General features: G+C 58.8%; 49 protein-coding genes and 1 tRNA gene (2 of these 50 only partly in view). 26 read left to right on the forward strand and 24 right to left on the reverse strand.

The window, feature by feature from the left end; all coding sequences use genetic code 11:
• The 4 genes from AB5Y67_RS07770 to AB5Y67_RS07785 form a co-directional block, all read right to left on the reverse strand.
• Positions 1-1,243, reverse strand: the 5' portion of a protein-coding gene (locus AB5Y67_RS07770; protein WP_005334018.1) for a dicarboxylate/amino acid:cation symporter. The gene continues 17 nt to the left of window position 1, outside the view; 1,243 of the gene's 1,260 nt are visible here — the first part of the coding sequence; its start codon is at positions 1,241-1,243; its stop codon lies beyond the left edge, outside the window.
• A gap of 204 nt (positions 1,244-1,447) precedes the next feature.
• Positions 1,448-1,879 carry a hypothetical protein gene (locus tag AB5Y67_RS07775; protein ID WP_076492150.1) on the reverse strand — a complete coding sequence of 144 codons (432 nt, stop codon included), beginning with the start codon at positions 1,877-1,879 and terminating at the stop codon, positions 1,448-1,450.
• Between the two features lie 216 nt (positions 1,880-2,095).
• A tRNA-Pro gene (locus AB5Y67_RS07780) sits at positions 2,096-2,172 on the reverse strand.
• A 112-nt stretch (positions 2,173-2,284) separates the two neighbouring features.
• Positions 2,285-3,628, reverse strand: coding sequence for a dihydroorotase (locus AB5Y67_RS07785; RefSeq protein WP_042053202.1), 1,344 nt, complete (start codon positions 3,626-3,628; stop codon positions 2,285-2,287).
• 80 nt (positions 3,629-3,708) lie between these two features.
• Here AB5Y67_RS07785 and AB5Y67_RS07790 point away from each other — a divergent pair, with 80 nt between their 5' ends.
• The gene (locus AB5Y67_RS07790) at positions 3,709-4,584 is read left to right on the forward strand and encodes a 6-carboxytetrahydropterin synthase (protein WP_043819396.1); all 876 of its coding nucleotides are present in this window, start codon (positions 3,709-3,711) and stop codon (positions 4,582-4,584) included.
• A gap of 71 nt (positions 4,585-4,655) precedes the next feature.
• Here the strand turns inward: AB5Y67_RS07790 and AB5Y67_RS07795 are convergent, their stop codons facing one another.
• Positions 4,656-6,668: a methyl-accepting chemotaxis protein gene (locus AB5Y67_RS07795; RefSeq protein WP_199427210.1), complete on the reverse strand. Its 2,013-nt coding sequence runs from the start codon at positions 6,666-6,668 to the stop codon at positions 4,656-4,658.
• 252 nt (positions 6,669-6,920) lie between these two features.
• On the opposite strand from AB5Y67_RS07795, the gene hinT reads away from it, so the two are divergent.
• The 12 genes from hinT to tyrA all read left to right on the forward strand — a co-directional run bounded on the left by hinT (position 6,921) and on the right by tyrA (position 19,369).
• Complete coding sequence (gene hinT, locus AB5Y67_RS07800) at positions 6,921-7,271, forward strand: purine nucleoside phosphoramidase (protein WP_033135280.1); 351 nt, start codon at positions 6,921-6,923, stop codon at positions 7,269-7,271.
• Positions 7,271-8,707, forward strand: coding sequence for a COG3014 family protein (locus tag AB5Y67_RS07805; RefSeq protein WP_199427211.1), 1,437 nt, complete (start codon positions 7,271-7,273; stop codon positions 8,705-8,707). Before hinT ends, AB5Y67_RS07805 begins: the two co-directional genes overlap by 1 nt.
• Before the next feature lie 83 nt (positions 8,708-8,790).
• Positions 8,791-9,186, forward strand: a complete 396-nt coding sequence (locus AB5Y67_RS07810) for a YcfL family protein (protein WP_199427212.1) — start codon at positions 8,791-8,793, stop codon at positions 9,184-9,186.
• Entirely contained in the window at positions 9,186-9,782 is a 597-nt protein-coding gene (lpoB, locus tag AB5Y67_RS07815; protein ID WP_005334041.1) for a penicillin-binding protein activator LpoB, read from the forward strand. Before AB5Y67_RS07810 ends, lpoB begins: the two co-directional genes overlap by 1 nt.
• A 10-nt stretch (positions 9,783-9,792) precedes the next feature.
• A complete protein-coding gene (locus AB5Y67_RS07820; protein ID WP_234915130.1) occupies positions 9,793-10,617 on the forward strand; it encodes a phosphotransferase in 825 nt (274 codons plus the stop codon).
• A gap of 3 nt (positions 10,618-10,620) precedes the next feature.
• Positions 10,621-11,478, forward strand: a complete 858-nt coding sequence (locus tag AB5Y67_RS07825) for a DUF6279 family lipoprotein (RefSeq protein WP_005361577.1) — start codon at positions 10,621-10,623, stop codon at positions 11,476-11,478.
• A 97-nt stretch (positions 11,479-11,575) separates the two neighbouring features.
• Positions 11,576-12,010: a hypothetical protein gene (locus AB5Y67_RS07830; RefSeq protein ID WP_199427214.1), complete on the forward strand. Its 435-nt coding sequence runs from the start codon at positions 11,576-11,578 to the stop codon at positions 12,008-12,010.
• A 158-nt stretch (positions 12,011-12,168) separates the two neighbouring features.
• Positions 12,169-13,971, forward strand: a complete 1,803-nt coding sequence (gene secD / locus AB5Y67_RS07835) for a protein translocase subunit SecD (RefSeq protein WP_199427215.1) — start codon at positions 12,169-12,171, stop codon at positions 13,969-13,971.
• Positions 13,972-14,122: 151 nt separating this feature from the next.
• Positions 14,123-15,040 (forward strand): protein translocase subunit SecF, encoded by a 918-nt coding sequence (gene secF / locus AB5Y67_RS07840; RefSeq protein ID WP_199427216.1) that lies wholly within the window; start codon positions 14,123-14,125, stop codon positions 15,038-15,040.
• A gap of 282 nt (positions 15,041-15,322) precedes the next feature.
• Positions 15,323-16,624: a glucose-1-phosphate adenylyltransferase gene (glgC, locus tag AB5Y67_RS07845; RefSeq protein ID WP_005334047.1), complete on the forward strand. Its 1,302-nt coding sequence runs from the start codon at positions 15,323-15,325 to the stop codon at positions 16,622-16,624.
• 408 nt (positions 16,625-17,032) lie between these two features.
• Complete coding sequence (locus AB5Y67_RS07850; RefSeq protein WP_199427217.1) at positions 17,033-18,106, forward strand: 3-deoxy-7-phosphoheptulonate synthase; 1,074 nt, start codon at positions 17,033-17,035, stop codon at positions 18,104-18,106.
• 135 nt (positions 18,107-18,241) lie between these two features.
• The gene (gene tyrA / locus AB5Y67_RS07855) at positions 18,242-19,369 is read left to right on the forward strand and encodes a bifunctional chorismate mutase/prephenate dehydrogenase (protein WP_158112322.1); all 1,128 of its coding nucleotides are present in this window, start codon (positions 18,242-18,244) and stop codon (positions 19,367-19,369) included.
• A gap of 160 nt (positions 19,370-19,529) precedes the next feature.
• Here the strand turns inward: tyrA and AB5Y67_RS07860 are convergent, their stop codons facing one another.
• The 4 genes from AB5Y67_RS07860 to dapB form a co-directional block, all read right to left on the reverse strand.
• Positions 19,530-20,681: a DUF1615 domain-containing protein gene (locus AB5Y67_RS07860; RefSeq protein WP_040067843.1), complete on the reverse strand. Its 1,152-nt coding sequence runs from the start codon at positions 20,679-20,681 to the stop codon at positions 19,530-19,532.
• Positions 20,682-20,982: 301 nt separating this feature from the next.
• Complete coding sequence (gene carB, locus AB5Y67_RS07865; RefSeq protein ID WP_005337626.1) at positions 20,983-24,207, reverse strand: carbamoyl-phosphate synthase large subunit; 3,225 nt, start codon at positions 24,205-24,207, stop codon at positions 20,983-20,985.
• A gap of 20 nt (positions 24,208-24,227) precedes the next feature.
• Positions 24,228-25,364, reverse strand: coding sequence for a glutamine-hydrolyzing carbamoyl-phosphate synthase small subunit (gene carA / locus AB5Y67_RS07870; protein ID WP_005361585.1), 1,137 nt, complete (start codon positions 25,362-25,364; stop codon positions 24,228-24,230).
• A 668-nt stretch (positions 25,365-26,032) separates the two neighbouring features.
• Positions 26,033-26,845, reverse strand: a complete 813-nt coding sequence (gene dapB / locus AB5Y67_RS07875) for a 4-hydroxy-tetrahydrodipicolinate reductase (RefSeq protein WP_005347132.1) — start codon at positions 26,843-26,845, stop codon at positions 26,033-26,035.
• Positions 26,846-27,118: 273 nt separating this feature from the next.
• On the opposite strand from dapB, the gene AB5Y67_RS07880 reads away from it, so the two are divergent.
• From AB5Y67_RS07880 to serA, 5 genes are all read left to right on the forward strand, one after another.
• Positions 27,119-28,099, forward strand: a complete 981-nt coding sequence (locus AB5Y67_RS07880; protein ID WP_199427218.1) for an alpha/beta hydrolase — start codon at positions 27,119-27,121, stop codon at positions 28,097-28,099.
• Positions 28,100-28,533: 434 nt separating this feature from the next.
• Positions 28,534-29,868, forward strand: coding sequence for a Na+/H+ antiporter NhaC family protein (locus AB5Y67_RS07885; protein ID WP_106844006.1), 1,335 nt, complete (start codon positions 28,534-28,536; stop codon positions 29,866-29,868).
• A gap of 211 nt (positions 29,869-30,079) precedes the next feature.
• Entirely contained in the window at positions 30,080-30,676 is a 597-nt protein-coding gene (locus tag AB5Y67_RS07890) for a 5-formyltetrahydrofolate cyclo-ligase (RefSeq protein ID WP_005337635.1), read from the forward strand.
• A gap of 161 nt (positions 30,677-30,837) precedes the next feature.
• Positions 30,838-31,491, forward strand: a complete 654-nt coding sequence (gene rpiA / locus AB5Y67_RS07895) for a ribose-5-phosphate isomerase RpiA (RefSeq protein ID WP_005353106.1) — start codon at positions 30,838-30,840, stop codon at positions 31,489-31,491.
• Positions 31,492-31,815: 324 nt separating this feature from the next.
• Entirely contained in the window at positions 31,816-33,048 is a 1,233-nt protein-coding gene (gene serA, locus AB5Y67_RS07900) for a phosphoglycerate dehydrogenase (protein ID WP_005337639.1), read from the forward strand.
• Positions 33,049-33,129: 81 nt separating this feature from the next.
• On the opposite strand, the gene AB5Y67_RS07905 is transcribed toward serA, so the two are convergent.
• Positions 33,130-33,510: a diacylglycerol kinase gene (locus tag AB5Y67_RS07905; protein ID WP_005337641.1), complete on the reverse strand. Its 381-nt coding sequence runs from the start codon at positions 33,508-33,510 to the stop codon at positions 33,130-33,132.
• 144 nt (positions 33,511-33,654) lie between these two features.
• Between AB5Y67_RS07905 and AB5Y67_RS07910 the strand changes: the two genes are divergently transcribed.
• Both AB5Y67_RS07910 and aac(6') read left to right on the forward strand, forming a co-directional pair.
• Entirely contained in the window at positions 33,655-34,719 is a 1,065-nt protein-coding gene (locus tag AB5Y67_RS07910; protein ID WP_199427219.1) for a 3-deoxy-7-phosphoheptulonate synthase, read from the forward strand.
• A 6-nt stretch (positions 34,720-34,725) separates the two neighbouring features.
• On the forward strand, positions 34,726-35,184 hold the full coding sequence (gene aac(6'), locus AB5Y67_RS07915; protein WP_199427220.1) for an aminoglycoside 6'-N-acetyltransferase: 459 nt from the start codon (positions 34,726-34,728) through the stop codon (positions 35,182-35,184).
• Positions 35,185-35,205: 21 nt separating this feature from the next.
• Here the strand turns inward: aac(6') and AB5Y67_RS07920 are convergent, their stop codons facing one another.
• From AB5Y67_RS07920 to AB5Y67_RS07930, 3 genes are all read right to left on the reverse strand, one after another.
• Positions 35,206-36,003 carry an ATP-binding cassette domain-containing protein gene (locus tag AB5Y67_RS07920; RefSeq protein ID WP_199427290.1) on the reverse strand — a complete coding sequence of 266 codons (798 nt, stop codon included), beginning with the start codon at positions 36,001-36,003 and terminating at the stop codon, positions 35,206-35,208.
• Between the two features lie 65 nt (positions 36,004-36,068).
• Complete coding sequence (gene btuC, locus AB5Y67_RS07925; RefSeq protein ID WP_199427221.1) at positions 36,069-37,076, reverse strand: vitamin B12 ABC transporter permease BtuC; 1,008 nt, start codon at positions 37,074-37,076, stop codon at positions 36,069-36,071.
• Positions 37,077-37,173: 97 nt separating this feature from the next.
• The gene (locus tag AB5Y67_RS07930; RefSeq protein WP_013723600.1) at positions 37,174-37,905 is read right to left on the reverse strand and encodes an ABC transporter substrate-binding protein; all 732 of its coding nucleotides are present in this window, start codon (positions 37,903-37,905) and stop codon (positions 37,174-37,176) included.
• 112 nt (positions 37,906-38,017) lie between these two features.
• On the opposite strand from AB5Y67_RS07930, the gene AB5Y67_RS07935 reads away from it, so the two are divergent.
• Positions 38,018-38,374, forward strand: coding sequence for a DMT family protein (locus tag AB5Y67_RS07935; protein ID WP_005337656.1), 357 nt, complete (start codon positions 38,018-38,020; stop codon positions 38,372-38,374).
• A 58-nt stretch (positions 38,375-38,432) separates the two neighbouring features.
• Positions 38,433-39,572 carry a type IVa pilus ATPase TapW gene (tapW, locus tag AB5Y67_RS07940; protein ID WP_199427223.1) on the forward strand — a complete coding sequence of 380 codons (1,140 nt, stop codon included), beginning with the start codon at positions 38,433-38,435 and terminating at the stop codon, positions 39,570-39,572.
• A 94-nt stretch (positions 39,573-39,666) separates the two neighbouring features.
• Here the strand turns inward: tapW and AB5Y67_RS07945 are convergent, their stop codons facing one another.
• Positions 39,667-40,116, reverse strand: a complete 450-nt coding sequence (locus AB5Y67_RS07945) for an isoprenylcysteine carboxylmethyltransferase family protein (protein ID WP_041202257.1) — start codon at positions 40,114-40,116, stop codon at positions 39,667-39,669.
• Positions 40,117-40,289: 173 nt separating this feature from the next.
• Here AB5Y67_RS07945 and alr point away from each other — a divergent pair, with 173 nt between their 5' ends.
• Positions 40,290-41,516 (forward strand): alanine racemase, encoded by a 1,227-nt coding sequence (gene alr / locus AB5Y67_RS07950; RefSeq protein WP_103422279.1) that lies wholly within the window; start codon positions 40,290-40,292, stop codon positions 41,514-41,516.
• 64 nt (positions 41,517-41,580) lie between these two features.
• On the opposite strand, the gene AB5Y67_RS07955 is transcribed toward alr, so the two are convergent.
• The 7 genes from AB5Y67_RS07955 to AB5Y67_RS07985 form a co-directional block, all read right to left on the reverse strand.
• Entirely contained in the window at positions 41,581-42,525 is a 945-nt protein-coding gene (locus AB5Y67_RS07955) for a TerC family protein (protein WP_005337664.1), read from the reverse strand.
• Positions 42,526-42,827: 302 nt separating this feature from the next.
• Positions 42,828-43,823: a murein tripeptide/oligopeptide ABC transporter ATP binding protein OppF gene (oppF, locus tag AB5Y67_RS07960; RefSeq protein WP_005337666.1), complete on the reverse strand. Its 996-nt coding sequence runs from the start codon at positions 43,821-43,823 to the stop codon at positions 42,828-42,830.
• Positions 43,824-44,804 carry an ABC transporter ATP-binding protein gene (locus AB5Y67_RS07965; protein ID WP_005337668.1) on the reverse strand — a complete coding sequence of 327 codons (981 nt, stop codon included), beginning with the start codon at positions 44,802-44,804 and terminating at the stop codon, positions 43,824-43,826.
• A 54-nt stretch (positions 44,805-44,858) separates the two neighbouring features.
• Positions 44,859-45,770 carry an oligopeptide ABC transporter permease OppC gene (gene oppC / locus AB5Y67_RS07970; RefSeq protein WP_005337670.1) on the reverse strand — a complete coding sequence of 304 codons (912 nt, stop codon included), beginning with the start codon at positions 45,768-45,770 and terminating at the stop codon, positions 44,859-44,861.
• Positions 45,771-45,784: 14 nt separating this feature from the next.
• The gene (gene oppB, locus AB5Y67_RS07975) at positions 45,785-46,705 is read right to left on the reverse strand and encodes an oligopeptide ABC transporter permease OppB (protein ID WP_005337672.1); all 921 of its coding nucleotides are present in this window, start codon (positions 46,703-46,705) and stop codon (positions 45,785-45,787) included.
• Between the two features lie 98 nt (positions 46,706-46,803).
• Complete coding sequence (locus tag AB5Y67_RS07980) at positions 46,804-48,423, reverse strand: ABC transporter substrate-binding protein (protein WP_005337675.1); 1,620 nt, start codon at positions 48,421-48,423, stop codon at positions 46,804-46,806.
• A 279-nt stretch (positions 48,424-48,702) separates the two neighbouring features.
• Positions 48,703-49,338 carry a YchE family NAAT transporter gene (locus AB5Y67_RS07985; protein WP_005337678.1) on the reverse strand — a complete coding sequence of 212 codons (636 nt, stop codon included), beginning with the start codon at positions 49,336-49,338 and terminating at the stop codon, positions 48,703-48,705.
• Positions 49,339-50,178: 840 nt separating this feature from the next.
• Between AB5Y67_RS07985 and adhE the strand changes: the two genes are divergently transcribed.
• On the forward strand, positions 50,179-52,845 hold the full coding sequence (gene adhE / locus AB5Y67_RS07990) for a bifunctional acetaldehyde-CoA/alcohol dehydrogenase (RefSeq protein WP_019446648.1): 2,667 nt from the start codon (positions 50,179-50,181) through the stop codon (positions 52,843-52,845).
• Between the two features lie 526 nt (positions 52,846-53,371).
• On the opposite strand, the gene AB5Y67_RS07995 is transcribed toward adhE, so the two are convergent.
• The 3 genes from AB5Y67_RS07995 to AB5Y67_RS08005 form a co-directional block, all read right to left on the reverse strand.
• Positions 53,372-54,112: a YebC/PmpR family DNA-binding transcriptional regulator gene (locus tag AB5Y67_RS07995; protein WP_005337681.1), complete on the reverse strand. Its 741-nt coding sequence runs from the start codon at positions 54,110-54,112 to the stop codon at positions 53,372-53,374.
• Between the two features lie 102 nt (positions 54,113-54,214).
• Complete coding sequence (gene aspS / locus AB5Y67_RS08000) at positions 54,215-55,981, reverse strand: aspartate--tRNA ligase (RefSeq protein WP_199427226.1); 1,767 nt, start codon at positions 55,979-55,981, stop codon at positions 54,215-54,217.
• Positions 55,982-56,013: 32 nt separating this feature from the next.
• Positions 56,014-56,265: an FmdB family zinc ribbon protein gene (locus AB5Y67_RS08005; RefSeq protein ID WP_005337686.1), complete on the reverse strand. Its 252-nt coding sequence runs from the start codon at positions 56,263-56,265 to the stop codon at positions 56,014-56,016.
• Between the two features lie 162 nt (positions 56,266-56,427).
• Between AB5Y67_RS08005 and AB5Y67_RS08010 the strand changes: the two genes are divergently transcribed.
• Positions 56,428-57,276, forward strand: a complete 849-nt coding sequence (locus AB5Y67_RS08010) for a DUF72 domain-containing protein (RefSeq protein ID WP_199427227.1) — start codon at positions 56,428-56,430, stop codon at positions 57,274-57,276.
• 275 nt (positions 57,277-57,551) lie between these two features.
• Positions 57,552-57,671, forward strand: partial view of a carboxy-S-adenosyl-L-methionine synthase CmoA gene (gene cmoA / locus AB5Y67_RS08015; protein ID WP_005353159.1) — the 5' end (the start) only. The gene runs 627 nt beyond the window's last position; the window shows 120 of its 747 coding nt (coding positions 1-120); its start codon is at positions 57,552-57,554; its stop codon lies off the right edge, out of view.

The raw sequence follows: 57,671 nt of genomic DNA on the forward strand, positions 1-57,671 counted from the left end.
CACTCTCGCCCAGCGCGACGGTTTCACCCAGACTGTCTTCGGTCTTGGCGACCACGCTGGCGGCGATGGCGTTGCCCAGCACGTTGGTGGCTGAGCGGCCCATGTCGAGGAAGTGGTCGATCCCCAGCAGCAGCAGAATGCCAGCTTCCGGAATATGGAACTGGTTCAGGGTCGCGGCAATCACCACCAGAGAGGCGCGCGGTACCCCGGCCATCCCCTTGGAGGTGACCATCAGCAGCAGCAGCATGGTGATCTGCTGGGCCATGGAGAGCTCGATGCCATACGCCTGGGCGATGAACATCACCGCGAAGGTGCAGTACATCATGGAGCCATCGAGGTTGAAGGAGTAACCCATCGGCAGCACGAAGCTGGCGATGCGCTTGTCACAACCGAACTTCTCCAGACGATCCAGGGTCTTCGGATAGGCGGCTTCGGAGCTGGCGGTCGAGAAGGCGAGCAGGATGGGTTCGCGGATCATCGCCAGCAGTTTGATGACGCGACCACGCAGGAAGACGCTGCCCATGGCGATCAGCAGCAGCCAGAGGCAGGCCAGCGCGATATAGAACTGGGCCATAAAGCTGCCGTAGGTGACCAGAATACCCAGCCCCTCTTTGGCCACCATGGCGGCGATGGCACCAAACACCGCGAACGGCGCAAAGTTCATCACATAACCAGTCACTTTCAGCATGATCTCGGCAGCGCTGGCCATCAGCACCACTACCGGCTTGGCCAGATCGCCCAGCGCCGCAGCGGCCAGACCAAAGAACAGGGAGAAGACCACGATCTGCAGGATCTCGTTGGTGGCCATCGCCTCTACCACGCTTTTGGGGATGGCGTGGGTCACAAAATCTTTCAGGGTAATGGCACCGGCAGCAATGCCAGAGCTGGCGGTATCATTGGGCAGTGAGAGCGAAAGCCCCACACCCGGCTGCATCAGGGTCACCATCACCAGACCCAGGCTCAGGGACATCAGGGAGGCCAGCATGAACCAGCCGAGGGTCTTGGCACCGATACGCCCCACGGTGCGGGTGTCGCCCATCTTGGCGATACCGACCACCAGGGTGGTGAAGACCAGGGGAGCGATGATCATCTTGATCAGTCGCAGGAAGATATCGGTCAGGATCGTGATGTTATTGGCAAAATCCGCAGCCTGATCTGCGGCAAACATCCGATAGCCCTGGCCGGTGAGGATGCCAAACATCATTGAGATGAGGATGGCGACCGTCAGTTTATTCATTTTCATGGGGGAGTCCCGGTTTTGATTGGTGCAAGCCGTAAACAGTGGCGTGGGAGCCACTACAGTCCGTTTTTGTGATCCGAGCCGTTGATTCCTGGCGGCTGGTATGCTGGGAGAATGCCTAAAAGCAGGGGGTAAATCTAGAGGCTTTATCCAGAATTTTATCCTGCCATTAGGTGTATGTGATATAGATCTTGCAAACCACCAATATTAATCACTGTTTATTTTGATTTCGGCGAGATATTTCGCATCCAGAGTTCGCTCATCGAGTGCCCGTGGCAACAGGCGAAAAGTGAGCAGCGCCGAGATGGTATGCTGCACCTGCATCTGGGCCATAAAGAGATCCGGCTCATCCTCGTCAAAGCCGAAGATCGGCCGTGATGGGGTCACCCTGACGGCATCGCGGTTAATGGTCAGCTCATCGACCTTGAGCCAGGAGTAACCCTCTGCCAGTGCCAGCTCCCCTGCCCGCTTGAGCACATATTTGCGGGCGGTCTCCCTGTCCACCAGATCGTTGCCGACAAACTCCAGTTGCCACTTGTCCGGGCCAAGCCGGGTCTGGGAGAAACCGGTCTGGCCGTTCCAGAATGACTTTTCACTCTCGTAAGGGGTGGCGCAGCCCACCAGCAGCAGGGTGAGCATCAGCAGACAACAGGGTTTAGATACGGATGCAGACACGAGAGGCCTCGCCAGGCAAATGAGCAACAGAGTTGTTACTACACCATAAAGCGCGGTGGCTGCACAATCTGCTCACGCCAACAGCGACCGGCACGCATCACCACTGGCTTCGCGCCTGTGCGGCAAATCGCAGGCAAAAGAAAAGGCCTTGTCGTTTGACAAGGCCTTTACCGGGGAATTTGGTCGGTGTGAGAGGATTCGAACCTCCGACCCTCTACACCCCATGCAGATGCGCTACCTGGCTGCGCTACACACCGACGGAGTCAGCTCGGCTGACGGGGGCAGAGTTTATGGAGATGACCTAGCCCTGTCAACAGGGAAACGCCGCCAATTCCTCGGCCACGGTGCGTTCGCCTGCTTTACGAACAATCAGCGGTTAAAGGTCAGCCGCTTGCCCAGGATCTGGTCAGTCACCTGCCCGTTTTGCCAGGCGATCTGGCCGTTCACCAGCGTCATCTCCACCGTGCTGTGGAAGCGGTAGCCGTTGAAGGGCGACCAGCCACAGTGGTAGAGGATGTTGTCATCGTTGACCACATAGGGCTTGCCCAGATCCAGCAGCACCAGATCGGCGAAATACCCCTCGCGGATATAACCGCGATCCTGCACCTGGAAGCGCTCGGCTACCGCGTGGGAGGTCTTCTTGACGATAGTCTCCAGGGTAAACACGCCGTTGTGGTAGAGCTCCAGCAGCGCCTGCAAAGAGTGCTGCACCAACGGTACGCCAGACGGCGCCTTGAAGTAGCTGTTCTGCTTCTCTTCCCAGGTGTGGGGCGCGTGGTCGGTGGCGATGATGTCGAGCACGTCGTTGCGTACCGCATCCAGCAGTGCCTGCTGGTCGGCGGCACTCTTCACCGCAGGGTTGCACTTGATCAGGCTGCCCTGGGTCTCGTAATCGGCATCATTGAAGAAGAGGTGGTGCACACACACCTCGGCGGTGATGTTCTTGTCCTTCAGCTCGCTCAGGTCGTGGCTGGCGGTAAACAGCGACAGCTCCTTGGCCGAGGTCAGATGCAGCACGTGCAGCTTGGCACCGTATTTTTTCGCCAGCGCCACCGCCATGCTGGAGGATTTGTAGCACGCCTCGTCACTGCGAATGCGGCCGTGCTCGCCCATCGGCACATTCTCGCCCCACTTGGCTCGCGCCGCCTCTTCGGCCTTGGCGATGGTCGGGGTGTCTTCGCAGTGGGTCACGATCATCACCGGACTTTCGCGGAAGATGGCCGCCAGGGTCTCCTGATTGTCCACCAGCATGTTGCCGGTCGAGGAGCCCATAAACACCTTGACCCCGCAGGACTGCTTGGGGTCGAGACGCTTGATCTCTTCAAGGTTGTCGTTGGTGGCGCCGAGATAGAAGCTGTAGTTGGCGACGGAGGAGTTGGCGGCGATCTGGTATTTGGCTTCGAGAGCGTCGAGGGTGGTGGTCTGGGGATTGACGTTGGGCATTTCCATGAAACTGGTGGTGCCACCGGCGACGGCGGCGCGGGATTCGCTGGCGATAGTCCCCTTGTGGGTCAATCCCGGCTCCCGGAAGTGGACCTGATCATCGATCATTCCGGGGATGAGATGGCGACCTGCGGCATCGATAACCAGCGCATCGGGCGCCTCGATATCCGGGGCGATGCGGGCAATCCGTTCCCCCTCGATCAACACATCGGAGGCATAGATGCGGCCTTCGTTGACCAAGGTGGCATTCTTGATAAGCAGTTTGTTCATGGGGGGTTCCAGTTCCTTTGCCGATAATCGCGGGTCATAATAGCGCAAAACTGCCCTTTCTCTGTAGCAAGGCCTGACTGATGAAGTTATTTGTAAGAGATTTGACCGTGATCGACTCCAGCTACCTGTGCGAACGCCGCGGCATGGTGGGCGAGAGCTGGCTGGTAGATATCGAAATGAGCGGTGAGCTCAACGAAATGAGCATGCTGCTGGACTTTGGCCGGGTAAAGAAGCTGATCAAGTCGATCATCGATGAAGAGGTGGACCACAAGCTGCTGGTGCCGACCGAGTGCCCGCTGATCCACGTCGAGACACTGGATGGTGACGAAAGCACAGTGGATCTGCTGCGCCCGGGTCGCTCCATCCATCTGCGCTGCCCATCCCAGGGCTTTGCCTTTATCCCTGCCCCGCAAGTTGATAAAGAGTCGGTGACCCGCTACCTGCTGGCGGTGCTGGCCAAACGGCTGCCGGGCAATATCAAGGATCTCTCCCTGACCCTACGTCAGGAGGCGATCACCGGTGCCTTCTACCACTACAGCCATGGCCTGAAAAAGCACGATGGCAACTGCCAGCGCATCGCCCACGGCCACCGCTCTCCCATCGAGATCCACGTCGATGGCGAGCGCGACCAGGAGCTTGAGCTCAACTGGGCCGAACGCTGGGGCGATATCTACCTCGGCACCGAGGAGGACAAGGTGGCGCTGACCGAGCTCGCTTTGAGCCCCCGCGCCAATGCCCAGCTTGGCGAGCATCACTGCGGCTTCAAATATGTGGCGCCGCAAGGGCTGTTCCAGCTGGCCATTCCCAGCGCCGAGGTGGAGATGATCGACACTGACACCACGGTTGAGCTGCTGGCCTGCTACATCGCCCGCGAAGTGAAGAAGATGGTGGGCGACAAGTTCGTCAAGATTGTCGCCTATGAAGGGGTCGGCAAGGGCGCGATTGCCTACGCCTGATCCCCTTGTCACTGCCGCTATAAAGAGAAGGCCCCGCATCTGCGGGGCCTTGTTGTTTCAACTCTCGATCATCAGGCACTGAGGCGGAAGCGCTTGACCAGGCTCTCCTGCTGCTCGGCAAGGGAGTCCAGCTGCTGGCTGGTCTCGGCCACCCGCTCGATCCCCTGATAGTTGAGATCCGAGATATCGGAAATGCGGTTGAGGTTGGTGGCGATATCGGCGCTGGTGGCCTGCTGCTGCTCGGCGGCAGAGGCAATCTGGCTCGACATGTCGCTGATCAGCACCACAATTCCCTGCACCTCCTCCATGGCGTTGTTGGCGTGAGAGCTCTGATCCACGCAGCTGTCCATCTCGCGAGAGCACTCCTGCATCACGGTCACCGCCTTGGCGACTCCCTGCTGCAGGTTTTCGATCATGGTCTGGATCTCGCTGGTGGACTGGGCGGTACGGCCCGCCAGACTGCGTACCTCATCCGCCACCACCGCAAATCCGCGCCCCTGCTCGCCGGCCCGCGCCGCTTCGATGGCGGCGTTGAGGGCCAGCAGGTTGGTCTGCTCGGCGATGCCGCGAATGACATCGAGGATGTTGCCGATCTGGCTGCTCATGGCGCTCACATCACCAATCACCTTACCGGTCTGTTGCAGCTTGCCCGCCAGTTGATGAGTGGTGGTGATATTGCCGGCCATCACCCTGCGCCCCATCTCGGAAGCCTTCTCCACATCCTGCACCCGCTCCAGGGTCTGGTTGGCAGCCTGTGCCACTTCCCGCACCGAGGCCTCCATCTGGGTCATGGCAGCGGCGACCGAGGCGGTCTCCTGCCGCTGTTTCTCCAGATCCGCCCGCACTGATTCGGTGGTATGGCGATTGCCGTGGGCAGCATCGTTAAGCTGGGCCGACGCTTGTGAAAGCTGTGCCAGCACCTCCCCCATCTGGGCAATCAGCAGGTTGATCTGGCTGCCCAGCTGACCAAATTCGTTCTTGCTCTGAAAACCGATGCGCTGAGTCATGTCGCCCTGGGTCACTTCGGTCAGCACCCGCAGCAACTCCCTGAGCGGACGGCGAATGGCCTTGCCCAGGGTATAAGCCACCAGCATGGCGATCAGGATGGCGACTACGATGCTGGTTCCCTGGGTCAGGGTGCTCTGGCTCTGTGTGGCTTTGGCGTGCTGAATGCTATGACTCATCAGCTGCTGACTCTGGCCGGTGATCCGCTCAAGCCGGTTCTGGATCTCGACGATGAGAGCGCTCGCCTGCTTGCTCTTCTCCCGCATCTGTTCCTGCTGCTTCATCAGCGCCAGATACTGGGAGAGCACGCCTTCGCTTGCGGTGGTGTCGCGCACGAAGCCGTGAACATAGTGGCCCATGTCGTTCTCGAAGTTCTTGAGCTCCCCCTGCAGATCCTTGATGGTGCTGTTGAACCCCTCGATCTGCATCTTGTTGCGCTTGAGCGCCCCTTCGATGGGAGCCGGAATAGTCTGATTGAGGGCGTCCATGGTGGAGAGTTCGATGGCGGAGAGCTTGGTGGTCAGGGTCTCGGAGAGCATCTTGATAAAGCTGTCGTCGATGGTGACCATCATGTCACCCAGACTCTTCTTGAACTGGGGCAGACTGACCTGAAACTGCCCCTTGGCCAGATTGACCTTGTGCAGTCGGGTGAGCAGCGCCTCGTGTTCGCCGGGCAGGGTATCGGTCAGTTGCAGGTAGCTGTCGACCTGCTGGCTGAGGCTGCTCATCTCCCCTTGCAGTTCGGGGTGGTGGGCCACCTGCTGGCGCAAGACGTCGAGGCTCTTGCCCACCGCAGCCTTGGCCTGTTTGAGTTCGGCCACTTCGGCCGGCAGCTGTTTGGGATCCTGCTCGGTGAGCACATCCCCCAGCCACTTGTTGGCGCTGAGTAGGGTGATCTGGGTCTGACTGCTGGCAATCACCAGCGGCATAGACTGCTGGGTAACCTGCTCCAGTGCGTTCCCCAGGGTCTCCTGACTACGAAATGTGAGCAGTGAACTGGCCACCATCACGGCCACCAGGATCGCGAAGCCAAGGTAGACTCGCTGCAAGATGGAGAGATCCGACATTGTTTGTTTCATTATTGTCCCGCTGTATATGCAAAAGTCCCTTGCCTGAGTACCCCGTCCTTTTGATACCCTGCAGACCACCCTGAACAGGCGCTGCAGATGACGTCCCTCTGGCTATCGGTATTTTTAACAATAACTGAAGGGAATGGGACATCAGCTGTGTCAAATGTCGGCTTGTGTCACACTTGGCGTGCTGCTCGCCCCCCTTTCGGGAGCCGCTTGGGGTTCTAGTTCAATTTTCTGTTTCATATAAGGGAGTTAGCCATGGCGCAAGAAACCATTTTCAGCAAAATCATCCGTAAAGAGATCCCCGCCGACATCCTTTATCAAGACGATCTGGTCACCGCATTCCGGGATATCCAGCCCAAGGCCAAGACCCATATTCTGATCATCCCCAATGTGCTGATCCCCACCGTCAATGACGTGGAAGCCGAACATGAACTGGCCCTTGGCCGGATGTTCACCGTGGCCCGCAAGCTGGCCAGCGATGCGGGCATCGCCGAAGATGGCTACCGCCTCATCATGAACTGCAACCGCCACGGCGGGCAGGAGGTCTACCACATCCACATGCATCTGGTCGGTGGCCAGCCGCTGGGACCGCTGCTCAGCCTGTAATGAATCGCAACGCCTCAACCTGCCGCAGCGCCCTGTTGCTCTGCGGCGCCCTGCTGTTGCTGGGAGGCTGCGCCTCCCGCTGGCAGGATATGTTCGTCTCCTACTCCGATCAGATGGTGCCACTGCGCAACCAGCTGCTGCTGGGCCATGCCGCCGAGGCGCTGCCCGAGGTGCGCGACTCCACCCTTGGGGATGACACCTTTGTGCTGGATCGGCTCGAACAGGGGCGCATTGCCTGGCTCGCCGGTCAGGATGCGGGCAGCAAGCAGGCGTTCGCTGCCGCCGACAGCCGCCTTCAGTGGGAAGACAATCAGGCCGAATACCGGCTGAGCCACGGTCTGGATCAGGTGGGCAGTCTGCTCACCAACGATCAGTCGATGGCCTATCGTACTCCCGATTACGAACGCACCATGCTGCACCACTATCTGGCCCTCAACTATCTGCAACGGGGTGATGCCGATGGCGCCCTGGTGGAGGTGCGCCGGGCCAATCAGGTGCAGGAGCAGGCCCTGAAACGGCGAGCCGATGAGGTGCGCAAAGCGAAGGATGAGAGCGAAGAGGCCGAAGCAGAAGGCGAGATGCGCCAGCTGATGTCGCGCGGCGCACCGGATCTCGACCGGTTGATCGGCAAGGTCAAGAACGGTTTTCAGAACGCCTATACCTTCTATTTTTCCGCCGTGCTCTATGAGGCGGCCGGGGATCTCAACGATGCCTGGGTCGACTATCAGCGCGGCTACCAGATAGCACCGGACAACCGCAGCCTGCAAGATGCCTTGCTGCGTCTGGCGCGGCTGCGTGGCTCACCGGACGAGATCCGCGAGACCGAGAAAAAGATAGGCCGCAAAGCACCGCCGCTTGCAAAAGATCAAGGCCAACTGGTGGTGCTGTTTGAAGATGGTTTGATCCCGCCACGGCGCGAACTGTTCCTGCCACTCCCCATCTCTACCTCCCGCGGCGATTTTCGCACCTTTACCGTCGCCATCCCCTATTACGATAATCAGGCCAGCGACACCGGCCCGCTGACGGTGGAAGTCGGCAAGCGGGTCGAGCAGACCAGCGAGCTGGTCAGGCTGGAAGCGCTGGCCGCCAAAGATCTGCAAGAGCGGCTGCCCGGCATGCTGACCCGCCAGGCGCTGCGACTGGTGGCCAAGGAGCAGATGCGCCGCACCGCCGCCAAAGAGGGGGGCGATGTGGGCAATATTCTGGTGGGGATCTTCAACACCCTCTCGGAGCGGGCCGATACCCGCAGCTGGCTAACGCTGCCAGCGCAGGCATCGAGCTGGCAGGGAATAGTGCCGGCAGGTGACATCAATCTCACCCTGGGCGCGGGGGCAGCGCAGCGGCAATTGCCGCTCACCATCCACAAGGGACGCACCACCCTGGTCTGGGTACAGCGCCTCGGCGCCGGTCTGACCACCCGGGTGATGCCGCTCTGAGCAGATGGCGAAGAGAGATGAGCAAGACCATTAACGGGCAGCCCCTCAGTGCTGCCCAAATCCCTCCAATCAAGGAGAGCAAGATGAAATCATACGGGTTGGCCCTCGGGCTCGCGCTGCTGACCGGCTGCGCCCCCAACACCTCAGGCGTGGCGCTCTATGGCCCGGCGGGCGGTGCTCCCACGCTGGAGCACCATCAAAACGTCAACGTCACCCTGACCGAGCTGAGCCGCCGCCAGCAAAATGGCCTGCTGCAGGTCAATGTGGCCGCCGCCAGCACCCAGCGCGGCGATAACAAGCTGCAATATATCTTCTATTGGTATGATGAGGCCGGTCAGGAGGTCGCCAGCGATGGCCGCGGCTGGACCCCCATCAAACTGCATGGCTATCAGACCCGCACCCTCTCGGCCCTGGCGCCCAGCCCGGCGGCGCAGGGTTACCGGATTTACGTACGCGAAGTGATTGAGGAATCCTACTGATGAAAATGAATCATGCCCTGCTGATATTGACCTCTGCATTGCTCTTGGGCGGCTGCTCCAGCACCACGGTCAGCTATGGCGATCCCACTGAAACCGAAACCGTCACCGTCGATTACGGCTCAAGCGATCTGCAGGCCATCGCCGACAAGATGGCGGACTCCATGCTCGCCTCCCCTGCCACCAGCGAGATCACCGCAGGCGGTCGTCCGGTGATGTTTATGGACTCTATCCGCAACAAGACCTCCGAGCACATCGATACCGAAGCCATCACCGATACCATCCGCACCAAGTTGCTGCGGGCCGGCAAGTTCCGCTTCGTCGACATGAGCAAGGTGGCCGCCGTCAAGCAGCAGCTCGAATACCAGCAGAGCAGCGGCATGGTAGATCCTGCCTCCATGGTGCGTCTGGGCAAGCAGACCGGTGCCCGCTACATGGTCTATGGCAACCTCGCCAGCATCGTCAAGGACAATGGCAAGGTGAAAGATGTCTACTACCAGATGACCATGAACCTGATGGATCTGCAAAACGGCGAACTGCTCTGGGCCGATCAGAAAGAGATCCGCAAACAGGCGAAGAAATCCACCTTTGGCTGGTAACAGGCTCCTGGTGACAGGCAACCGTGATCCGCTACTGGCCAGCCTGCCCGCCCCCTGGCGGGAGGGGCAGCTGGAACCACTCGGGTTAGGTCTGACCAACTGCAACTATCGACTGCGCCTCCCCTCGGGGCGCAGTTACTTTTTGCGTCAGGGCCACTCCGACCCGGTGCGCCTTGGCATCGACCGTCCCACCGAGTGGCAGCTTTATCAGGGGGCGATGGCAGAAGGATTGGCGCTGCCCTGCCACTATGGCGATCCCGCCAGCGGTCTGATGCTGCTCGAATGGTGCGATGAGCCAAACTGGGTACACGCGGCGCCACCGGAAGCCGATCAGCCCCGTCTGCTGGCTGAGGTACTGCGCAAGCTCCATCGCCTGCCGCAGCCTGCGGTGGTGATGGCGGTGCGAGCCCACGCGGCGGGCTATCGCGCCCGACTGGCCCACATCCCCTCCTGGCTGCCCGCCCTGGAGCGGAGCTTGCTCACCAGCAGTGAGCCAAATGATTGCTGGCGCCCTTGCCACCATGATCTCAATCCGGCTAACTTGTTGGGAAGCAAACCCTGGGTCATCGACTGGGAGTATGGCGCGGCAGGTCACCCCGGCTTTGAGCTCGCCAGCATCCAGCGCACCCATGAGTGGCCCGCCGAGCGGCGCGACGAGCTGGAAGCACACTATCTGCAGGCCATGCCGCGCCACCAGTGGCCCGATTTTCAGAGCGAGGCATTTTTACCCTGGGTCGACTATATCGGCCTGCTCTGGGCCCTGCTGATGGCAGAGCAACAGCCCTCACTCGACTATGACACCCTGATCGCCATCAACCGGCAACGACTGGAGTAACAGATGATAAACAAGGTGCGCTGGCACAAGCCGAAAACCTGGGGTCTGCTGCTGATCGGCCTGCTGCTGACCGGCTGCTCCACCCGGGTGATCTACTACTGGCTCGATACCGCCATCATCTGGCAGCTGGATGACTACTTTGCCCTCTCCTATTCGCAGAAGGATCTGCTCAGCCGCGAAGTGAAGGGGCTGATGGCCTGGCACCGCCAGCACGAGCTGCCGCGCTACGCCAGGGATCTCGATGCACTGGCCAAGGCGGTGGCCAGCCCCATGACGCCGGAGCAGATCTCGACCAACCTAGATGCTGTGCAGCAGAGCCTGACCCGCACGCTGGAAAACACTATCCCCCGTGCGGTCAGGCTGGCGCGCACCCTGACCGACGAGCAGGTGGCCCGCTTTATGACCGATCGGGTCAAGCGGCAACAGGAGCGGCAAAAGGACTTTGCCACTGAGCCCAAAGAGCAGATGCTGGCGGAGTTTCGCGACAAGATGAACAAGCGGCTCGAGTTCTGGATTGGTGAGGTGAAACCGGCACAGGCGCCACTGGTGGCCCAGTGGGCCGAATGGCAATACGAGCTGATGCCCCCATGGCTCGAGTTTCAGGAGTCCTGGACCCAGGAGCTGGACAGGCTGATGAAGCAGCGCCAGAGTCCCGACTTTACCCGCGAGCTGACTGACCTGCTGGCCGAGGGGGATGGGCTGATGGATGGCCGCTTTACCGGCTATACCGAGCAGTCACGCCAGCGTACCGTCAACTGGCTGAGCGCCATGAGCCAGTCGCTGGATATCTCCCAGCGGGCCCATCTCTACTCCCTGCTCAAGGGTTATGCCCGCGACTTCAAGCAGATGAGCGGCAGCTGATATAAGGCACCGAATGGAGCCACCCCCCCCCAGGGCAACCTTGTTCAAACCGGGCGCTTATGGTAGTTTGCCCTTTCTATTTATCGGGAATTAACTTTTGCGCCTTATCGACAAAGTAAAACTGATGCTGGTAACTCTGGTTATCGCCCTCACCCTGCTTTGTTCCATCGCCCGAATGGAAGGCCCGCTGCTACCCGCATCTCCCCAGAGTGAACAGCAGCAGACTCAGGTGTTCAATCAGCTTAGCGACAGCGATGATGGCATCATCAAGTTTGTCGGCAGCCATCAGAATCACCTGCTGCGTCTCGAACAATCCCTGCGCAGTGACAACCAGCCCAAGAGTGTGGTCTACGAGCTGATCCAGAGCTGGTCGGCCCAGGCCATCCTGCTTTTGCTGCTCGGCTGGCTGATGCTGGCACCCGAGCTCTATCACAAACAGAGTTTTCGCGATCGCTTTGGCGCGATCCACCGGCGCCATCTACAGCGCCAACATCTACAATACCGCTTCACCCAGAGCTATCTGAGCGCCTGACCCCGGAGGGGCTGGCACATCCACTGTTTGCTCATCTCCTCTTCCTGACGGATCCGGCGGCTGCCTGATCCGCATCTGATGCATCCCATTTTTTGCGCCTTGCCGAGCCTTGTTGCTATCGGCCCGGGCACCATTCTCCTGACAGAGGCTTGTTTGCCATGAGAAAGAGCAATCGCACCGTTCTCAACCGCATGAGCAAGTGGCAGTACGCACTGCTGCTGTTGATGCTGTTGACCTTTACCTTTTACTCCCTGCCCACCTTTTTCGGTGAGCAGCCCTCCCTCGGCCTGCATGGACAGCAGCGCCTGACGGCTCAGCAGCAGATGTTGCTGAGTGACAAACACCTGACCCCGGTCAAGGTGATCGAGCAACCTGAGCGAGTCGAGCTGGTCTTTGCCAGCCAGGGCGAACAGCAGCGCGCCAAGCAGTTGCTGGAGCAGCAAGGGGTCGACAGTGCCGCCCTGACCCTGGAGTTTCACTCCAACGCGCCGGCCTGGATCACCCGCCTCGGCGCCGACCCCATCAAGCTGGGGCTCGATCTGCGTGGCGGCTCCCAGCTGCTGATCGGGGTGGACGTGGACTTTGTCATCGACAATCAGACCAAGAATCTGGTGGATACCCTGCGCACCCGCTTCCGTGAAGCCAATCTGCGCGGCGCCAGCGTCACGCGCACGGCACAGGGCGCCGTAGCCGTCACCCTGCCGGAGGTGGCCGAACAGGATAGCTGGCTCTCTATCATCAAAGAGAGTGCCGGTACCCGTCAGGATCAGTGGAAGCTGACCCGCTCCGGCAATGACCTGAAACTGGTGCTGAGCGATGCTGAACGCACCCTGCTGGTCAACAACGCCGTGACCCAGAACCTGTCGATCCTGAAAAAACGGATCAACGAACTCGGCATCGTCGAGGCCTCAGTGGTGCGTCAGGGCCAAGATGGCATCCGTATCGAACTGCCCGGGGTGCACAACCCCAAGCAGGCGAAAGAGGTGATCGGGGCCACCGCCTCGCTGGCCTTCTACGAGGCCAAAGCCGATAGCCATTTCTATATCGCCGATCGCAACGGTCAGGCCGTCGGCATGGCACGCAAGCCGGTACTCACCGGCGAGCACATCGTCGATGCCCGCGCCAACATGGGCGAGATGGGTCAACCCCAGGTCAACATCGTGCTCGACACCCTGGGTGGCAGCAAGATGAACCAGTTCAGCCGCCAGCATGTGGGCAAGCCGATGGCGACCGTCTTCACCGAGTACAAGACCAACGCTCAGGGCAAACTGCGCGCCCAGAGCGAGGTGATCAACGTCGCCACCATCCAGACCGCCCTTGGCAACCAGTTCCGCATCACCGGCATTGGCAGTCTGCCGGAAGCGCAAGAGCTGGCCATGCTGCTGCGCGCCGGCGCCCTCACCGCCCCTCTCAAGATCCTGGAAGAACGCAGTATTGGCCCGACGCTGGGGATGCAGAATATCGAGGCGGGCTTCACCGCGCTGGCCTTCGGCATGGCGGGCATGATGCTGTTCATGATGGCCTGGTACCGCAAATTCGGCTGGGTTGCCATCACGGCGCTGGTCGCCAACCTGTTGATGCAGGTCGGCATGCTGGCAGTGCTGCCGGGTGCCGTGCTGACCCTGCCGGGGATCGCCGGTCTGGTACTGACGGTGGGCATGGCGGTAGATACCCATGTGCTGATCTTCGAGCGGATCAGGGACCGTCTGCGAGAAGGGGGCTCACTGGCCAACGCCATCGACTTTGGCTATCGCTCCGCCTTCCACACCATTTTTGATGCCAACATCACTACGCTCATCTGCGCTGTGGTGCTCTACTCCATCGGCTCCGGGCCGCTGCAGGGCTTCTCCATCACCCTCATTCTGGGTCTGCTCTCCAGCATGATCACCGGGATCTGGGGGACGCGCGCCATCATCAACCCCCTCTGGGGACGCAGCAGCGAGCGCACGCTGAAGGTGTAACGGGACAGCAGTCCCTCTGATGAGCGGCTTTGGCTGCGCCATCGGCTATGGATATGGCCGGAGCGGCCAAAGCAGAACACTATTTTCCCGGCGTGTCGTGACACGTCGTGATGGGCCAACAGCCTGATGCTGGCTGGCCAAGGAGAGAATTATGTTGAGAATGATCGTTGCCATGGGGTTGACCCGTTGGCGTTATATCGGCCTGTGGGCTTCCATCCTGCTGACCGTGGCCAGTGTCGCCATCTTGTTGGTGAACGGCCTGACATTGGGGCTCGATTTTACCGGCGGGATCCTGCTGGAGTTTCATATCCAGACCCTGAAAGAGGCCCATGAGCTCAATGCTATGCTGGTCTCCCCGCTGGCGGGAGCCGTTGAGCTGAGCTCGGCCGGTATTCCCGGCGAGTGGCTGATCAAGCTGCCCCCCCACGAACTGCCCTGGCCCGCGGCGGATCTCGCCACCATGCTGACCCAACAGCTGGGGATGCCGGTCGAGTTGCTGCGCACCACCATCGTCGGCCCTCAGGTGGGTGCCGAACTGTTCCAGCAGGGGATGCTGGCCGTGCTGGTCGCTTCGCTGGCGATGTCGGCCTATCTGGCGTTTCGCTTCGAGTGGCGTCAGGCCATCGGCATCCTGCTCTCGGTAGTCCATGACGCCATCGTGGCACTGGGACTGCTGTCACTCTTTCAGATCGAATTCGATCTGAACATCATCGCCGGCTTGATGGCGGTGATCGGCTACTCCCTCAACGACAGCATCGTCATCTCGGACAGGTTGCGGGATCTGCTGAGCTCGCGTACCCAGATGGGCATCCACGAATGCTCCGATGTGGCCATCAAGGCGACCTTCAGTCGCACCATGATCACCTCGGGCACCACCCTGTTTACCGTGGGCGCTCTGCTGCTGTTTGGCGGTGACACTCTCTACGGCTTCTCCTTCACCCTGTTTGCCGGGATCCTGGTGGGCACCGTCTCCTCCATTACCGTCGCCTCGACCGTGCAGGAGCTGCTGGGCCTCACCCCGCAGGCCTACCAGAAGAAGAGCGAGGAGCCACTGGCCAACGCAGCCTGAACCTTGTTAATCAGGCCCGGCTCACCGGGTCTCAACAAACCAGGCCCCTGCCAGCCATTGGCAGGGGCTTTTTCATCCCTCCTCTCTCGCCGCCCATTTTGGTACTCGGCTCGCTTCAATTGACAACTGACCATATTGAAAGCAATGACGGATCAACCCGTCATTTTTAATAACAAAAAGGTCATTTTATTACGTCAGAAACCATAAAATGTGACTGAAAGCACTTTCTTGAGGGCTCAAAGGAGGCAACATTGTAGTGATTTATCTACAAAGGGATATGAGATGTTGTTACAACCTGCCAATACAGCAAAATCCAGACAGTTGCTGAACGAGACCATGGCTTTGGTACTCGCAGGAGGGCGGGGTAGTCGCCTCAAACAGTTAACCGACAACCGTGCAAAACCTGCCGTTCATTTCGGCGGCAAGTTCCGCATCATCGATTTCGTGCTCTCCAACTGCATCAACTCCGGCATTCGTCGGGTCGGTGTCGTGACCCAGTACAAATCCCACAGCCTGTTGCGCCATCTTCAATCGGGCTGGTCTTTCCTGCGCTACCAGATGAACGAGTTTATCGATCTGCTCCCTGCCCAGCAGCGGGTGGATGAGGTGAACTGGTATCGGGGTACCGCCGATGCGGTCTACCAGAATCTGGATATCATCCGCGATCACGCCCCCAAATATGTGGTGGTGCTGGCAGGCGATCACATCTACAAGATGGATTACGCCGCCATGCTGCTCGACCACGTCAATATGGGCGCCAAGGTGACCGTTGCCTGCATCGAGGTGCCACGCAGTGAAGCAAGCGCCTTCGGGGTAATGGCGGTGGATGATGATCGCAAGATCAATGCCTTCGTCGAAAAGCCTGCCAACCCGCCCGCCATGCCGGGCAAGGCCGACACCGCGCTGGCCTCCATGGGCGTCTATATCTTCGATGCGGAGTATCTCTATCAGCTGCTGGAAGAGGACATTGCCAACGAGCAGTCCCATCACGATTTCGGCATGGACGTGATCCCCCGCGTGGTGAAAGAGGGCACCGCATTCGCTCACCCGTTTGGCATGTCCTGTGTCGGCTGCTGTCCGGATCGCCGCCCCTACTGGCGCGATGTGGGCACCGTGGACTCCTTCTGGGAAGCCAACATGGATCTCGCCTCCGTCACGCCTGAGCTCGATATCTACGATCAGGACTGGCCCATCTGGACCAGTCAGAACATGACTCCTCCCGCCAAGTTCGTGCAGGACCGAAACGGCCAGCACGGCATGACCATCAACTCCATGTTTGCCGGGGGCACCATCGTCAGTGGCTCTTTCATCCTGAGTTCGGTGCTCTTTACCAATGTGCGGGTCGACTCCTTCTGCACTCTGGATCAGGCCGTTATCTTCCCGGGTGTGGAGATTGGTGCCGGTTGCCGACTGCGCCGGGTGGTAATCGACAAGGGATGCAAACTGCCGGAAGGCACGGTGATCGGTGAAAACGCCGATGAAGATGCACGTCGCTTCCACCGCTCCGAGCAGGGCATAGTGCTGGTCACCCAGGGGATGCTCACTCGCCTGAACAAAGAGCTGCAGGGAAAACAAAAGCGCTGATCCGCAGCCAGACGGGATCCCCCTTCCTACCGCAAAGGGAGCCATCATGGCTCCCTCTTTCTATGGCTGACCAGATAGCCGCCTCACACCATCATTGCCATCGCGTAGCTGTGCTGCAGAGATGACATTCAATGTGGTCGAACAGCTGGGCAACGCAGCCTTCACGCCTCAAATCGTAAACATTAAATTACAAAACAACCATTACCCCTCCGAAAAAACCTCTGCATTATTCCTGTTTGCGCTATATAGCAGCTCCTTTATCTGACTTTTTAGCGGTAAATCCGCTAGTTTCACTTGATTGTTTGTTTTTCCTTGGTAAGGTGAGGGCGGTTGCGTAACAAAGCAGGTACCAACGTAAACATATCGGTACAATCGCTTTTGGCTTAATACAGTAGAGAGAATGAAATCATGCAAAGAGACCCCCTGAACAACATCCACATCCAGTCCGAACAAGTGATGATCACGCCTGCCCAGCTCAAGGAGAAGTTACCCATCTCCGACAAGGCGCTGGCATTCGTGCAAGGGGCCCGCAATACCATCGCCGACATCATCCACCGTCGCGATCACCGCTTGCTGGTGATCTGTGGTCCCTGCTCCATCCACGACATGGACGCCGCCAAAGAGTACGCAACCAGACTCAAAGCGCTGCATGATGCCTATCAGGACTCTCTCTACATTGTCATGCGGGTCTACTTTGAGAAGCCGCGCACCACGGTCGGCTGGAAAGGCTTTATCAACGACCCCAATCTGGATGGCACCTTCGATGTGGAGCTGGGGCTGCACCGTGCCCGCGAGCTGCTCTGCTGGCTGGCGGAGCTGAAGTTGCCGCTGGCCACCGAAGCGCTCGACCCCATCAGCCCGCAATACCTGGCCGAGCTCTTCTCCTGGTCAGCCATCGGCGCCCGCACCACCGAATCCCAGACCCACAGGGAGATGGCGTCCGGCCTCTCCATGCCGGTCGGCTTCAAGAACGGCACCGACGGCAACCTGGGGACTGCCATCAATGCGCTGCAGGCGGCCTCCTCCCCTCACGCCTTTATGGGGATCAACCAGCAGGGCCAGGTGGCGCTGCTGCAGACCCAGGGCAACCCGGATGGCCACGTGATCCTGCGCGGCGGCAAACATCCCAACTATGACTCGGTCAACGTGTCGCTGGCGGAAGAGGCTCTGGAGAAAGCGGGCCTGCTGCCGAGCCTTGTGGTGGATTGCAGCCACGGCAACTCCAGCAAGGATCACCGTTTGCAGCCCAAGGTGGCCGACAACGTCATCCACCAGATCCAGGAGGGCAACCGCTCCATCATCGGGGTGATGCTCGAATCCAACCTGTTTGAGGGTAACCAGTCCAGCGAGCAGCCCAAGCAGCAGATGCGCTACGGGGTCTCCATCACCGATGCCTGCATCGACTGGGACACCACCGCCACCCTGCTGGCCCGCTGCCACAACCAGCTGGCTGACCCCCTCAAGGGCAGAACTGCGCGGTAACCCGTGGTATCTTGTCGTAACCTATTGAACAATCGAGGTATCACCGCTGGTGGCATCAAGCCGCTCACGCCGTGATACCTTGTTGCATCTTGAATTTCAGGGCGCCGCCACTCGCGGCGCCAGCAGGAACTGGATATGGCTGAAGAGTTGAATGTACTCAGGGACAAGATAGATGCGGTGGACAAGCAGCTGATCGATCTGCTGGCCGCCCGTCTGGCCTTGGTGGGAGAAGTGGGTGAGGTAAAGAGCCGCCACGGCCTGCCCATCTATGCACCGGATCGGGAAGCGAGCATGCTGGCCCGCCGCCGCGCCGAGGCTGAGCAGTTGGGGGTGCCCGGCGATCTTATCGAAGACGTGCTGCGCCGGGTGATGCGCGAATCTTATGCCAGCGAGAAAGATACCGGCTTCAAATGCATAAAGCCGGATCTTGGCAAGGTGGTCATCATCGGCGGTCAGGGTCAGCTTGGTCGGCTGTTCGGTCATATGTTCAGCCTCTCAGGCTATCGGGTCGAGACGCTGGAACAAGCCGACTGGCCGCGCGCTGACGAGATCCTCGCCGGAGCCGGTCTGGTGATGGTGGCGGTGCCCATCGATATCACCTGCCAGATCATCGACCGCCTCGGCAACCTGCCCGCCCACTGCCTGCTGGTCGATGTCACCAGCGTGAAAGCGGCGCCGCTCGAACATATGCTGGCGGTGCACCAAGGGCCGGTACTGGGACTGCACCCCATGTTCGGGCCGGATGTGGCGAGTCTCGCCAAGCAGGTGATCGTCTGCTGCCAGGGTCGTGACCCCGCCGCCAGCCAATGGCTGCTGGATCAGATGACCATCTGGGGCGCCCGCTTGCAGCAGGTGGAAGCCAAGGCCCACGATGAGGCGATGACCCTCATTCAGGCGCTGCGCCACTTCGCCACCTTTGCCTATGGCTGGCACCTCTCCCGGGAGCAGGCCAATCTGGATCGCCTGTTGAGTTTGAGCTCCCCCATCTACCGGCTGGAGCTGGCCATGGTGGGGCGGCTGTTCGCTCAGGATCCCCACCTCTATGCCGACATCATTTTGTCGTCACCGCAGAATCTGGCGATGATCCGTCGCTACTACCAAAACTTCGGCGAAGCGCTGGGGCTGCTGGAGCGGGGGGACAGGGACGGTTTCATCGAGGCCTTCTCTCAAGTTTCCGGTTTCTTCGGCGAACACGCCGACCAGTTCCTGCGTGAAAGCCGCATGCTACTGGCCCAGGCCAACGACCGCCGCCAACACGGCTGATCCTGCAAAAGTAGTAACAACTCATGCCACTCGGAAGGAGCCGCCACCGTTCATAACTGGATGCGAGCCAAAGATCTCCATTGGAAGGGGCGATTAAGCGTGCGGGTTGTCATTAACAATGGCAACCCGCTTTGCAACTAGTCTCGCAGCAACCCCAGTCCTACCTAATCGTCGCCATCTGCCGCACGCAGCGTTGTTCTCTGTCATCCACCCGCTTGGCAAACCAGGCGGTGGTGAGGTTGCGGGTAATTTTCGGGCTCTTTAGCTGAATGCCGGGCAGGATGGCGCGGGGCAGTCGCTTGCCCGCTTGCTTGTCGGCCAAGGTAAAGATGCGATGGTAGAGATCGGTCTCGGCAAATTCGGCGGTATCCCCTTTGCGAAGGCTCTGGTGGATCGCCTGCTTGCTCATATTGACCCGGTTGGCGAGGGTGTAGACGGCAAGCTCGGTGTTGCCCGGCAGATCCGAGTCATAGCGGATCAGATCCCCGTCCAGCGCCAGAGTTTTGCCACTCAAGCGGCTGACGGCGGCCTGAAAAGCGGCATTGCGACTGGCATACCAGCCGGCGTTGAAGTCGGCAAAGCGGTAGAGGGTATCCGGGTAGTCGACGGGATAACCGAAGATATGTTTGGTGCCAAACCAGATGCCGCCGCGACGGGTAAAGACTTCGTGGCGGATGGAGTCCTTGATTGGATAGGGGTAGCCACGGGCGTTGGCCTCGGCAAAGGCGATGCTCACCTGCATCGGGCCGCCGGTATGCACCGGGTTGAGGTTGCCAAACAGCGTCTTGCCCATCGGCAGCATGCTGATCATGTCTTCGAAGATTTCACTCATCTCCCGCTCGGTACGCAACTTGTCGATGCGCTCGGCATAGCTCTTGCCGGTGGGCGAGTTGATGGAGAGCGCGGCCCGCACCATAAATTCGGGGATCAGCAGCTTGGCGGCCCGTGAGTTGATCTCTTTCCAGGCGATCTTGCCAAGGCCAGGCACCACGGGGTCGGCCTGATAAGTGGCTTCCTGCTCCGCCACCGCCAGCACGCTACAGACGTTGTGATCATTGACCGTCACCCCCTGGGTGGTGAGCGCCGTCACCACGTCGTTGGCCCACCCCTGTTTGTCAGGCACCTGACGGGGCAAGAAGCGCACGATGCGGCTCTTCATATCCGCCGGTTTGCGCGGCTGCATGGCAGGCGGCGTTTTGGGGTTGCTCACGCTCGCCTCTTTGGCGGGCGCGGAGGCGGGATCACTGGCACAACCGGCCAGCAACAAGGCAGAGCAGAAGGCAAGAAGACGACAGGAAGGCAAAGCGGTCATAAGCATGTCCATTTTTTGTAGGCCCTACAGGCAGCGCCACTGGCACTGCACTGACAAGCAAAGTGGGGCCATTGTAGAGGATTGCCTGCTGCAGTTGAAACCCGCGCTCGCAGCATCCCCTCCCCTTGCCAGATTTTGCCGCCCCACGCGCCATCCGTTGTCTGCGATACGGAACTCATGACCTTCTTCAAGGATTCACCCGGCCCGAACCGAACGGTGAGCGACAGATAAAAAGAAACCCCCGCCATCGCTGGCGGGGGTTGGTCGTCTGGCAAGTCGGGCTGATGCCCGCTGCAAACTCTTAGCGGTTTTTCACCTTCTGGTGCAGCTCCTGTACCGAGTTGACGTTGGCGGTGGCATCCACGCTGATGGCCATGCAGGTGGCAAACGCCTCATTCATGGTGGTGGTATACGCCACCTTGTTCTGCAAGGCGGCGCGACGCAGCTGCTTGGAGTCCTGGATCGCCACCCGCCCTTCGGCGGTGTTGACGATGTAGGTGTACTCGCCATTCTTGATGCGGTCGAGAATGTGCGGGCGACCTTCATGCACCTTGTTGACCAGGCGCGGGTTGATGCTCGCCTCACCCAGCGCGACGGCTGTGCCGTGAGTGGCATCCAGCTCGTAGCCCAGCTCCAGCAACTTGGCAGCCAAGTCAACCACCTGCGCCTTGTCGCTGTGACGCACTGACAAGAGGGCACGACCCTCTTTTGGTACGGCGTGGTTGGCACCCAGCTGCGCCTTGGCATAGGCCTCGGCAAAGCTGCTGCCCACACCCATTACCTCACCGGTGGAGCGCATCTCAGGCCCCAGCAGCGGGTCAACCCCCGGGAACTTGGCGAACGGCAGTACCACCTCTTTCACCGAGTAGTAGGGTGGGATGATCTCTTTGGTGAAGCCCTGTTCTTGCAGCGACTGACCGGCCATCACACGGGCGGCAATCTTGGCTAGCGGAGCACCGGTCGCCTTGGAGACAAACGGCACGGTACGGGCGGCACGCGGGTTCACCTCGATGAGGTAGATGTCATCGCCCTTGACCGCGAACTGCACGTTCATCAGGCCGATAACGCCGAGCTCCAGCGCCAGCTTGCGCACCTGCTCGCGGATCTCGTCCTGAATTTTCTTGGACAAGGTATAGGGAGGCAGGGAGCAACCGGAGTCACCGGAGTGAATACCGGCCTGCTCGATGTGCTCCATGATGCCGCCGATGACCACATCGGTGCCGTCGCAGATGGCATCCACGTCCAGCTCGGTGGCATCGTCCAGGAAGCGGTCCAGCAGCACCGGCGATTCGTTGGAGACGCTTACCGCCTCGGCGAAGTAGCGACGCAGATCCTGCTCGTCATAGACGATTTCCATGGCGCGGCCACCCAGCACGTAGGAGGGGCGAACCACCAGCGGGTAGGTAATGCGCTCGGCCAGCAGCACGGCCTGCTCCAGCGCGGTGACGGTGCCGTTTTCCGGCTGCTTGAGGCCGAGGCGCTCGACAGCAGACTGGAAGCGCTCGCGGTCTTCGGCGCGGTCGATGGCATCCGGGCTGGTACCGATGATCGGCACGCCGTTGGCTTCCAGTGCTCGGGCCAGTTTCAGCGGGGTCTGGCCACCGTACTGAACGATGACGCCCTTGGGTTTTTCGATGCGTACGATTTCCAGCACATCTTCCAGGGTCACCGGCTCGAAGTAGAGACGATCCGAGGTGTCGTAATCGGTGGAGACGGTCTCCGGGTTGCAGTTGACCATGATGGTCTCGTAACCATCTTCGCGCAGGGCCAGCGCCGCATGCACGCAGCAGTAGTCGAACTCGATACCCTGACCGATACGGTTCGGGCCGCCGCCGATGATCATGATCTTGTCGCGGTTGCTCGGGGCCGCTTCGCACTCCTCGTCATAGCTGGAGTACATGTAGGCGGTGTTGGTGGCGAACTCGGCGGCGCAGGTATCGACCCGCTTGTAGACCGGGAAGATGTTGTGGCGGGCACGCAGTTTGCGCACTTCCCCTTCGGCCACGCCGAGGATCTTGGCCAGACGGGCATCGGCAAAGCCTTTGCGCTTGAGGGCACGCAGGAAGTCGGCATCGAGACCGGCCATGCCGCGCTCTTTCACCTCTTCTTCCAGCTTCACCAGGTCTTCAATCTGTACCAGGAACCAGGGGTCAATCTTGGTCAGCTTGAAGATGCCATCCATGGAGAGACCGGCGCGGAACGCATCGGCGATATAGAAGATACGGTCACTACCAGCGTCCTGCAGCTCGTGACGGATGCGGGTCAGGGAGTCCGGGGCATTGAGGTCAACCATGGGGTCGAAGCCAGTTTTGCCAGTTTCGAGGCTGCGCAGCGCCTTGTGCAGAGACTCCTGGAAGTTGCGGCCGATGGCCATCACTTCACCGACCGACTTCATCTGGGTCGTCAGACGATCGTTGGCACCGGCGAATTTTTCGAAGTTGAAGCGCGGCACCTTGGTGACCACGTAGTCGATGGCCGGCTCGAAGGAGGCCGGAGTGCGACCGCCTGTGATGTCGTTCATCAGCTCGTCGAGGGTGTAACCGATGGCGAGCTTGGCGGCGATCTTGGCGATGGGGAAACCGGTCGCCTTGGAGGCCAGCGCAGAAGAGCGCGACACCCGCGGGTTCATCTCGATGATGACCATGCGGCCATCTTTCGGGTTGATGCCGAACTGGACGTTGGAGCCGCCGGTTTCGACACCGATCTCGCGCAGCACCGCCATGGAGGCGTTGCGCATCAGCTGGTACTCCTTGTCGGTCAGCGTCTGGGCTGGCGCGACCGTGATGGAGTCACCGGTGTGGATACCCATGGGGTCGAAGTTTTCGATGGCGCAGACGATGATGCAGTTGTCGTTGCGATCCCGCACCACTTCCATCTCGTACTCTTTCCAGCCGATCAGCGACTCGTCGATGAGCAGTTCTTTGGTCGGGGAGAGATCCAGACCGCGCTCGCAGATCTCGACGAACTCTTCGGTGTTGTAGGCGATGCCGCCACCGGAGCCGCCCATGGTAAAGGAGGGACGGATGATGCAGGGGAAACCGACCATCTGCTGCACGCCCCACGCCTCTTCCATATTGTGGGCAATACCGGCACGCGGACACTCCAGGCCAATGCTGCGCATCGCCTTGTCAAAACGGGAGCGGTCTTCGGCCTTGTCGATGGCGTCGGCGGTGGCACCGATCATCTCGACACCGAACTCGGCCAGCACGCCGTGCTTCTCCAGCGCCAGTGCGCAGTTGAGCGCAGTCTGGCCGCCCATGGTGGGCAGGATGGCGTCCGGGCGCTCTTTCTTGATGATTTCGCGCACCACTTCCCAGGTGATGGGCTCGATGTAGGTGGCGTCTGCCATCTCCGGGTCGGTCATGATGGTGGCCGGGTTGGAGTTGACCAGAATGACGCGGTAGCCCTCCTCGCGCAGGGCTTTGCACGCCTGGGCGCCGGAGTAGTCAAATTCGCAGGCTTGGCCGATGACGATGGGGCCGGCGCCGAGGATCAGGATGCTCTGAAGGTCGTTACGTTTTGGCATGAAACTCTTTCCTCTATTTCTTAGGCGCGATACTGCTTAATCAATTCAATAAAGTGGTCAAAAAGACCGGCACAGTCGTGCGGGCCCGGGCTCGCTTCGGGGTGCCCCTGGAAGCTGAAGGCCGGACGGTCGGTGCGATGGATACCTTGCAGGGAACCATCGAACAGGGAGACGTGGGTGGCGCGCAGGCAATCCGGCAGGCTGTTCTCGTCTACCGCAAAGCCGTGGTTCTGAGCGGTGATCATGACGGTGTTGTCATCAAGGCTCTTCACCGGATGGTTGGCGCCGTGGTGGCCAAACTTCATCTTGACAGTCTTGGCACCGGAGGCCAGACCCAGCAGCTGGTGACCCAGACAGATGCCGAACACCGGCGTGTTGGTATTAAGGAAAGCCTTGATGGCCTCGATGGCGTAGTCGCACGGCTCGGGGTCGCCGGGGCCGTTGGAGAGGAAGATGCCATCCGGGTTCATCGCCAGTACCTCGGCGGCCGGGGTCTTGGCCGGTACCACGGTCAGGCGGCAGCCGCGGTCAACCAGCATCCGTAGAATGTTGCGCTTGACGCCGAAGTCGTAAGCCACCACATGGTATTTCAGCTGGTCGGCATCCGGGGTGACGTGCCCCTTGCCAAGCTGCCAGCTCCCGGTCGTCCAGTTGTACGCCTCACCAACCGTCACCTCTTTGGCCAGATCCATCCCCTTCAGACCGGGGAAGGCGCGGGCCTGTTCGAGAGCATAGGCTTCATCGACCTGTTTCCCGGCCAGAATGCAGCCAGCCTGAGCGCCTTTCTCGCGCAGGATGCGGGTCAGTTTACGGGTGTCGATGTCGGCGATGCCAACGATGTTGTGAGACTTGAGGTATTCGGAGAGGGATTGCTGATTGCGGAAATTGGAGGCAAGTATCGGAAGGTCCCGGATGATCAATCCCTGAGCATGGATCTGACTGGACTCTTCATCTTCGCTGTTGGTGCCGGTGTTGCCTATATGGGGGTAAGTGAGGGTGACGATCTGACGGGAATAAGAGGGATCGGTGAGGATTTCCTGATAGCCCGTCATCGACGTATTGAAAACCACTTCACCAACGGAACATCCCTCGGCGCCTATCGACACGCCTTTGAACACAGTTCCATCTTCCAGCACTAGCAATGCAGTGTGATTCAAGACAACCTCCAGTTATTTAGCTTTAAATTCAGCAATTTACCTGGGTGTTGCGGGCTCGGTTCCGGTCTTGGACAGGACTCGAACCCGGCAGATTTCTGGCAAATTGGGCGCATTCTACTTAAAAAAAGTGGCATTTCAACGTCTTTTCTCGAATGAAATGCATCTAAATTCAATAAAAAAGCAACATTACCCATTATCTATGCACTCAATCGCTTTGCAACCCCCTCCCATGAAAGAAAAGGAAAAACCACCACCAAAAGATGACACCAAGCCAGCAATAGCGACAAAAACCAACAAAAAAACCAATTAAAACAATGGCATTTTCTTTCATACAAAAAACATTAATGACAGATTTAACGCTTTTATGATGACAAGAGTGAACATGAAAAATGGAAAACGTTTTTCAGCGTTTGAATTTTTAGTCTTTTCTGGCCGGTGTAAAAAAATGGCTTCATCAGCCATAAAGATGCTCAAATCTGTTACCTGGTGATGACATTCAGGAATGGGAAAATCTGGCGAATAACGCAATAGTGTGATTTATAAGGCATTCAGATAAAAATTGCCGATAGTGTGCCTTTTTACACAAACTCTGGCTGACTGACAGCAAAAACCCCGGCAAGCCGGGGTTTTTCACTGGGGTAGTAGTACGAAAGTGCCGCTCAGAGGCATTACTTGAGATTGAGCACATCCTGCATGTCATAAAGACCGGCACCCTGCTGACCAAGCCACTTGCCCGCCCGCACAGCACCGTTGGCGAAAGTCAGGCGACTTGAAGCTTTGTGGCTGATCTCCACCCGCTCGCCGATATCGGCAAACATGACGGTATGCTCCCCCACCAGATCGCCGGCGCGAATGGTGGCAAAGCCGATAGTGTTGCGATCCCGCTCGCCAGTGATCCCCTCGCGACCATAGACGGCACACTCCTTGAGATCGCGACCCAGCGTTTTGGCGACCACTTCACCCATGGAGAGCGCAGTACCGGATGGCGCATCTACCTTGTGGCGATGGTGGCCTTCGATGATCTCGATGTCGGTATAATCCCCCATCACCTTGGCGGCCTGCTCCAGCAGCTTGAAGACCAGGTTGACCCCGACCGAGTAGTTGGAGGCGAACACGATACCGATCTGCTTGCCAGCCTCTTTCAGAGCAGCCTTGCCTGCATCGTCAAAACCGGTGGTGCCGATCACCATCTGCTTGTGGTGGGCCAGCGCAAAGGCCAGATTGGCAAGGGTCACCTCGGGGCGGGTGAAGTCGATGATGAGATCAAACTCATCGCGCACCTTGTCCAGACTATCGCTGATGGCCACACCCAGATGGCCCAGCCCATTGAGCTCACCGGCATCGAGGCCGATCACCGCCGAACCCGGCCGCTCCAGCGCGGCACCGACCACTACGCCATCGGTGTTGGTGATGGCCTCCAGCAGCACCTTGCCCATACGACCATTACAGCCCATCACGGCCACACGGATCGGATTGTCCATCTCCACCCTCTCATCTCTTTTAATTATGGAAAGAGACCGTTTTACCAGCCCGCGCCGGGTTTGAAAAGCCATGATGCCACCACTCCTTACTGCACTCGCCAACGGCAGCGCCCGCTGGCTGGCCAAGAACTTCCTTTTGGTCACAGGCCGTTTTTCATCGTCTCACTCCATCATTTGGCAGACCGGGTGCCATCTGATAGGTTCGAACGAGTGAAATGCCAGCATAAGCAAAATCAGGGCAACGCCCGTGTCGATATCAAATGAGGTGCAAGGATGAGCGCAGGATTGCTGTTTGCTGTGGGGTTGATATCACTGACCCTGGTCATGCTGGCCGCGGCTCTGCTGTTTGGCGGGCCGAGTCCGGCACCGGCGATGGCCAGCATCAACGACCCTTTCAAGGGGAGTGACTGGAGCAACATGCCACCTCTCTCAAGATACCCGGCGCGTGACGGCACGCAGCTGGCCTATCGGCACTATGGCGCAAAGGAGCACGCAGAGAACAACAAGGTCAAGGGCAGCGTGGTACTGGTTCACGGCTCTTCTGCCAGCAGTCAAAGCATGCACAAGATGGCGAACGCCTTTTCGCAAGCGGGATACGACGCCTACGTCCTCGATATTCGCGGCCATGGCGCATCGGGCGACAAAGGCACCATTGCCTACATCGGCCAGCTTGAGGACGATCTGGAAGATTTCATCAAGTCGGTGGCCCCCGGCAAGCCTGCAACACTCGTCGGCTTCTCGTCAGGGGGTGGCTTTGTGCTGCGTGTTGCTGGCAGTGCGCGACAAACCCTGTTCGAGAGCTATCTGCTGCTCTCCCCCTATCTCGGCCCCACCGCCGCCAACTACCGGCCCAACAGCGGTGGCTGGGTGCGTGTCGGCTTGCCTCGCCTCATCGCCCTGAGCATCCTCAACGGTTTCCATATTTCCGCACTCAACCATCTGACCGTGCTGAACTTTGCCCTCAATGATGAGGCGAAATCCCTGCTGACCCCCTCCTACTCCTTCAACCTTGCCTCGAACTTTCAGCCAGAGCGCGACTATCAGCAGAATTTGCGCAATGTGCAACGCCCCTGCGCCGTGATCGCGGGCGCAAATGACGAAGCCTTTCAAACAGATCAACTTGAACCTGAGTTAAGACGTCTCGGCATCTCCTGGCCGGTCACCCTGCTGCCCGGTACTGGCCACATTCCGCTGACGCTGGAACAGGATGCTCTCGCGACAGCCGTTCAGACGGTGGATAAACTGACACAGTAACCACACAGCCCAGGTCTTGTGTCCACGCGTTCTGGAAATATCCGTACCATGCTCACGTAGAGATAGAGAGAGGTGCGGCTGACGTTTGGCAGCGGGAGAAATCCCCAAGATGGCATGCAGAGATCTTATCGTTTACCTCTTTATTAAAGGCACGCGATACCCCCAGATACCCGCGGACAGCGCCAGAACAGTAATGAACAATAAACAACACTAACATCTTTTTCCGAATATTCTTTGGATATCTCAATAACACCAGAATCATCAAACAAAAACACCTATCCATCTGGACGTCTATCTTGACCAAGCGAGGTTGACTCACTACTGTGGGCACCCCAATGCGGCAGGATGCCCGCCCTGTTTTTCCCCTATCCCTATCCGATACAGGCACAAAGCAGTTTATGACAGGAGGTCATTGTTCAATTTCAGAGGAACACATGATCCAGACTCAACCCAGTGCCAGGGCCTTGCTGCCACTTCTGGTTTTTCTCGCACTCTTTATCGGTACCGGTACCTGGCTGACCCTGCAGGGGGTCGAATTCGCCTTCTATCAGCTGCCCGCTCCAGTTGCTGCCTTGCCCGCGGTAATGCTGGCCCTGCTGCTTGGCAAAGAGAGCTTCAACAGCAATCTGGAGACCTTCTTCAAGGGGGTTGGCCACAGCAATATCATGGCGATGTGCCTTATCTATCTGCTGGCAGGCGCCTTTGCCAGCGTGGCCAAGGCCACCGGCGGGGTTGATGCTACTGTGGCGCTGGGCCTGTCGCTCATCCCTGGCTGGGCGCTGTTGCCCGGGCTGTTCCTCATCTCTGCCTTTATTGCTACCGCCATGGGCACCTCCATGGGCACCATAGGTGCCGTGGCCCCCGTGGCGCTGGGCGTGGCGCAGGCGGCCGGTATCGATCCGGTACTGATGGCAGGTACCATTCTCTCCGGCGCAATGTTTGGCGATAACCTCTCCATCATCTCCGACACCACCATAGCAGCAACCCGCAGTCAGGGGTGCGAGATGAAGGACAAGTTCCGCGAGAACTTCAAGATTGCGGCCCCTGCCGCCATCGCGGTGATCCTGCTCTATCTGACACTGGGCTCTGTGGGTGAATCCCCTGCCAGCGGCAGCGCCATCGAGCTGTTCAAGGTGATGCCTTATCTGCTGATCCTGGGGCTGGCGCTCGCCGGAGTGAATGTGTTTGTGGTGCTGGGGATCGGCATTCTGGCCGCCGGAGTGGTGGGCATGATCAACGGCTACGCCATCGGTCAGTTCAGCAAGGATATCTATCAGGGCTTTACCGGCATGCAGGAGATCTTCCTGCTCTCCATGCTGATCGGCGGCCTCGGTGCCCTGATGGAACGTCAGGGTGGACTGGCATGGATCAGCGAGCGCATCAGCGCCCTGATTGCCCGTTTCACTCGCGAGCACAATGGTGAACAGAACGAGAAAGCGGCCGAGCTCGGCATCGCCGGGGTAGTGAGCCTCACCAACCTCTGCACCGCCAACAACACGGTGGCCATTATCGTCGCCAGCAAGGTAGCCCGGGATCTGGCCGAACACCACGGTGTCACCCCGCGCCGCGCCGCCTCCATGCTCGATATCTTCTCCTGCGTGGTACAGGGTCTGATCCCCTGGGGCGCACAGGCGCTGCTGCTGGGATCCATCTTCGCCCTGTCGCCGTTGGCGGTAGTAAGCATGAGTTTCTACCCGATGGCACTCGCGGTAGCGGCACTCATTGCCGTGTTCGTGAAGCACCAGATGCGCGGCAAAGCTGACAAGTAACAGACCAGACGCTGGCGCGCCGACATGCCGTCAACAGGGGCCACACCCTGGCCCTTGTTGACTCACTAACGGATCCGCCAGCATTTATCCCACCGTTCCGGGCATCAGCCGTCCGGAACGGGGTTTCCCTGCCCCCCTTAACGTCAAGAGTGAATGTGCTAAGGTAGAGCGCGTTCAAGCCATCGATGCGCAGCTATACCAGAGGTTCCCCATGCATGAGTCCCAACCCGAACGTCAATCCCTGCGCCAACTGGTTCGTCAACGCCGCAAAAATCTGAGTCCGGCCGAGCAGCAGGCGGCGGCCCAACAGCTGCTGGCCCAGTTCAAGCAACACCCCGAGATCCTCGCCGCCAAACGCATTGCCCTCTATCTGGCCAATGACGGGGAGATCAACCCCTTGCCCACCATCCATTGGCTGTGGGCCCAGCACAAAGAGGTCTACCTGCCGGTGCTCCATCCCTTTACCCCGGGTCACCTGCTCTTTTTGCGCTATACCGCCACCAGCCCCATGGTACGCAACCGCTACGGCATCGAAGAGCCGGAGCTGGATATCCTGCAGGTGGTGCCCCACAGCACGCTCGATCTTATCTGCACCCCGCTGGTCGCCTTCGATGCCCAGGGCAATCGTCTTGGCATGGGGGGCGGCTACTATGATCGCACTCTCGCCATCTGGCATGAGCACAAGCTGGGGCCCAAGCCGCTCGGCATTGCCCACGACTGCCAGCAGGTGGATGCGGTCCCGCAAGAGGAGTGGGATGTGCCGCTGCCCCAGATCATCACCCCAAGCCACTGCTGGCGCTTTGAATAGGCTGTTTTTGGCAGGCAGCCCCTGCTTTGTGCGCGCAAACGCAGAATAAACAGGCAAACGATTTACAAAGTCCCTCTTTTTGCCCCGGAACGTGAGCAACAAGGTCGCGACGGGGTACCGGGTTGGATATAATGCGCCCGCTTTTTTCTTAAGGAACGATCATGACTCAAGATGAAATGAAGAAGGCGGCCGGTTGGGCTGCGCTCAAGTATGTGGTTCCCGGCACCATCGTCGGGGTGGGCACCGGCTCTACCGTCAACCACTTTATCGACGCGCTGGCGACCATGAAGGACGAGATCAAGGGGGCGGTATCCAGCTCCGTTGCCTCTACCGAGCGCCTCAAGGGCTTCGGCATCACCGTATATGATCTCAACGAGATCGACGCCCTCTCCGTCTATGTGGATGGCGCCGACGAGATCAACGCAACCCGCGACATGATCAAGGGCGGTGGCGCAGCCCTGACCCGCGAGAAGATCGTTGCCGCCGTCGCTGACAAGTTCATCTGCATCATCGACAACACCAAAACCGTCGACGTGCTGGGCCAGTTCCCGCTGCCGGTGGAAGTGATCCCGATGGCCCGCGAATACGTGGCCCGTGAAATCCGCAAACTGGGTGGCAACCCGGTGTGGCGTGAAGGCGTGGTCACCGACAACGGCAACCACATTCTGGATGTAAAAGGCATGGCCATTACCGACGCCAAGGCGCTGGAAGTGCGACTGAACGCCATTGTTGGCGTGGTCACCAACGGCCTGTTCGCCGCCCGCGGCGCCGATGTTGTCCTGATCGGTACGCCGGACGGCGTGATTACCCAGTAATCCCGACACCGGTAGCACAGTGCAGCGGCATCCTCCCTCCCTCGCCAGCGCCACTCTGCAACCTCTGACGCAGCAGCGGCGTTGATTGAGCCCCGGGATGGGATATGACCCAAACATTGCACTGTGAATAAATGACGGCGCCTGATGGCGCCGTTTTTATTTATCCCTCAACAAGTTGCATACGGATGTTTACAACATTCGTTGATAACTTCAAAGAATTTGACTTTCGTCACAAATATTCCCTCTCCCAAACGTTTTTGCTACTTTACGGTTTTCTTCGCACACCAAATCTGCACTTACGTTTGCACATACAGAGGGATCGTCATGACTGCCAAGTTTTCGTTGGACAAGGATAAAATCAAGGTTCTGCTGCTGGAGGGGGTTCACCCCAACACCGTAGAGACCTTTCGTGCCGCAGGTTACACCAGTGTGGAGTATCTCAAGACCTCGCTCTCCGAAGAGGAGCTGATCGAGCAGATCCGCGACGTCCATTTCATCGGGCTGCGCTCCCGCACCCAGATCACCGAGAAAGTCCTCGACGCCGCCAACAAGCTGGTCGCCATCGGCTGCTTCTGCATCGGTACCAACCAGGTCGAGCTGGAAGCGGCCCAGATCCGCGGTATTCCGGTCTTCAACGCCCCCTTCTCCAACACCCGTTCGGTCGCCGAGCTGGTTCTGGGCGAGATCCTGCTGCTGCTGCGCGGCATCCCCGAGAAGAACGCCAAGTGCCATCGCGGCGTGTGGGAAAAACTGGCCAACCGCTCGGTGGAAGCGCGCGGCAAGAAGCTCGGCATCATCGGCTACGGCCACATCGGTACCCAGCTTGGCATCATCGCCGAAAGCATCGGCATGAAGGTTTATTACTACGATATCGAGAACAAGCTCTCGCTGGGCAACGCCATTCAGGTGCCGAGCATGGTCGAGCTGCTCAATATGTCTGACGTCATCAGCCTGCACGTGCCGGAGACCGCCTCCACCAAGAACATGATCGGTGCCGAGCAGCTGCGGATGATGAAACCGGGCGCCATCTTCATCAACGCCGCCCGCGGTACCGTGGTGGATATCGATGCGCTGGCTGACGTCATCAAGAGCGGCCATATTGCCGGCGCCGCCATCGACGTCTTCCCGGTCGAGCCCAAGTCCAATGACGAGGAGTTCCAAAGCCCGCTGCGTGGGCTGGAGAACGTCATCCTGACCCCGCACATCGGTGGCACCACCCATGAGGCGCAGGAGAACATCGGTCTGGAAGTAGCCAACAAGCTGGTCAAATACTCCGACAACGGCTCCACCCTCTCCGCCGTCAACTTCCCGGAAGTGTCGCTGCCGGGCCACAAGGGCTCCAGCCGCCTGCTGCACATTCACCGCAACCAGCCGGGCGTGATGAACCAGATCAACCAGATCTTCGCCGAAGAGGGGATCAACATCGCCGGTCAATACCTGCAGACCAGCAGCCATATCGGCTACGTGGTGATCGACGTGGAGACAGAGCACAGCGAGAAGGCGCTCGCCAAGCTCAAGGAGATCAACGGCACCATCCGCGCCCGCATCCTCCACTGATAGCCCCTTATCTGCGCAGCAAAAAGCCCGTCGTGATGACGGGCTTTTTTATGAAGCAGAACCTCAAAGCAGCTTGATGGCTTACCACCACCCCAACAGGTTGCGGCCTACCAGCGCGCCCCACACCAGGGCATTGAGGGCCAACGCGATAAAGACGGCGGCAGAGCCCAGATCCTTGGCGCGACCGGAGAGCTCATGATGCTCGGAGCCAACCCTGTCTACCACAGCTTCAATGGCGGAGTTGAGGATCTCGACGATCACCACCAGCCAGCTGATGACGATAAGCAGCAGGATCTGGTTGAGAGAATCCCCCAGCCAGAAGGCAAGTGGCATCAGCAACAGGATCAGCATCAGCTCCTGCCGAAAAGCCGCCTCGTTAATCCAGGCTGACTTGAGCCCCTTCATGCTGTAACCGGTTGCGTTGATGATGCGGGTGACCCCGGTTGCCCCTGGCTTTGCCACGCTATCTACCTCATTTGGAATCGATTTTGGCCTCACATCCTATCAGAGCCCCCCAAGGTTTCAATCAGGGGACTTTTGCTTTATTTTATCTCTTTGCTTTTTCGCCCCTTGCGGCTGACACCACCCACTCGAGACTTGAGTTGTATGTCCATTCACACAGATGAATTGCGCACCCGTCGCTTGGAGTCACTGATCACTCCGAGCGAGCTTGCACACGCGTTTCCGATCACCGATACCATTGCCCAGAATCTGCTGGATGCCCGTCGCGAAGTGGAAGCCATTCTGGCCGGAGACGATCAGCGCCTGCTGGTCATTGTCGGCCCCTGCTCTATCCATGATCCCGCTGCTGCTCGCGAGTATGCCCTGCGCCTCAACGCCCTGCGCGAGCAGTATAAAGAGAGTCTCTGCATCGTGATGCGCACCTACTTCGAGAAGCCGCGCACCATCGTCGGCTGGAAAGGGCTGATCAATGACCCGCGCCTTGATGGCAGTTTCGATGTAAACGAAGGGCTGAAACTGGCGCGCAAACTGCTGGTCGACATCAACGAGATCGGCATGCCCACCGCCACCGAATTCCTCGATATGGTGACCGGCCAGTATATTGCCGACCTCATCACCTGGGGCGCTATCGGCGCTCGCACCACCGAATCCCAGGTACACCGCGAGATGGCTTCGGCCCTCTCCTGCCCGGTCGGCTTCAAGAACGGCACCGACGGCAATACCCGCATCGCCATCGATGCGGTGCGCGCCGCCCGTCACAGCCACATCTTCTATTCGCCGGACAAAGACGGCAAGATGACCATCTACCGCACCGCCGGTAACCCCTTTGGTCATGTGATCCTGCGTGGCGGCCACCGCCCCAACTACGACACCGCCAGTGTCGATGAAGCCTGTGAAGCGCTTGCCGATGTGGGCCTGCCGGAGCGTCTGGTGGTCGATTTCAGCCACGGCAACAGCATGAAGGATCACCGCCGTCAGCTGCTGGTGGCGCAAGATATCTGCGATCAGCTGCGCCGCGGCCGTACCGGCATCGCCGGCATCATGGCAGAAAGCTTCCTGGTGGAAGGGCGTCAGGATGTGGAGAACGGCTGCGCCGCCACCTTCGGCCAGAGCATCACAGATGCCTGTCTGTCATGGAACGACACCGAAACCCTGCTGGCGATGCTGGCAGAGGCTGCACTGGTACGCCTTGCCAAGCGGCAAGCCTGAGCCCCGATGACGAGTATCGGCTGGCAGATAGTCCCCCTCGACGAGACGCTGCTGGCGCAGTGGGCAACCCTGCGCCAGCAGCTGTGGCCGCACCACGCACTTTCGGCCCACCTGCAGGAAGGGGTTGAGATGTTGGCCAATGCACATCTCAACGCCTTTCTGGCGCTGGATGAGCAGAGTCAGGCGGTAGGCTTTGCCGATGCAGCCCTGCGCCACGATTACGTGAATGGCTGCAACAGCAGCCCTGTGATGTATCTGGAAGGGGTCTATGTGCAACCGGCCTCGCGCCAGCGTGGGGTGGCCCAAGCCTTGATCGCTCAGGTGGCGCAGTGGGGCCGCGAGCTGGGTTGCCGGGAACTGGCCTCCGATGCCGCCATCGACAATCTTGACTCGCAGCAGATGCACCAACAACTCGGCTTTGCCGAAACGGAGCGAGTCGTATTCTTCAAAAAGGCCCTCGGCTGACGCCAGGGCCTTGCTTGTTTCTCACAAACTGGGCATAAACCAGACTCGGCCGCCCGCCTCGATGCGCTCGGTCTTTATCTGGAACACCTGCGCCAGCAGCGCCTCATCCACCAGCTCGACACCCCCTTCGCGCACCACCGCGCCCCCTTGCAGGCAGAGAATGCTGTCGGCCCAGTCGATGGCCAGATTGATATCGTGGATGGCGAGCACCACCAGCAAGCCCTGCCCGGCCAAGGTTTTCAGCAAGCGCAATAGCGCCAGCTGGTGATGCAGGTCGAGCCCCGCCAGCGGCTCGTCCAGCAGCAGCACCTTGCCGGTCGGATTGAGGCTCGGCCACACCTGCAGCAGGGTGCGGGCAATCAGCACCCGCTGCTGCTCGCCCCCCGACAACCGGCTGAAGTCACGAGCCAGCAAGGCTTCCAGCTCCAATGCCTCGCACAATGCATTTATCGCCTCGTTCTGTCTGGCAGGTGCAACCATCTCATCGAGCCCCAGGCTCAACACCTGAAACACCGGAATATGAAACAGCTGGGGCTGACGCTGGGGCAGCATGGCGCGCCGTTTGGCAAGCTCAGGCCAACTCATGTCAGTAAGCACTTCCCCCCCCAGCAGCACTGTGCCATCGGCGGGTAAAATCCCCGCCAGCGCCCCGAGCAGGGTCGACTTGCCACTGCCATTGGGGCCAAGCAGCGCCACCAACTGGCCGCCATGCCAGCGGATATCTAGGGGAGAGAGCCGTCCGGCAATGGCGAGTGCGCGCGCCTCCAGCAGCGACGCAGCAGCACGAGAAGAAACCGGCATGGGATCAGCGGGTGACATCGGCATCTTGCCTCAACAACGGGTAAATAAGGAGACTGCGCGCCCCGACCAAATCATGCAGATATTCATGCAGCACCATCGGCAGTTTGCCTCAATAGCAGGTAGATAAAGAGCGGCGCCCCCACCGAGGCGGTGATGACGCCGATAGGCAACTCCCCCGCGCTCAGGGTGGATCGAGCAACCAGATCGGCCGCCAGCAGCAGGGCCCCGCCGCCAAGCGCCGAGGCAGGCAGCAGAAAACGCTGATCGCTGCCACCACAGAGCCGCAGCAGATGGGGCACCACCAACCCGACAAAACCGATGACACCACACAACGACACCGCCACACCGGTCAGCAGACAGACCGCCAGCACCAGCCGCACCCGCATCTTGTCGACATCCATCCCCATCAGGCGGGCCTGGGTCTCCCCCAACAACAACTGTTGCAGCGCCTTGCCCTGCCAGCAGAGCCAGCCCAGGGTGAGCGGCAGCACCAGCCACCACCAGCCGAACTGCTGGCTGCCGTAAGAGAGGCTGCCCATCATCCAGAACATGAATTCACGCAAGGAGCCATCATCGGCAAAGTACATCAACCAGGTCATGACGGCATTGGTGAGGATGCCGATGGCCACCCCAAACAACAGCAAGCGGGCATGACCGAGACGCGCCCGGCGAGCCAGCCGAATGAGCAGCATGGTTACCAGCAGGGCGCCACCAAAGGCCGCCAGCGACAACCCCCAGCCGGGCAGATAGAGGCCGAGGGACTTGGCCACCGCCATCGCCACCATGGCAGCCAGTCCTGCTCCGCTCGAGACACCAAGCAGCCCGGGTTCGGCCACCGGGTTGTGCAGCATCACCTGCAACACGGCGCCGCCACAGGCAAGCGCTGCGCCAGCCAAGAGGGCCAGCAAGGCGCGGGGCAGACGCAACTCCAGCAGGATGCGCTGTTCGAGATCGCCAAGGGGCTGCCAAGGCAGCAGCACAAACTCGCCCCAGACGAGGGAGAAGAGAAACAGCAGCAAGGTCAGCAGCGTCAGGCCACAGAGCCAGCGCCGCTGCCAGCGCTGCTGGCGGGCGATAAGGGAGAGGTACAAGGATGATCCCCGAATAACAAGGCTTCTCCCCGGCCCTGTCGCAGCGCCGGGGGAGAAGCAGGAAAAGGGCATGATAACAGTGGCTTGCCACCCAAGGTCAAGGCTGGTAACGCTTGGCCATCACGCTTATCTCGCCGCTGGCCACCAGATTTTGCAGCGCCACCAGCAAGGGCTGGCGCAGCGACTGGTGAGGTGAGTGCTTGCTCATCCCCAGATAGAGGGTCACCGGCGTGGCGGGGCGGTAGTCCGCCTTGCCTATCCGGCTGGCATTTCCCTGACTCAGGGCATAGTCCACCTGACAGTCGGTGCCAATCATCAGCGGCAGGTGACCGCGCTGCACCATGCGCAGCAGCTGATCTTCGGTGGGTACTCCGTGCTTGTCGAGGCGGCTGTCACTGTTGAAGGGCTCAAAGTAGGCGGAGTTGAGCACATAGCCCACCTTCACCCCCTGCAGATCGCGGTATTGGTGGATCCGGGCCACATTGACCGGCTGACCATAAAACGCGGGCCAGCACTGATAGTAGGCAGGCTGCAGATAGTCGATGAACTGCGCCCGCTCGGCGGTATAGGCGAGGCCAATCATCAGATCGACCTGGCCGGTCTGCATCTGCTTGAGCGCCCTGCCCCACGGCATCCGCCGTACCTGCAACTCAATGCCGCTCGCCTGTTGCAACCGGCGCAGGATGTCCATGTCGAGCCCCTGCAACCGGCCATCCGCTTGCAGGATGCGAAATGGCGGCCACAGATCGGTGGCCACCGTCAGCGTCGGGGTCGCTCGCACCGGCATGGCAAATAACAGTAACAACACAATCCCGCATAACTTGCCCATCCCGTCGCATACCTCGCACGGCTTATCCTGTTGGTTAAAAATACCCTCCCGCACCACGTATGAAAACCCGTGGTTCAGGGATAAAATGCGCCGGATTTTCAAGGAGAACCCTATGAACCCGATTTTCACCAGTATCGGTCTGCTGCTCTGCAGCAACGTCTTTATGACCTTCGCCTGGTACGCTCACCTCAAGAGCATGAACCATAAACCCTGGATCATTGCCGCCCTGGTGAGCTGGGGTATCGCCCTGTTCGAATACCTGCTGCAAGTGCCCGCCAACCGCATCGGCCATACGGTGATGAGCGTGGGCCAACTTAAAATCCTGCAAGAAGTGATCACACTCACCGTATTCGTCCCCTTCTCTATCTTCTATCTCAAGGAAGATCTGAAATGGGACTATCTCTGGGCAGGGCTCTGCATTCTCGGTGCGGTCTTTTTTGTCTTTCGCGAGAAACTGACCGGCGCCTGAGGCTGTACACTCAATATCATCCCGCTCATGGCATCTCATTGATCGACGAGGCAAAAAAATGGAATTGCGAGACATGTTACAGATCCTGGCCAAGCAGGATGGCTCAGACCTCTATCTGTCGACCGGCGCGCCCCCCTGCGCCAAATTTAACGGCGGCCTGCGCCCCCTCAACGAAACGCCGCTGGAACCGGGTGAAGTGGCGCGGATCGCCGCCGAGATCATGGATAGCGAGCAGAAGCAGCAGTTCGAGAAGGATCTGGAAATGAACCTCGCCATCTCCCTGCCCCAGATCGGCCGCTTTCGGGTCAACATCTTCAAGCAGCGCAACGAAGTCTCTCTGGTGGCCCGCAACATCAAGACCGACATCCCCCGCTTTGAAGATCTCAAACTCCCGCCAGTGTTGCTCGACACCATCATGGAGAAACGTGGCCTGGTGCTGTTTGTCGGCGGTACCGGCTCGGGCAAATCCACTTCGCTGGCGGCGCTTATCGACCATCGTAACCGCAACAGCGGCGGCCACATCATCACCATCGAAGATCCGGTGGAGTTCGTTCATCGCCACCGCAAAAGCATCATCAACCAGCGGGAGGTTGGCGTGGATACCCGCAGCTTCCACGCCGCCCTGAAAAACACCCTGCGTCAGGCGCCGGACGTCATTCTTATCGGCGAAATTCGCGATCGCGAGACCATGGAGCATGCGCTGGCCTTCTCCGAAACCGGCCACCTTGCCATCTCCACCCTGCACGCCAACAACGCCAACCAGGCGCTGGATCGCATCATCAACTTCTTCCCCGAGGAGCGCCGCCCCCAGCTGCTCAACGATCTGGGCAACAACCTCAAGGCTTTTGTCTCCCAGCGGCTGGTGAAAACCACCGATGGCGGTCGCCGGGCCGCAGTGGAGATCATGCTCGGCACCCACACCATCCGCGACATGATCAAGCGCGGCGAATTTGGTGGTCTCAAAGAGGTGATGGAGAAATCCAAAGCCCTCGGCATGGTCACCTTCGACAGTGCCCTGTTTGACCTGGTAGTGGAAGGGGTAATTGAGGAAGAAGAGGCGGTGAAAAACGCCGACTCGGCCAACAACCTGCGCCTCAAGATCAAGCTGTGGAAGGAGAAGGGACAGATTGCCAGCAGCAGCGATGCCACCGGCTGGAGCCTCGAACCCACCAAGGACGAGAAGGGCGATTTTTTCTAACCTGTCCCCTCGAGAACCCCGGGCCCGCCCGGGGTTCTCTTTATCCAGCACGGCTGACCCGACTTATCCCTCAGCTCACGCAGCTCACAGCCAGTCAGCACCAACGGCGAACGCGCTGGCAATACGCCACATACTCGTCGCCGAAACGAGCATGCAACAGCCGCTCCTCCGGCATGATCTGAAAGCGAGTCAGCCAGGCAACCAGCACGATTGGCCCAACCCAGACCCAACTTCCACCGAGATAACAGCCCCAGGCGGCCAGCCAGCAGAGCAGCCCCAGATACATGGGATTGCGACTGACACGATAGACGCCACAGGTCACCAGACGACTGGTGTGCTGAGGTTTGGTGGGGCTGACCGTGGTCTGGTGGTGACGAAATCGTTGCAGGGCACCAAAGCCCATGATGGCCCCCGCCACGACCAGCACAGCCATCAGCGTCATTGCCCAGATGCCGGGCTGGCTCTCCCCTCTTAGCCACCACATGGCCCCGGCACAGAGCAGGAAGATCAGCGGTGGTGGCAAACGTAACTCAAGATTGACCATTTTCTTCCCCTGACGAGTGTCGGCCGAACCCGTGTTGCGGTAGACTCCCAACCAGTCAGCGCCTGTTGAGAGTGACAAAGATCATAATAATAACAACAAGTTGTGGTTAAACCACCACCAATGTGGCCGACCCCGTCCAAACTATCCAACGCGAACAACAAAAAGGAATCACCATGCACAAGAAAACTCTGCTGGCTACCCTGATCTTCGGCCTGCTCGCGGGCCAAGCCGTTGCGGCTCCCTATCTGCCCCTTGCGACGGATCATCGCAACGGCCAGGAGCAAACCGCCAGCAACGCCTGGTTGGAAGTGGATCTGGGCGCCTTTGAACACAATATCCAGACCCTCAAGGATCGCCTCGGCGACAAGGGCCCGCAGATCTGCGCCATCATGAAGGCCGACGCTTATGGTCATGGCATCGACCTGCTGGTTCCCTCCGTGGTCAAGGCCAATATCCCCTGCATCGGCATCGCCAGCAACGAAGAGGCGCGCGTCGCCCGCGAGAAGGGCTTTACCGGCCGTCTGATGCGGGTGCGTGCTGCCACCCCGGATGAAGTAGAGCAGGCCCTGCCCTACAAGATGGAGGAGCTGATCGGCAGTCTGGTGAGTGCCCAAGGCATCGCCGATATCGCCCAGCGCCACCACACCACCATTCCGGTGCATATTGCACTCAACTCCGCCGGCATGAGCCGCAACGGCATCGACCTGCGTCTGGCCGATGCCAAGCAGGATGCGCTGGCCATGCTCAAGCTCAAGGGGATCACCCCGGTCGGCATCATGACCCACTTCCCGGTGGAGGAGAAAGAGGACGTCAAGATGGGGCTGGCCCAGTTCAAACTGGACTCCCAGTGGCTGCTGGAAGCGGGCAAGCTGGATCGCAGCAAGATCACCATCCACGCCGCCAACTCCTTCGCCACCCTGGCCGTGCCGGACGCCTACTTCGACATGGTACGCCCGGGCGGCCTACTCTACGGCGACTCCATCCCCTCCCACACCGAGTACAAGCGGGTGATGGCATTCAAGACCCAGGTCGCCTCGGTCAACCACTATGCAGCGGGCAACACCGTCGGTTATGACCGCACCTTTACCCTCAAGCGTGACTCCTGGCTCGCCAACCTGCCGCTGGGCTACTCCGATGGCTATCGCCGCGCCCTCAGCAACAAAGCCTATGTGCTGATCCAGGGTCAGAAGGTGCCGGTGGTCGGCAAGACCTCCATGAACACCATCATGGTGGATGTGACTGATCTGAAAGGGGTGAAACCCGGTGACGAGGTGGTGCTGTTTGGCCGTCAGGGTGACGCCGAAGTGAAACAGGCGGATCTCGAGGAGTACAACGGCGCCCTGCTGGCGGACATGTACACCATCTGGGGCTACACCAACCCCAAAAAGATCAAACGCTGATCACGCGATATGAAAAAGGGCTCCCGCGGGAGCCCTTGTTGTTTGGTATTAAATAATGTTGCGTTTAAGCGGCCTTTTTACGGGTCACAAACAGACTCAGCCCCATGGATGCCAGCAGGATCAATGCAACTACGCCCAGTGCTATGCCGGTCGGGATCTTGAAGATATCCAGCAGCAGCATCTTGACCCCGATAAACATCAGGATCAGCGCCAGACCGTATTTGAGCAGGGCGAAGCGATCAGCCACGCCGGCCAGCAGGAAGTACATGGCGCGCAGACCCATGATGGCGAAGATGTTGGAGGTCAGCACGATGAAGGGATCCGTGGTCACCGCGAAGATGGCCGGGATACTGTCCACCGCGAAGATGAGATCGCTCACCTCCACCAGCACCAGGATCAGCAGCAGCGGAGTGGCATAGCGCACACCGTCACGCCAGACGAAGAACTTCTCCCCTTCCAGGGTCTCGGTCACCTTGAAACGACGGCGCATCCAACCCAGCAACGGGTTGTTGGCGAGATCAGGCTCCTTGTCGGCCGCCCACAGCATCTTGGCGCCGGTCAGCAGCAGGAAAGCGCCAAACAGATAGAGGATCCAGTGGAACTGCTCGATGAGCCAGCTGCCGGCGAACACCATACCGGCACGCATCACGATGGCACCCAGTACCCCGTAGAGCAGCACCCGGCGCTGCAGCTCGGCCGGAATGGCAAAGTAACCGAACAGCATCAGCCAGACGAAGACGTTGTCCACTGCCAGCGCTTTCTCGATGAGGTAGCCGGTGAGGAACTCCAGTCCCTTCTGGTTGGCAATCTCACGGCCCGCGCTGTGATCCAGCCAGAGCCAGATAGCCAGGTTGAAGAGCAGGGCCACGCTGACCCAGATAAGAGACCAGACACCCGCCTCTTTGAGAGATACCTTGTGTGACTTGCCGCCACCAACAAAGCGTATGTCTATCCATAACAGGACCAGCACTATGCTGAAGAAACCGGTCCACATCCACCATTCACCCATGTTCACTTCTCCCAAAAACGACAAAACCCACGACCGAGAGGCGTGGGTTTGCGTTTGGAGCAGATACACCTTGCCTCTCGGCAAGGTCTCACTTACAGCTGATTTGCATCGACTGCCCGGCTGCCGGGTGCACTGCAGGATATGGGTGCACCGTAATGACGACAAACCGGCGAGAAGTTACTCCCCTTGTTGCGCGGATAGTAGCAGCGGTAAAAGATAACGCCAAGAGGCATCTTCACTGCCGTCAAAAATAAATCGGGGCCCCATCAAGGAGCCCCGCAAACAGGTTCAACTCATCCCCATCAGAGCGGATCGACCTTGAGGCAGGAGACAGCGTGATCGAAGTTCCCCTCCAGCACAGGGCGGGTCTTAGCGCACTCGGGGCCAGCCACCGGGCAGCGGGTGCGGAACACGCAACCGGACGGCGGGTTCATCGGTGAGGGCAAGTCCCCCTCCAGGATCTGGATCACCTTGTTGCGCTCCAGCTCAGGGTCCGGGATCGGCACCGCTGACATCAGCGCCTTGGTGTAGGGATGCAGCGGATTGGCAAAGATCTCCTTGCGGGTCCCCAGCTCGACGGCGTTGCCCAGATACATCACCAGCACCCGATCGGAGATATGCTTGACCACAGACAGGTCGTGGGCGATGAAGATGAGCGACAGCCCCATCTCCTTTTGCAGGGATTTGAGCAGGTTGACCACCTGCGCCTGAATGGAGACGTCAAGCGCCGACACCGGCTCGTCGCAGATGATCATCTTGGGCTCGAGGATCAGCGCCCGGGCAATCCCGATCCGCTGGCACTGGCCGCCGGAGAACTCGTGCGGATAGCGGTTGACCAGGTTGGGCAAGAGCCCCACCTTGCTCATCATGGCGCGCACCTTCTCCTTCACCTCTTCCCGTGGCAGGTTGGGATAGAAGGTGATGAGCGGCTCGGCGATGATGTCGCCGATGGTCATGCGCGGGTTCAGAGAAGCCAGCGGGTCCTGGAAGATCATCTGGATCTCTTTGCGCTTCTCGCGCAGGGCATTCTGATCGAGCTTGGTAAGATCGTCACCCAGCCACACCACCTTGCCATCGGTGGCCGGTACCAGACCGATGATGGCGCGGGCAAAGGTCGATTTGCCGCAGCCGGACTCCCCCACCACACCAAGGGTTTCCCCCTCATAGAGACGCAAGGTCACCCCATCGACCGCCTTGAGATCGGACGGTTTGGCCCAGGGCCACGCCTTGCCACTCTTGATACTGAAGTGGACCTTGAGGTCAGACACTTCCAACAGCAATTTTTTGTCGGCACCCATTTAGTTGGCCCCCTTGTTCATGGCATCCGAAACCCAGTGGCAAGCCCGCTCCCGGCCGTCGTTGAACGGGGTCAGGATCGGTGACTGCTGGCCGCAAATCTCGCTGACCCGGTGGCAACGCTCCTGGAAGGGGCAACCGGTCGGCAGACGCAGCAGGTTGGGCGGATTGCCCGGGATGGTGGGCAACACTTCCCCTTCGGTATCGAGACGGGGAATGGCGCGCAGCAGGCCTTCGGTGTAGGGGTGGCTCGGGCGATAGAAGATATCGTCTACCTTGCCGTACTCCATGGTACGACCGGCATACATCACCAGCACCTTGTTGCAGATACCGGCGACCACGCCAAGGTCATGGGTGATCATGATGATGGCGGTGTTGAACTCGCGCTTGAGCTCATTCATCAGGGTCATGATCTGGGCCTGCACGGTCACGTCGAGCGCGGTGGTCGGCTCATCGGCGATCAGCAGTTGCGGCCGGCAGAGCAGTGCCATGGCGATCATCACCCGCTGACGCATGCCGCCGGAGAACTCGTGGGGATACATCCCCATCCGCTTGCGTGCTTCGGGAATTTTGACCGCATCGAGCATCCGTACCGACTCTTCGAACGCTTCCGCCTTGCTCACCCCTTTGTGCAGCATCAGCACTTCCATCAGCTGATCCTGCACCTTCATGTAGGGGTTGAGAGAGGTCATGGGGTCCTGGAAGATCATGGCGATCTTCTCCGAGCGGATCTTGTTGAGCTTGGACTCCGGCAGGTTGAGGATCTCTTCGCCCTGAAACTTGGCGGAACCGGTAATAATGCCGTTTTTGGCCAGCAGCCCCATGATGGCAAAGGCCGTCTGGGATTTGCCGGAGCCGGACTCGCCGACGATCCCCAGGGTTTCACCCGCAGAGAGAGAAAAGTTGAGGTCGTTGACCGCCACCACATTGCCGTCCGGGGTCTTGAACTCGACCCGCAGATCTTTCACATCCAGTAACTTCATATAAAAACTCCTTATCGATCTTTCGTGATGCTTTCCTGTCGACCCGATGCTCGATTAACGATCTTTCGGATCGAGGGCGTCACGCAGACCATCCCCGAGGAAGTTGAAGCAAAACAGGGTCACCACCATAAAGCAGGCGGGGAACAACAGTTGCCAGATGGCCACTTCCATCGACTTGGAGCCTTCATCCAGCAGGGCACCCCAGCTGGTCATCGGTTCCTGAACCCCAAGGCCCAGGAAACTCAGGAAGGATTCAAACATGATCATCCCCGGCACCAGCAAGGTGGCGTAGACGGCCACGATACCGAGTACGTTCGGTACGATGTGACGGGTGATGATCTTCCACTTGGAGACGCCACAGACGTGGGCTGCCTCGATAAACTCCTTGCTCTTGAGGCTCAGGGTCTGGCCGCGCACGATACGCGCCATGTCGAGCCAGCTCACCGCCCCGATGGCGATAAAGATGAGTGCCAGATTGCGGCCAAAGAAGGTGACTAGCATGATGACAAAGAACATGAAGGGGAAGGCGTTGAGGATCTCCAGTACCCGCATCATCAGGCTGTCGACCCGCCCGCCGATAAAACCGGAGGCAGCGCCATACAAAGTACCGATGATGACCGCCACCATGGCGCCCATGATGCCGACCATCAGGGAGATGCGACCGCCCAGCAGGGTGCGCACGAACAGATCGCGCCCCAGACTGTCGGTTCCGAAGTAGTGACCCGCTTCCATATCGGGCGGCGACTGCATGGCGCCCCAGTCCGGATCGTCAAAGGTGTATTGGGACAGATGGGGGCCAAAGATGACCGCCAGACCGATGATGGTCAGAATGATCAGGCTGGTCAGGGCCGCCTTGTTGCGCAGGAAACGGCGACGGGCATCCTTCCACAGGGAGCGTCCCTCCACCACTTCCACTTTTTGCGCGAACGCCTCGACGGCATCGCGTTTTTCAGTTGAAACAACCATGATGAACTCCCAAATTAGTAACGGATCTTGGGATCGATAAAGGCGTAGAGAATATCGACCACAGCGTTAAAGGTGATGGTGAGGGCGCCGACCAGAATGGTCAGACCGAGCACCATGGAGTAATCACGGTTAAGGGCACCGTTGACGAACAGCTGACCGATCCCCGGCAGGCCGAAGATGGTCTCGATCACCACGGAACCTGTGATGATGCCGACAAAGGCCGGGCCCAGATAGGAGACCACTGGCAGCATGGCCGGACGCAGCGCGTGTTTCAGGATGATGTGGCGCAGCGGCAAGCCCTTGGCACGGGCGGTACGGATGAAGTTGGAGTTCATGGTCTCGATCATGCTGCCCCGCATGATCCGCGAGATGGCAGAGATGTAGTACATCATCATGCCGAACACCGGCAGCACCATAAACTGGATGCCACCACCCTGCCATCCACCGGCAGGGAACCAACCCAGATGAATACTGAAAAACAGCACCAGCAAGGGCGCCAGCACAAAGCCCGGGATCACCACCCCGGCCATGGCCGACGACATCAGTAGATAGTCGATGATGGTGTTCTGTTTCAGTGCCGCTATGGTGCCGAAGGTGACCCCCAGCAGCACGGCGAAGAAGAAGGCCGTGGTCCCGATCTTGGCGGAAACAGGCAGCGCCTGACTCACCAGATCATTGACGGTGAAATCTTTGTATTTGAAAGAGGGGCCCAAATCACCCTGCACCAGGTTGCCCAGGTAGGTGAGATATTGCATGCCAATGGGTTTGTCGAGCCCATATTTGGCCTCGATGTTGGCGATGACTTCGGGGGGCAGTGAACGCTCGCTGGTAAAGGGGTTACCCGGGGCGAAACGCATCATGAAGAAAGAGACGGTGATCAAGACCAGCAGAGTCGGGATCGCTTCCAATAGCCGTTTAAAAATGAATTTCAACATAGACATTTCCTGTCCTGTACTGCTTCCAAAGGGTCGCGGTTGTAATAAAGGCCCGCCGTCCGGCGGGCCCTGCTTGTTATGCGACTTGTTGATTTAAATCAGTGAGCAATGATGTACATATCTTTGCTGTAGAGGTTATCCAGCGGGTTGGCCGGGTAACCGCCTACATAGGGTTTGACCATACGGGCAGTCACGTACTGGTAGATGGGGGCAATCGGCATGTCCTTGGCCAGGATCTCTTCAGCCTGGACGTAGAGCTTGTTGCGGGCAGCCACATCGACCTGATCACGGGACGAATCCATCAGCTTGTCGAACTCCGGATTGGAGTACTTGCCGTCGTTGTTGCCGTGGGTGGTCTGCATCAGATCCAGCATGGAGGAGGCTTCGTTGTAGTCGGCGATCCAGCCGGCACGACCTACGTCAAACTGACCCTGTTTCTTGGTTTCCAGGTAAGTTTTCCACTCCTGGTTGACCAGGCTCACCTGCACGCCCAGCTTCTTCCACATGGAGGCAACGGCCACAGCCACTTTCTTGTGGTTGTCGTCGGTGTTATAGAGCAGCTCGAACTTCAGCGGTTTGCTGGCATCGAAACCGGCCTCTTGCAGCAGCGCCTTGGCCTTGGCATCACGCTCGGCCTGGGTCATCTTCGACCACTCGGGGGCGACCGGCTTGAAGCCATCGACGAAGTCCGGCACCAGGGTGTAACCGGGCGTCTGACCCTGACCCATCACCTTGTCGGCGATCACGTCGCGATCGATGGCATAGGAGAGCGCAGTACGGACACGCACATCGTCAAACGGCTTCTTCTTGACGTTGTACTGGTAGTAGTAAGTACCAACATAACCGGTCACTTTCAGCTCGTCCGGCTTCTCTTTCTTCATCTGCTTGAAGCGCTCGATGGGCATCTGATAGGTGATGTCCACTTCGCCCGCCAGATAGCGGCTCAGGTCAGCGTTGGTAGACTGGATGGGCAGATAGACCACCTTGTTGATGACGGTCTTGCCATCGTTCCAGTAGTGCTTGTTGCGCTCCACTTCGACGCGCTCGTTCACCACCCAGTTCTTCAGGGTATAGGCACCGTTGGATACCATATTTTCCGGCTGGGTCCACTTGTCACCGAACTTCTCGATCACCTTCTTCGGTACCGGATAGGTGGTGGTGTGGGAGAGCATGCTGACGAAGTAAGGGATCGCTTTCTCGAGCTGCACTTCGAAGGTGTAGTCGTCGGTCGCCTTCACGCCCAGCGTATCAGCCGGCTTTTTACCTGCGATGATCTCGGAGGCATTGGCAATGGTCGGGATCTCCAGATACCAGGAGTAAGGAGAGGCGGTTTTCGGATCAACGGCACGCTGGAAAGCAAAAACGAAATCGTGGGCAGTGACCGGGTCACCGTTGGACCACTTGGCATCTTTGCGCAGGTGGAAGACGTAGTGCTTGTTATCCTTGGTTTCCCAGGATTCAGCCACAGCCGGGAGAATTTCCCCTTTCGGGCCGGATGCAACGAGACCTTCGAACAGGTCGCGCAGGATATTGGATTCGACCGTTCCTTCGGTCTTGTGCGGGTCAAGGGTCGCAGGCTCGGAGCCGTTGCCTTTTACCAGTTGCTGGACTTCAGCCAGCTTGGTTCCCGCCGGAACATCGGCAGCCTGAGCCACATTGACGCCACCAAACAGTGCAGCCACCAGCAATGTGTTAATCATTGTTTTTTTATGAGTCATTTCCCTACTCCAACAAGAACATTCCATGCGTTTTTTAAAGTGACGGGGTTAAAACCCGCTCCCAGCATAATTCCCTGCCAATTCCGATAATGCAACAGATATTGTCAGGGTAATCGTCATTTTCTGGTCAAAAAATCAGCTGAGGTACGCTTTTTCAGTATTAAAACACCGGTAAAGCGCTCATTTTTCACACAAACGACCGATTCTAGAAAAGACCGGGCAAAAAGCAACCAATAAAAAGCCGGTCACGAGGACCGGCTTTCATAAAGCGGAGCTGGCTCACATCAGGCTGGGGAAAACCCCCTTGATACCGGCCACCATGATCTCGATACCCAGCGACATCATGATAAGACCCATGATACGGGTCACCACGTTGATGCCGGTGTTGCCCATGATCTTGAACAGCAGCGGCGCGGCGCGGAAGATGAGCCAGGAGCAGAAAGAGAAGACCACGACAACCACTGACATGCCGAGCAGCTGCTGCCAGTGGCTCTGGCTGGCATAGACAATCACCGAGGAGATAGCACCGGGGCCCGCCATCAGCGGCAGCGCCAACGGCACCACGGCGATAGACTCGCGCACCGCCAGTTCACCCTTCTCCTGTTTGTTGTGCTTCACCTCGCCCAGCTTGCCCTGCAGCATCGACCAGGCAATCAGGGTAATCAGCGACCCACCGGCGATCCGGAACGATGCCAGCGAGATGCCAAACCCATCGAGGATCAGCTGCCCCATATACATGGAGACCAGCAGGATCACCATCACCGCGATATTGGCGGTGGTATTGGTTTTCATCCGCTCGGCCTGGGTATGGTGGCTGGTCAGGCTGACAAACACCGGCAACAAACCAAGCGGGTTGATAATTGCGAACAAACCGACAAAAAACTTCAGATACAACGAGACGTCAATTGCTGCCATAGGCGCCTTCCAATAGAGTTTCGGGCCCAGCGGGCCAGTCCATTAATTTCGTGCGTAAATTTACATCATAGCCAGAGCGGGCACCAATCAAATAATCTCACCATTTTGAGGGTTTTTTAGTTAGTTCATCTAATGCATCCGCGCTAACTGGCATAAACCGATGCCAAAAGCCCTTTCTACCGCCCGACACGCGTTAGAAAAGTGAGCGCAAGCCTGCTTAATCATGACCAGAGAGTCCGACGGTGACTGACCGAATGACCAAGCGACTCGAGAGGATCCAGGCTTTGCCTTCCCACTATTTCAGGCCAGACATTACTTCATTGACTCGGCAAGAGAGCCACAATGCAAAAACCGGGAAAGGGGGCAGAAATAGCCCCCTTGGGGAATAAAGCGGATTAGTCATGGATTAAAACAACAATCATTTTTGCAACAAACGCTGGAATAAAGTGCGTTTGTCGGTGATTTTGAAACCAATTCACTCATATTTGCTAACCTATACCGCCAAAATAGCTCTGTAATACTATGGCCTAGTGCAATTAACCACTTGATAAATGTGGTTTATTGCTCTGCATTAACAAGTCTCTCACCTTTCCCTTTGATGCACATTCCGATAACATCAGTCAAACAAGGATTGTGAAATAAAATTTCTTTTGTTCTTTTGTTACACATGATCCAGATCAAGTTTTTCTGAGTCAGCCCCGCTCTATAATCGACTCAGAAAGCGATTTAGTAAGGCATGTGAAAAAGCTGTTGCAACGATACCGTCTTGACAGGGCGACTATAATTGCCGGGCATTGCCAACGTCTTACTAAACAGTTTTCAAATAATCAGGAGATAAACATGGCAGTAACCAATTTGGCTGAACTGGATGCACTGGTCGCCCGCGTTAAGGAAGCCCAGCGTGAATTCGCCAGCTTCTCTCAAGAGCAGGTAGACAAGATCTTCCGTGCCGCCGCCCTGGCCGCCAACAACGCCCGTATCCCCCTCGCCCAGATGGCCGTGGAAGAATCCGGTATGGGTATCATCGAAGACAAGGTTATCAAGAACCACTTCGCCTCCGAATACATCTACAACAAGTACAAAGACGAGAAGACCTGCGGCATTCTGAGCGAAGATGATCAGATGGGCACCATCACCATCGCCGAGCCGGTAGGTATCATTTGTGGTATCGTTCCGACCACCAACCCGACCTCCACTGCGATCTTCAAATCCATGATCGCACTCAAGACCCGCAACGCCATCATCTTCTCCCCGCACCCCCGTGCCAAGAACTCCACCAATACCGCTGCCAAACTGGTACTGGATGCAGCTGTTGCAGCTGGTGCACCGAAAGACATCATCGGCTGGATCGACCAACCGTCTGTTGAGCTCTCCAACGCCCTGATGAAGCACGAAGACATCAACCTGATCCTGGCCACCGGTGGCCCGGGCATGGTGAAAGCAGCCTACTCCTCCGGTAAGCCTGCTATCGGTGTGGGTGCCGGTAACGTACCTATCGTTATCGACGAAACCGCCGACGTGAAGCGTGCCGTTGCCTCCATTCTGATGTCCAAGACTTTCGATAACGGCGTGGTCTGTGCTTCCGAGCAGGCAGTCATCGTTGTTGATGCCATCTACGACCAGGTTAAAGAGCGCTTTGCATCCCACAAGGGCCACGTGCTCTCCAAAGAAGATGCTGACAAGGTACGTAAAGTCATCCTGATCAACGGTGCCCTGAACGCCAACATCGTTGGCCAGCCAGCCACCAAGATTGCCGAGATGGCAGGCGTGACTGTGCCGGCTGATACCAAGATCCTGATCGGTGAAGGCGTCAAGCTGTGTGCAGAAGATGAGTTTGCTCACGAGAAATTGTCCCCGCTGCTCGGTATGTTCCGTGCAAGCAGCTTCGAAAACGCTGTTGATATGGCCTGTGACATGGTCAACATCGGTGGTATCGGCCACACCTCCGGTCTGTACACCGACCAGGACCGCAACGCTGACCGCATCAAGTACTTCGGCGACAAGATGAAGACCGCGCGTATCCTGATCAACACTCCGTCTACCCAAGGCGGTATCGGTGACCTGTACAACTTCGCAATGGCACCGTCCCTGACCCTGGGTTGCGGCTCCTGGAGCGGTAACTCCATCTCCGAAAACGTGGGTCCGAAGCACCTGATCAACAAGAAGACAGTCGCAAAACGGGCAGAAAACATGCTGTGGCACAAACTTCCGAAATCCATCTACTTCCGTCGTGGTTCCCTGCCGATCGCTCTGAGCGACCTGGAAGGTAAAAAGCGTGCCATGGTCGTAACTGACCGCTTCCTGTTCAACAACGGCTACGCCGATGAACTGGTCAGCCTGCTGAAAGCACAGAATATGGAAGTGGAAGTGTTCTACGAAGTAGAAGCTGACCCGACCCTGGCTGTGGTTCGCAAGGGTGCCGAGATGGCCAACTCCTTCAAACCGGACGTTATCCTGGCGCTGGGCGGTGGTTCACCGATGGATGCCGCCAAGATCATGTGGGTGATGTACGAACACCCGAACACTGCGTTCGAAGATCTGGCCATGCGCTTCATGGATATCCGCAAGCGTATCTACAAGTTCCCGAAAATGGGCGTGAAGGCCGAACTGGTCTGTATCACCACCACTTCCGGTACCGGCTCTGAAGTCACTCCGTTTGCAGTAGTAACCGATGAAGTGTCTGGTCAGAAGTATCCGCTGGCTGACTACGAGCTGACCCCGAACATGGCCATCGTTGATGCCAACCTGGTTATGGGTATGCCGAAGTCCCTGTGTGCCTTCGGTGGTATCGATGCCGTGACTCACGCCATGGAAGCCTATGTTTCCGTACTGGCTAACGAGTACTCCGACGGCCAGGCACTGCAAGCCCTGAAAATGCTGAAAGAGTACCTGCCGTCCAGCTACCAGAACGGTGCCAACGACCCGATCGCTCGTGAGAAGGTGCACAATGCTGCCACCATCGCCGGTATCGCGTTCGCCAACGCCTTCCTGGGTGTGTGCCACTCCATGGCTCACAAACTGGGTGCCGAGTTCCACATTCCGCACGGTCTGGCTAACGCCCTGCTGATCAGCAACGTCATCCGCTACAACGCGAACGACAACCCGACCAAGCAGACTGCGTTCTCCCAGTACGACCGCCCGCAGGCTCGTCGTCGTTACGCCGAAGTCGCTGACCACCTGGGTCTGACTGCTGCCGGTGACCGCACCGCCGCCAAGATCGAGAAGCTGCTGACCTGGCTGGACGAGCTGAAGGCTACCTTGGGTATCCCGGCCTCTATCCGCGAAGCTGGCGTGACTGAAGCTGACTTCCTGGCCAAGGTTGACCAGCTGGCTATCGAAGCTTTCGATGACCAGTGCACCGGCGCCAACCCGCGCTACCCGCTGATCAGCGAGCTGAAGCAGGTTCTGCTGGACTCCTACTACGGTCGTCCGTTCACCGAAGCCGCTCCGGTAACTGCTGCCCCGGTTGAAGCCAAGGTTGAAGGCAAGAAGAAATCCAAGGCCTGATAACCAGCCCTGAGATAACAAGCCCGCGCACTGCGCGGGCTTTTTTTATCTGCCACTTATCACAGAGCTCCTCTCTCCAGCCGATTGCGGTAGTGCAGCCCCTAACTTCCCAACCAACCAACTGGCCCCAGCCAATCCGTTATCGACATCCCAACCTGTGACTCTATATTGATGGGCACCTGTGATAACAAGAGCACGCCCCATCACCTCCTCTCCCCTACCCGCAAAGCAATTACCCTGACGGGCAGATGTGAGCAGCCAACGCCATCTCAAGAGCTAAAGGCGTGATAAACAGGATAAGCGGAGCCTCGCTAACGCAACGCAGCAGAACTGCCGACTGGCGTACGTGCAGGGCCAACCGACTGACAGGGACAGAGCAATGATAATGCGCAGAGAAAGCGGGAAAGATTGTCAGTGAAGAGAGTTGCAGCACCGGTTGCTCAACCGACACATCAGCAGTTGCCACGATGCAAAGATAAAAAAATGGCAGCCATCTGGCTGCCATTGGGAGAGCACGATTCAGCGATCAGAGGGTCGCAGCGACCTCATCGGAGATGGAGCCGTTGTGGTAAACCTCTTGCACGTCGTCCAGATCTTCCAGCATGTCGATCAGACGCATCAGCTTGGGTGCAGTCTCGGCATCCAGCTCCGCTTCGGTGGAGGGGATCATGGTCACTTCGGCGCTCTGGGCCTTGAAGCCGGCAGCTTCCAGACCGTCCAGCACGGTACCGAAGTCGTTCGGGGTGGTGTACACCTCGATGGTGCCATCCTCTTCAGTGACCACGTCATCGGCGCCCGCTTCCAGCGCGGCATCCATCAGGGCATCTTCGTCCACCCCCACGAAGGTCAGCAGACCTTTCTTGCTGAACAGATAGGCAACGGAGCCGTCGGTGCCCAGGTTGCCACCGCACTTGCTGAAGGCGTGACGCACTTCGGCTACGGTACGGTTACGGTTGTCGGTCAGGCACTCTACCATCACGGCAGAACCAGCCGGGCCGTAACCTTCGTATACGATGGTCTCGAGCTGTTCGCCATCGCCACCACCGGCGCCACGCTGAATGGCACGGTTGATGGTGTCGCGGGTCATGTTGTTGGTCAGGGCGGCAGTCACCGCAGCACGCAGACGCGGGTTGTTGGCCGGATCGGCATCACCCAGACGCGCGGAGGTAGTGATTTCGCGGATCAACTTGGTGAAGATCTTGCCACGCTTGGCGTCCTGAGCGGCCTTGCGGTGTTTGATGTTGGCCCATTTACTGTGACCTGCCATAGAGACTCTCCGTTATTTTTTAAATGTCAGTAACACTGATCATGACTAACCCAAGGGAAACACAGAGGCCGCACGGCGGCGGCCTCCGGTGCCGGTATCGGCTTACTCGTCGCCCTTGACGGTGGTTGCAATCGCCAGCTCACCCAGTTGGGCGGCATTGGCAAGGCTGGGGGCGTCTGTCATCAGACAGGCAGCCGCGGTCGTTTTCGGGAAGGCGATGACGTCCCGAATGTTTTCGGTGCCGGTCAGCAGCATGCTGAGACGGTCCAGACCGAAGGCCAGACCGGCGTGCGGCGGGGTGCCGTACTTCAGGGCATCCAGCAGGAAGCCAAACTTCAGACGCTGCTCGGCCGGGGTGATACCCAGGATATCGAACACGGTGGATTGCATCTCGCTGTTGTGGATACGGACAGAGCCACCACCCACTTCGTAGCCGTTGATCACCATGTCGTAAGCGTTGGCGTAAGCACCCACAGGGTTGGCTTTCAGCTCGGCCGGGCTCATGTTGCTCGGCGCGGTGAACGGGTGGTGCATGGCGGCCAGACCACCTTCACCATCTTCCTCGAACATCGGGAAGTCGATGACCCACAGCGGCTTCCAGCTGTTCTCCAGCAGACCCAGATCACGGCCCACTTTCAGACGCAGGGAGCCCATTGCATCGCAAACCACTTTCTTGCTGTCAGCGCCAAAGAAGATGATGTCGCCGTCGGCAGCGCCGGTACGAGCCAGGATCTCGCGCACGATGGCGTCAGAGAGGAACTTGGCAACCGGAGACTGCACGCCTTCGATACCATTGGCCGCTTCGTTGACCTTCATCCAGGCCAGGCCCTTGGCACCGTAGATGCCGACAAACTTGGTGTACTCATCGATCTGCTTGCGAGAGAGCTCGGCACCACCCGGGACTTTCAGGGCAGCCACACGGCCTTTCGGATCGTTGGCGGGGCCCGCGAACACGGCGAACTCGACAGCAGTCAGCAGATCAGCCACATCGACCAGCTCCATTGGCAGACGCAGGTCCGGCTTGTCGGAGCCGTAGCGACGCATGGCTTCGTCGAAGGTCATGATCGGGAAGTCGCCCAGATCCACGTTCAGGATGTGCAGCCACAGTTTGCGGATCATCTCTTCCATCACTTCACGCACCTGCGGCGCGGTCATGAAGGAGGTCTCCACGTCGATCTGGGTGAATTCCGGCTGGCGGTCGGCACGCAGGTCTTCGTCACGGAAGCACTTGACGATCTGGTAGTAGCGATCGAAGCCGGACATCATCAGCAGCTGCTTGAACAGCTGGGGTGATTGCGGCAGAGCGTAGAACTTGCCCTTGTGCACGCGGCTCGGCACCAGATAGTCACGGGCACCTTCCGGGGTGGCCTTGGTCAGCATCGGGGTCTCGATATCGAGGAAGCCGTGCTCGTCCATGAAGCGGCGTACGAAGGCGCTGGCCTTGGCACGGGTCTTCAGGTACTTGGCCATCTCGGGACGACGCAGATCCAGGTAGCGATACTTGAGGCTGATTTCTTCGCTGTTGACCTGATTGAAGTCCAGCGGCAGCGGCTCGGCACGGTTGATAATATTGAGTTCGTGGGCGAACACTTCGATGGCGCCAGTGGCCATGTCGCTGTTGCGCTGGGACTCGGGACGGGTGCGCACCACGCCGGTCACCTGGATGCAGAACTCGCCGCGCAGCTCGGAGGCCAGGGCGAACGCGTCCGGTTTGTCCGGATCGAAGAACACCTGAACGATCCCTTCCCGGTCGCGCATATCGATAAAGATCAGACCGCCGAGATCACGACGACGATGAACCCAACCGCACAATGTAATGGTCTGCCCTGCATGGGCCTCATTGACCTGTCCGCAATAGATAGAGCGCATGGACTTCTTCCTTCGAAATTGTAGAGAGACGGTTAACCTTGGGCCGCCGGGCACGACTGGCAAGCACCGTCTGTCTCACAGCTGGCCAGATTCTTTTTCTTACCCGGTTTGAAATCAGTCTCGTACCATCCGGTTCCCTTGAGCCGGAAGCCTGCCGCCGATATCAGCTTGACCAGATTCGGCTTGCTACAGGCCGGACAGTCGGTCAGGGGGGCATCGGAAAGCTTTTGCAGTTTTGCCAATTCATGGCCACAGACGTCGCAACGATATTCGTAGATAGGCATGGGTCACAAGAAATTGAAAAACAAAAGGGCTGGCATTATAGAGGAAAACCCCCTTTTGGGTAAAATGGCCAGCAGCCTCCTTTCGCCAGTTTTTTGCACTCGATGGCAAAAAGCGGGCAAAAAATCGGCACGAATGCACCAAGAGCGAAGAGAATAGCCATCATGAGCCTCTATTTGGGCCTGCCACAGTGGTCCCACCCCAGCTGGCCCGGCCAGTTGCTGGGCCTTGGCGCCAAGCCTGCCGAACACCTCGCCCACTACGCCACCGTGTTCAATTCGGTGGAGGGCAATACCACCTTCTACGCCCTGCCGACCCCCGATACGGTACAGCGCTGGGCCGATGCGGTGCCCGATCACTTTCGTTTCAACTTCAAATTTCCGCAAACCATCAGCCACCAGAGCGATCTGGTGAGCGCAGACAAACAAGTCGCCGACTTTATTCGCCTGCTCGCCCCGCTGCACGACAAGCTGGGGCTGCTCACCCTGCAGTTGCCCGCCCGTTTCGGGCCACAGGGGCTGGCCAGACTAGCGGCCTTTATCGAGCGGCTGCCGCGGGCGTTTCGCTACGCCCTCGAGGTGCGTCACCCCGACTTTTTCGCCAAGGGGGAGGCCGAGCGGGCCTTGAACCGGCTGCTGATGGAACAGGGTGTGAACCGGGTGATGCTCGACAGCCGGCCACTCTTCTCGGTACCAGCAACCACGCCAGCCCTTGTCGATGCCCAGGGCAAGAAACCGCGCCTGCCGGTGCATCTGCTGGCCACCGCCAACGCCCCCATGGTGCGCTTTATCGGCCTGCCGGACCCGGCGGCCAATCACCCCTTCCTGCCCAGCTGGCTCCCCCACTGGCGCCAGTGGCTTTCCGAGGGCAAGGATCTCTACCTCTATATACATACTGCCGACAACGCCCAGGCACCTGAGCTGGCCCGCCAGATCACCCGCTTGCTGGAGCAGGAGATGGCCCCCTGGCCAGGGGAAAACGATCGCGCACGGCAGGGAGTGCTGCGCTTTTAGCCAACCCATTCTGCGGCCATCGTTTCGCTGCAAAAAAAGTGCTTTTTTGTGGCGTGGCAAGCCCTGGCGTCAAGACAAACGGCCATCAATCCTCTACACTACCGCCCCAAGTAAGGGTTCGGAACATGGCCCGTACGAACAGGACAGGTCCAAAGGATTTCACGACCAGCCACCCCGTTCGTAAACAGGTGATAAATCTACTCTGATGGGTGTCACCCAACGACTCAATTGAACAATACAGCCGGGTGATGTCCCGACTGTCAGGTTGCGCCAGCATGCATACCAAAGATCAAATTTTTGCCGCCCCGATCGCCCGATTGGGAGATTTCTGTTTTGACGAACAGGTCGTCGACGTATTTCCCGATATGATCCAGCGCTCGGTGCCGGGTTACAGC

It is taken from the genome of Aeromonas sp. s12 (genome assembly GCF_040907925.1).
Classification (GTDB): domain Bacteria; phylum Pseudomonadota; class Gammaproteobacteria; order Enterobacterales; family Aeromonadaceae; genus Aeromonas; species Aeromonas veronii.

Coding starts and splice junctions, on each gene's coding strand:
- AB5Y67_RS07775 (WP_076492150.1), bottom strand. CDS start 1,879: ATGCTCACCCTGCTGCTGGTGGGCTGCGCCACCCCTTACGAGAGTGAA.
- AB5Y67_RS07785 (WP_042053202.1), bottom strand. CDS start 3,628: ATGAACAAACTGCTTATCAAGAATGCCACCTTGGTCAACGAAGGCCGC.
- AB5Y67_RS07790 (WP_043819396.1), top strand. CDS start 3,709: ATGAAGTTATTTGTAAGAGATTTGACCGTGATCGACTCCAGCTACCTG.
- AB5Y67_RS07795 (WP_199427210.1), bottom strand. CDS start 6,668: ATGAAACAAACAATGTCGGATCTCTCCATCTTGCAGCGAGTCTACCTT.
- hinT (WP_033135280.1), top strand. CDS start 6,921: ATGGCGCAAGAAACCATTTTCAGCAAAATCATCCGTAAAGAGATCCCC.
- AB5Y67_RS07805 (WP_199427211.1), top strand. CDS start 7,271: ATGAATCGCAACGCCTCAACCTGCCGCAGCGCCCTGTTGCTCTGCGGC.
- AB5Y67_RS07810 (WP_199427212.1), top strand. CDS start 8,791: ATGAAATCATACGGGTTGGCCCTCGGGCTCGCGCTGCTGACCGGCTGC.
- lpoB (WP_005334041.1), top strand. CDS start 9,186: ATGAAAATGAATCATGCCCTGCTGATATTGACCTCTGCATTGCTCTTG.
- AB5Y67_RS07825 (WP_005361577.1), top strand. CDS start 10,621: ATGATAAACAAGGTGCGCTGGCACAAGCCGAAAACCTGGGGTCTGCTG.
- secD (WP_199427215.1), top strand. CDS start 12,169: ATGAGAAAGAGCAATCGCACCGTTCTCAACCGCATGAGCAAGTGGCAG.
- secF (WP_199427216.1), top strand. CDS start 14,123: ATGTTGAGAATGATCGTTGCCATGGGGTTGACCCGTTGGCGTTATATC.
- glgC (WP_005334047.1), top strand. CDS start 15,323: ATGTTGTTACAACCTGCCAATACAGCAAAATCCAGACAGTTGCTGAAC.
- AB5Y67_RS07850 (WP_199427217.1), top strand. CDS start 17,033: ATGCAAAGAGACCCCCTGAACAACATCCACATCCAGTCCGAACAAGTG.
- tyrA (WP_158112322.1), top strand. CDS start 18,242: ATGGCTGAAGAGTTGAATGTACTCAGGGACAAGATAGATGCGGTGGAC.
- AB5Y67_RS07860 (WP_040067843.1), bottom strand. CDS start 20,681: ATGACCGCTTTGCCTTCCTGTCGTCTTCTTGCCTTCTGCTCTGCCTTG.
- carB (WP_005337626.1), bottom strand. CDS start 24,207: ATGCCAAAACGTAACGACCTTCAGAGCATCCTGATCCTCGGCGCCGGC.
- dapB (WP_005347132.1), bottom strand. CDS start 26,845: ATGGACAATCCGATCCGTGTGGCCGTGATGGGCTGTAATGGTCGTATG.
- AB5Y67_RS07880 (WP_199427218.1), top strand. CDS start 27,119: ATGAGCGCAGGATTGCTGTTTGCTGTGGGGTTGATATCACTGACCCTG.
- AB5Y67_RS07885 (WP_106844006.1), top strand. CDS start 28,534: ATGATCCAGACTCAACCCAGTGCCAGGGCCTTGCTGCCACTTCTGGTT.
- AB5Y67_RS07890 (WP_005337635.1), top strand. CDS start 30,080: ATGCATGAGTCCCAACCCGAACGTCAATCCCTGCGCCAACTGGTTCGT.
- rpiA (WP_005353106.1), top strand. CDS start 30,838: ATGACTCAAGATGAAATGAAGAAGGCGGCCGGTTGGGCTGCGCTCAAG.
- serA (WP_005337639.1), top strand. CDS start 31,816: ATGACTGCCAAGTTTTCGTTGGACAAGGATAAAATCAAGGTTCTGCTG.
- AB5Y67_RS07910 (WP_199427219.1), top strand. CDS start 33,655: ATGTCCATTCACACAGATGAATTGCGCACCCGTCGCTTGGAGTCACTG.
- AB5Y67_RS07920 (WP_199427290.1), bottom strand. CDS start 36,003: ATGTCACCCGCTGATCCCATGCCGGTTTCTTCTCGTGCTGCTGCGTCG.
- AB5Y67_RS07930 (WP_013723600.1), bottom strand. CDS start 37,905: ATGGGCAAGTTATGCGGGATTGTGTTGTTACTGTTATTTGCCATGCCG.
- AB5Y67_RS07935 (WP_005337656.1), top strand. CDS start 38,018: ATGAACCCGATTTTCACCAGTATCGGTCTGCTGCTCTGCAGCAACGTC.
- tapW (WP_199427223.1), top strand. CDS start 38,433: ATGGAATTGCGAGACATGTTACAGATCCTGGCCAAGCAGGATGGCTCA.
- AB5Y67_RS07945 (WP_041202257.1), bottom strand. CDS start 40,116: ATGGTCAATCTTGAGTTACGTTTGCCACCACCGCTGATCTTCCTGCTC.
- alr (WP_103422279.1), top strand. CDS start 40,290: ATGCACAAGAAAACTCTGCTGGCTACCCTGATCTTCGGCCTGCTCGCG.
- AB5Y67_RS07955 (WP_005337664.1), bottom strand. CDS start 42,525: ATGGGTGAATGGTGGATGTGGACCGGTTTCTTCAGCATAGTGCTGGTC.
- oppF (WP_005337666.1), bottom strand. CDS start 43,823: ATGGGTGCCGACAAAAAATTGCTGTTGGAAGTGTCTGACCTCAAGGTC.
- AB5Y67_RS07965 (WP_005337668.1), bottom strand. CDS start 44,804: ATGAAGTTACTGGATGTGAAAGATCTGCGGGTCGAGTTCAAGACCCCG.
- oppC (WP_005337670.1), bottom strand. CDS start 45,770: ATGGTTGTTTCAACTGAAAAACGCGATGCCGTCGAGGCGTTCGCGCAA.
- oppB (WP_005337672.1), bottom strand. CDS start 46,705: ATGTTGAAATTCATTTTTAAACGGCTATTGGAAGCGATCCCGACTCTG.
- AB5Y67_RS07980 (WP_005337675.1), bottom strand. CDS start 48,423: ATGACTCATAAAAAAACAATGATTAACACATTGCTGGTGGCTGCACTG.
- AB5Y67_RS07985 (WP_005337678.1), bottom strand. CDS start 49,338: ATGGCAGCAATTGACGTCTCGTTGTATCTGAAGTTTTTTGTCGGTTTG.
- adhE (WP_019446648.1), top strand. CDS start 50,179: ATGGCAGTAACCAATTTGGCTGAACTGGATGCACTGGTCGCCCGCGTT.
- AB5Y67_RS07995 (WP_005337681.1), bottom strand. CDS start 54,112: ATGGCAGGTCACAGTAAATGGGCCAACATCAAACACCGCAAGGCCGCT.
- aspS (WP_199427226.1), bottom strand. CDS start 55,981: ATGCGCTCTATCTATTGCGGACAGGTCAATGAGGCCCATGCAGGGCAG.
- AB5Y67_RS08005 (WP_005337686.1), bottom strand. CDS start 56,265: ATGCCTATCTACGAATATCGTTGCGACGTCTGTGGCCATGAATTGGCA.
- AB5Y67_RS08010 (WP_199427227.1), top strand. CDS start 56,428: ATGAGCCTCTATTTGGGCCTGCCACAGTGGTCCCACCCCAGCTGGCCC.